Origin of the sequence: Streptomyces albireticuli (assembly GCF_021228125.1) — a bacterium.
Lineage (GTDB): Bacteria > Actinomycetota > Actinomycetes > Streptomycetales > Streptomycetaceae > Streptomyces > Streptomyces albireticuli.
This window is the reverse complement of sequence record NZ_JAJQQS010000002.1, coordinates 284,828-341,507: the sequence shown is the minus strand read 5'-3', so window position 1 is coordinate 341,507 and position 56,680 is coordinate 284,828. Positions and strand designations below refer to the sequence as shown.

General features: G+C 72.0%; 47 protein-coding genes and 2 tRNA genes (2 of these 49 cut by a window edge). 16 read left to right on the top strand and 33 right to left on the bottom strand.

All coding sequences use genetic code 11. The annotated features are described in order from the left end of the window. Positions 1-144 carry the 5' portion of a hypothetical protein gene (locus LUZ64_RS01665; protein WP_095583705.1) on the bottom strand. It extends 30 nt beyond the left edge of the window, so 144 of the gene's 174 nt are visible here — the first part of the coding sequence; it begins with the start codon at positions 142-144; its stop codon lies beyond the left edge, outside the window. Between the two features lie 134 nt (positions 145-278). Then, a complete protein-coding gene (locus tag LUZ64_RS01660) occupies positions 279-449 on the bottom strand; it encodes a hypothetical protein (RefSeq protein WP_170116886.1) in 171 nt (56 codons plus the stop codon). A gap of 124 nt (positions 450-573) precedes the next feature. On the opposite strand from LUZ64_RS01660, the gene LUZ64_RS01655 reads away from it, so the two are divergent. Beyond that, positions 574-1,707 carry a M48 family metallopeptidase gene (locus tag LUZ64_RS01655; RefSeq protein WP_232390134.1) on the top strand — a complete coding sequence of 378 codons (1,134 nt, stop codon included), beginning with the start codon at positions 574-576 and terminating at the stop codon, positions 1,705-1,707. A gap of 190 nt (positions 1,708-1,897) precedes the next feature. Here the strand turns inward: LUZ64_RS01655 and LUZ64_RS01650 are convergent, their stop codons facing one another. From LUZ64_RS01650 to proB, 5 genes are all read right to left on the bottom strand, one after another. Beyond that, positions 1,898-2,989, bottom strand: coding sequence for an SCO2583 family membrane protein (locus LUZ64_RS01650; RefSeq protein ID WP_095583703.1), 1,092 nt, complete (start codon positions 2,987-2,989; stop codon positions 1,898-1,900). 109 nt (positions 2,990-3,098) lie between these two features. Beyond that, the gene (locus LUZ64_RS01645; RefSeq protein ID WP_095583702.1) at positions 3,099-3,719 is read right to left on the bottom strand and encodes an SCO2584 family spore wall biosynthesis protein; all 621 of its coding nucleotides are present in this window, start codon (positions 3,717-3,719) and stop codon (positions 3,099-3,101) included. Between the two features lie 50 nt (positions 3,720-3,769). Beyond that, entirely contained in the window at positions 3,770-5,089 is a 1,320-nt protein-coding gene (locus tag LUZ64_RS01640; RefSeq protein WP_095583701.1) for a glutamate-5-semialdehyde dehydrogenase, read from the bottom strand. Between the two features lie 406 nt (positions 5,090-5,495). Beyond that, positions 5,496-6,017, bottom strand: coding sequence for a DUF8830 family protein (locus LUZ64_RS01635; protein WP_211305129.1), 522 nt, complete (start codon positions 6,015-6,017; stop codon positions 5,496-5,498). 155 nt (positions 6,018-6,172) lie between these two features. Next, positions 6,173-7,294 (bottom strand): glutamate 5-kinase, encoded by a 1,122-nt coding sequence (gene proB / locus LUZ64_RS01630; RefSeq protein ID WP_095583700.1) that lies wholly within the window; start codon positions 7,292-7,294, stop codon positions 6,173-6,175. Positions 7,295-7,594: 300 nt separating this feature from the next. On the opposite strand from proB, the gene LUZ64_RS01625 reads away from it, so the two are divergent. Further along, positions 7,595-9,631 (top strand): CDP-glycerol glycerophosphotransferase family protein, encoded by a 2,037-nt coding sequence (locus LUZ64_RS01625; protein ID WP_095583699.1) that lies wholly within the window; start codon positions 7,595-7,597, stop codon positions 9,629-9,631. A gap of 379 nt (positions 9,632-10,010) precedes the next feature. On the opposite strand, the gene obgE is transcribed toward LUZ64_RS01625, so the two are convergent. From obgE to LUZ64_RS01545, 16 genes are all read right to left on the bottom strand, one after another. After that, positions 10,011-11,447, bottom strand: coding sequence for a GTPase ObgE (obgE, locus tag LUZ64_RS01620; RefSeq protein WP_095583698.1), 1,437 nt, complete (start codon positions 11,445-11,447; stop codon positions 10,011-10,013). Between the two features lie 123 nt (positions 11,448-11,570). Beyond that, positions 11,571-11,828, bottom strand: a complete 258-nt coding sequence (rpmA, locus tag LUZ64_RS01615) for a 50S ribosomal protein L27 (RefSeq protein WP_087928146.1) — start codon at positions 11,826-11,828, stop codon at positions 11,571-11,573. 11 nt (positions 11,829-11,839) lie between these two features. Beyond that, the gene (rplU, locus tag LUZ64_RS01610) at positions 11,840-12,160 is read right to left on the bottom strand and encodes a 50S ribosomal protein L21 (protein WP_087928145.1); all 321 of its coding nucleotides are present in this window, start codon (positions 12,158-12,160) and stop codon (positions 11,840-11,842) included. 227 nt (positions 12,161-12,387) lie between these two features. Then, complete coding sequence (locus LUZ64_RS01605) at positions 12,388-16,437, bottom strand: Rne/Rng family ribonuclease (protein ID WP_232390135.1); 4,050 nt, start codon at positions 16,435-16,437, stop codon at positions 12,388-12,390. Between the two features lie 221 nt (positions 16,438-16,658). Further along, a complete protein-coding gene (locus LUZ64_RS01600; RefSeq protein ID WP_095581015.1) occupies positions 16,659-17,444 on the bottom strand; it encodes a TIGR03936 family radical SAM-associated protein in 786 nt (261 codons plus the stop codon). 164 nt (positions 17,445-17,608) lie between these two features. Beyond that, positions 17,609-19,534, bottom strand: a complete 1,926-nt coding sequence (locus LUZ64_RS01595; protein ID WP_095581004.1) for a TIGR03960 family B12-binding radical SAM protein — start codon at positions 19,532-19,534, stop codon at positions 17,609-17,611. Between the two features lie 200 nt (positions 19,535-19,734). Continuing rightward, the gene (locus tag LUZ64_RS01590) at positions 19,735-21,348 is read right to left on the bottom strand and encodes a CYTH and CHAD domain-containing protein (protein ID WP_095581005.1); all 1,614 of its coding nucleotides are present in this window, start codon (positions 21,346-21,348) and stop codon (positions 19,735-19,737) included. 57 nt (positions 21,349-21,405) lie between these two features. After that, positions 21,406-22,605, bottom strand: coding sequence for a rod shape-determining protein RodA (rodA, locus tag LUZ64_RS01585; protein WP_095581006.1), 1,200 nt, complete (start codon positions 22,603-22,605; stop codon positions 21,406-21,408). Continuing rightward, a complete protein-coding gene (gene mrdA, locus LUZ64_RS01580) occupies positions 22,602-24,755 on the bottom strand; it encodes a penicillin-binding protein 2 (RefSeq protein WP_095581007.1) in 2,154 nt (717 codons plus the stop codon). The genes rodA and mrdA overlap by 4 nt, the downstream gene beginning before the upstream one ends. 34 nt (positions 24,756-24,789) lie before the next feature. Beyond that, positions 24,790-25,458 carry a rod shape-determining protein MreD gene (gene mreD, locus LUZ64_RS01575; RefSeq protein ID WP_095581008.1) on the bottom strand — a complete coding sequence of 223 codons (669 nt, stop codon included), beginning with the start codon at positions 25,456-25,458 and terminating at the stop codon, positions 24,790-24,792. A 3-nt stretch (positions 25,459-25,461) separates the two neighbouring features. Continuing rightward, positions 25,462-26,394 (bottom strand): rod shape-determining protein MreC, encoded by a 933-nt coding sequence (mreC, locus tag LUZ64_RS01570; protein WP_095581016.1) that lies wholly within the window; start codon positions 26,392-26,394, stop codon positions 25,462-25,464. Between the two features lie 242 nt (positions 26,395-26,636). Then, on the bottom strand, positions 26,637-27,656 hold the full coding sequence (locus LUZ64_RS01565; protein ID WP_004950903.1) for a rod shape-determining protein: 1,020 nt from the start codon (positions 27,654-27,656) through the stop codon (positions 26,637-26,639). Between the two features lie 287 nt (positions 27,657-27,943). Then, positions 27,944-28,357 carry a nucleoside-diphosphate kinase gene (gene ndk, locus LUZ64_RS01560; RefSeq protein WP_095581009.1) on the bottom strand — a complete coding sequence of 138 codons (414 nt, stop codon included), beginning with the start codon at positions 28,355-28,357 and terminating at the stop codon, positions 27,944-27,946. A 182-nt stretch (positions 28,358-28,539) separates the two neighbouring features. Continuing rightward, the gene (locus LUZ64_RS01555) at positions 28,540-28,887 is read right to left on the bottom strand and encodes a DUF4233 domain-containing protein (RefSeq protein ID WP_095581010.1); all 348 of its coding nucleotides are present in this window, start codon (positions 28,885-28,887) and stop codon (positions 28,540-28,542) included. Between the two features lies 1 nt (position 28,888). Further along, positions 28,889-30,436, bottom strand: coding sequence for a bifunctional tetrahydrofolate synthase/dihydrofolate synthase (folC, locus tag LUZ64_RS01550; protein ID WP_232390136.1), 1,548 nt, complete (start codon positions 30,434-30,436; stop codon positions 28,889-28,891). Between the two features lie 38 nt (positions 30,437-30,474). Beyond that, on the bottom strand, positions 30,475-31,932 hold the full coding sequence (locus tag LUZ64_RS01545) for a peptidoglycan D,D-transpeptidase FtsI family protein (protein ID WP_095581012.1): 1,458 nt from the start codon (positions 31,930-31,932) through the stop codon (positions 30,475-30,477). Between the two features lie 108 nt (positions 31,933-32,040). Between LUZ64_RS01545 and LUZ64_RS01540 the strand changes: the two genes are divergently transcribed. The 5 genes from LUZ64_RS01540 (at position 32,041) to LUZ64_RS01520 (ending at position 38,374) form a co-directional block, all read left to right on the top strand. Beyond that, positions 32,041-33,243: a PAS domain-containing sensor histidine kinase gene (locus LUZ64_RS01540; protein ID WP_095581013.1), complete on the top strand. Its 1,203-nt coding sequence runs from the start codon at positions 32,041-32,043 to the stop codon at positions 33,241-33,243. Then, entirely contained in the window at positions 33,240-33,944 is a 705-nt protein-coding gene (locus LUZ64_RS01535) for a response regulator transcription factor (RefSeq protein WP_095581014.1), read from the top strand. The genes LUZ64_RS01540 and LUZ64_RS01535 overlap by 4 nt, the downstream gene beginning before the upstream one ends. Positions 33,945-34,395: 451 nt before the next feature. Beyond that, positions 34,396-35,544: a non-hydrolyzing UDP-N-acetylglucosamine 2-epimerase gene (gene wecB, locus LUZ64_RS01530; RefSeq protein WP_232390572.1), complete on the top strand. Its 1,149-nt coding sequence runs from the start codon at positions 34,396-34,398 to the stop codon at positions 35,542-35,544. Between the two features lie 118 nt (positions 35,545-35,662). Continuing rightward, a complete protein-coding gene (locus LUZ64_RS01525) occupies positions 35,663-37,027 on the top strand; it encodes an XrtP-associated glycosyltransferase (RefSeq protein ID WP_095578934.1) in 1,365 nt (454 codons plus the stop codon). A gap of 174 nt (positions 37,028-37,201) precedes the next feature. Further along, positions 37,202-38,374 (top strand): hypothetical protein, encoded by a 1,173-nt coding sequence (locus LUZ64_RS01520; RefSeq protein WP_095578933.1) that lies wholly within the window; start codon positions 37,202-37,204, stop codon positions 38,372-38,374. 212 nt (positions 38,375-38,586) lie between these two features. On the opposite strand, the gene LUZ64_RS01515 is transcribed toward LUZ64_RS01520, so the two are convergent. Further along, positions 38,587-41,220: a valine--tRNA ligase gene (locus LUZ64_RS01515; protein WP_095578932.1), complete on the bottom strand. Its 2,634-nt coding sequence runs from the start codon at positions 41,218-41,220 to the stop codon at positions 38,587-38,589. Positions 41,221-41,446: 226 nt separating this feature from the next. Here LUZ64_RS01515 and LUZ64_RS01510 point away from each other — a divergent pair, with 226 nt between their 5' ends. The 6 genes from LUZ64_RS01510 (at position 41,447) to LUZ64_RS01485 (ending at position 46,350) form a co-directional block, all read left to right on the top strand. Then, positions 41,447-42,397, top strand: a complete 951-nt coding sequence (locus LUZ64_RS01510; protein WP_232390573.1) for a hypothetical protein — start codon at positions 41,447-41,449, stop codon at positions 42,395-42,397. Positions 42,398-42,467: 70 nt separating this feature from the next. Further along, complete coding sequence (locus LUZ64_RS01505; protein WP_095582529.1) at positions 42,468-43,208, top strand: hypothetical protein; 741 nt, start codon at positions 42,468-42,470, stop codon at positions 43,206-43,208. Positions 43,209-43,233: 25 nt separating this feature from the next. Next, a complete protein-coding gene (locus tag LUZ64_RS01500) occupies positions 43,234-44,256 on the top strand; it encodes a hypothetical protein (RefSeq protein WP_095582530.1) in 1,023 nt (340 codons plus the stop codon). A 10-nt stretch (positions 44,257-44,266) separates the two neighbouring features. After that, the gene (locus tag LUZ64_RS01495) at positions 44,267-45,124 is read left to right on the top strand and encodes a hypothetical protein (RefSeq protein ID WP_095582531.1); all 858 of its coding nucleotides are present in this window, start codon (positions 44,267-44,269) and stop codon (positions 45,122-45,124) included. Beyond that, on the top strand, positions 45,105-45,725 hold the full coding sequence (locus tag LUZ64_RS01490; protein WP_143593272.1) for a hypothetical protein: 621 nt from the start codon (positions 45,105-45,107) through the stop codon (positions 45,723-45,725). The genes LUZ64_RS01495 and LUZ64_RS01490 overlap by 20 nt, the downstream gene beginning before the upstream one ends. A gap of 88 nt (positions 45,726-45,813) precedes the next feature. Continuing rightward, positions 45,814-46,350, top strand: coding sequence for a flavoprotein (locus LUZ64_RS01485; RefSeq protein ID WP_095582533.1), 537 nt, complete (start codon positions 45,814-45,816; stop codon positions 46,348-46,350). A 77-nt stretch (positions 46,351-46,427) separates the two neighbouring features. Here LUZ64_RS01485 and clpX read toward each other — a convergent pair whose 3' ends face one another. From clpX to LUZ64_RS01460, 5 genes are all read right to left on the bottom strand, one after another. Then, positions 46,428-47,705, bottom strand: a complete 1,278-nt coding sequence (gene clpX / locus LUZ64_RS01480) for an ATP-dependent Clp protease ATP-binding subunit ClpX (RefSeq protein ID WP_087928123.1) — start codon at positions 47,703-47,705, stop codon at positions 46,428-46,430. A 177-nt stretch (positions 47,706-47,882) separates the two neighbouring features. Continuing rightward, a complete protein-coding gene (locus LUZ64_RS01475) occupies positions 47,883-48,557 on the bottom strand; it encodes an ATP-dependent Clp protease proteolytic subunit (RefSeq protein ID WP_095582553.1) in 675 nt (224 codons plus the stop codon). Positions 48,558-48,622: 65 nt separating this feature from the next. Next, positions 48,623-49,228, bottom strand: coding sequence for an ATP-dependent Clp protease proteolytic subunit (locus tag LUZ64_RS01470; protein WP_211305082.1), 606 nt, complete (start codon positions 49,226-49,228; stop codon positions 48,623-48,625). 313 nt (positions 49,229-49,541) lie between these two features. Next, positions 49,542-50,933, bottom strand: coding sequence for a trigger factor (tig, locus tag LUZ64_RS01465; RefSeq protein ID WP_170116817.1), 1,392 nt, complete (start codon positions 50,931-50,933; stop codon positions 49,542-49,544). Positions 50,934-51,064: 131 nt separating this feature from the next. Beyond that, a tRNA-Pro gene (locus LUZ64_RS01460) sits at positions 51,065-51,141 on the bottom strand. Positions 51,142-51,316: 175 nt separating this feature from the next. On the opposite strand from LUZ64_RS01460, the gene LUZ64_RS01455 reads away from it, so the two are divergent. Beyond that, positions 51,317-51,390: transfer RNA gene (locus LUZ64_RS01455), tRNA-Gly, on the top strand. A 125-nt stretch (positions 51,391-51,515) separates the two neighbouring features. Here LUZ64_RS01455 and LUZ64_RS01450 read toward each other — a convergent pair. Then, a complete protein-coding gene (locus LUZ64_RS01450) occupies positions 51,516-51,710 on the bottom strand; it encodes a hypothetical protein (protein WP_095582535.1) in 195 nt (64 codons plus the stop codon). Positions 51,711-51,974: 264 nt separating this feature from the next. On the opposite strand from LUZ64_RS01450, the gene LUZ64_RS01445 reads away from it, so the two are divergent. Further along, on the top strand, positions 51,975-53,060 hold the full coding sequence (locus LUZ64_RS01445) for an acyltransferase family protein (RefSeq protein WP_095582536.1): 1,086 nt from the start codon (positions 51,975-51,977) through the stop codon (positions 53,058-53,060). 19 nt (positions 53,061-53,079) lie between these two features. Here LUZ64_RS01445 and LUZ64_RS01440 read toward each other — a convergent pair whose 3' ends face one another. Next, on the bottom strand, positions 53,080-53,553 hold the full coding sequence (locus LUZ64_RS01440) for an HD domain-containing protein (protein ID WP_095582537.1): 474 nt from the start codon (positions 53,551-53,553) through the stop codon (positions 53,080-53,082). 31 nt (positions 53,554-53,584) lie between these two features. Then, positions 53,585-54,724 (bottom strand): PP2C family protein-serine/threonine phosphatase, encoded by a 1,140-nt coding sequence (locus LUZ64_RS01435; protein WP_095582538.1) that lies wholly within the window; start codon positions 54,722-54,724, stop codon positions 53,585-53,587. Between the two features lie 148 nt (positions 54,725-54,872). Between LUZ64_RS01435 and LUZ64_RS01430 the strand changes: the two genes are divergently transcribed. Next, positions 54,873-56,102, top strand: a complete 1,230-nt coding sequence (locus LUZ64_RS01430; RefSeq protein WP_095582539.1) for a GNAT family N-acetyltransferase — start codon at positions 54,873-54,875, stop codon at positions 56,100-56,102. A 58-nt stretch (positions 56,103-56,160) separates the two neighbouring features. Here LUZ64_RS01430 and LUZ64_RS01425 read toward each other — a convergent pair whose 3' ends face one another. Continuing rightward, positions 56,161-56,680: the 3' portion of an Fpg/Nei family DNA glycosylase gene (locus tag LUZ64_RS01425; protein WP_095582540.1), read on the bottom strand. The gene runs 290 nt beyond the window's last position; 520 of the gene's 810 nt are visible here — the last part of the coding sequence; its start codon lies off the right edge, out of view; the stop codon is at positions 56,161-56,163.

Below are 56,680 nucleotides of genomic sequence, written 5' to 3'. Positions count from 1 at the left end.
CCAGACGAGGAGCAGCAGGATGACGAGGGCGGCGCCGCCGGTCATGTACGGGCTGATGCTCGGGTGGGTGTCCACGTGCTCGCCCTCGGAGGCGAGGCTGACCAGGGCGGTGTGGGCTGAGGCGAAGCCAGAGGAGGCAGTCATCGTCGGCAGGACCTATCCGGGACGGTATCGGGCGGAGATTTCTGCCACATCGTATGCGGGGGCCGCCCGCAACATCACCCCGACTCCACCTGTCGGGGCCTTCCGGTCCTCCGCGGGGCGCGCCGGGCGCCCGCTCAGTCCTTCTTGCCGTATCCGCGCAGCAGGAACCACGCGAGGAAGGCGACGCCGACGACGCCGACCACCAGGACCGTGCGGAGCACCACGCCGGGCCCCTGGTCCCCCTTGGAGACGGCGAGGAACTCGGTGAACGCGGGGTGCGCGGTGAAAGCGTTGATGTCGGGCATGTCTCCACGGTAGCCATAGCCGCGGCAGCGCTTACTGTGGGGTCGGCGACCCGGGGGACGGGCCAGGACACGGCCGCCACGCGGCCATGACGCAAGCCGACCGACACGGATCGAGGGGGTCTTCATGAGCGACGGCAACGGCGGCAGCACGGCGGGGAACGGTTCGGGCGAGGAACGGGAGCGGGCGCCCGGCCGGCAGCGGAAGCGCTTCCCGGACATCTCCTCGCGCGCCTACGAGCACCCGGCGGACCGCTCCGCCCTGGTGGCCCTGCGCAAGCTGAGCGGCTTCGACACCGTCTTCAAGGCGCTGAGCGGGCTGCTGCCCGAGCGCAGCCTGCGGCTGCTGTACCTGTCGGACTCGGTGCGGGTGGGCGAGGAGCAGTTCCCCCATCTGCACACGATGCTGCTGGACGCCTGCTACATCCTGGACCTGCCGAAGGTCCCGCCGATGTACGTCACCCAGGACCCGCAGCCGAACGCCATGTGCATCGGCCTGGACGAGCCGATCATCGTGGTGACCACGGGCCTCGTCGAACTGCTGGACGAGGAGGAGATGCGGGCCGTCGTGGGCCACGAGGTGGGCCACGCCCTGTCGGGACACTCGGTCTACCGCACGATCCTGCTGTTCCTGACGAACTTCGCCCTGAAGGTGGCGTGGATCCCGCTGGGCAACCTCGCCGTGATGGCGATCGTCACGGGACTCCGCGAGTGGTTCCGCAAGTCGGAGCTGTCGGCGGACCGGGCGGGGCTGCTGGTGGGCCAGGACCTCACGGCCTCGATGCGCGGCCTGATGAAGATCGCGGGCGGCAACCACCTCCACGAGATGAACGTGGACGCGTTCCTCGCCCAGGCGGAGGAGTACGAGGCGGGCGGCGACCTGCGCGACTCCGTGCTGAAGATCATGAACGTGCTGCCGCGCTCGCACCCCTTCACGACCGTGCGGGCGGCGGAGCTGCGGAAGTGGGCCGGGAGCCGCGAACACCAGCGGATCATGGACGGTCACTACCCGCGGCGCTCGGCGGACAAGGACACGTCCGTGAGCGACTCGTTCCGGGAGTCCGCGAACCACTACGCGGAGTCGGTGCGCGCGAGCAAGGACCCGCTGCTGGGGCTGGTGCGGGATCTGGCGTCGGGGGCGGGCGGGCTGGGCGGGCGCCTGCGGGATTCCTTCAAGGGCGGGGGAACGACTCCGCCGAAGGGGTCCGAGGGGCCCGGGAAGGGGCCTGAGGGGCCCGGGGAGGGTTCTGGGCGGGCGTAGGGGGTGGCGGGGGCGGTGCGGGGGCCGGGTGCGCGCTGAGGGCCCTGCGGGCGGCCTTTCCCCAGCCCCGCCCCTTCCCGCAACCGGGGGGCTTCGCGCTTCGCACGGTGTCCTCAAGCGCCGGACGGGCTGGATTTCCGCCCCCAGGGGCACCTCCAAGGGGTAGCCCGGGGAGAGCGAGGACCGGGAATCACCGCCGTGGCGTCGGCTGCGCCTCGCCCGCCAGCGTGCCGCACAGCGCCGCCGTCACCTGGTCCGTCGCGTACGGGTCCGTGCCCGCCGGGCCGTCGCCCGTGGGGCGCTGGCCCGCCAGGAGGGGGCGCAGATAGACCTCGTCGTCCGCGGCGCAGGACTCCGGGCCCGCCTGGAGCTGGCTCTGGACCACGGTCAGGTGGTGGTCCTGGAGGCCCTCGCGGTCGAAGCGGAACTTCATCGCCCGGCGCACCGTGAACAGCGACGCCTCGTCCGTGGCCGCCTTGTGCTCGCTGCCCGCCTTCGCGGGGCGCAGGGCGTAGACGAAGGTGTGGTCGGAGGTGACCTCCAGGGTGGAGGAGCCCGTCTCGGTGACGGTGAAGACGCCCCGCGTCCGTACGGGGGTGTCGACCAGGGCGACCTGTGCCGGGTCGAAGCGGATCAGCCAGGCGGTGGCCGCGTGCCGCCCGTCGTCGGCGGGGTGGTCGAAGCTGCGGTCGAACTGGTCGAGCTGCTGGGGATCGAGCAGCAGCCGCACGCCGCGCTGGGTGCCGCCGGTGAGCACGGCCGGGTCCAGGGCGGACTTCACGGTGTACTCCTTGGCGGCGGCGAGCGCGGCCATGACCTGGCTCTCGGAGAAGTGCTGGGTGCTGCGCGCGGCCGGCAGGGTGATGCCCTCGTGCCCCAGCCGGAACTGGGCGGCCGGGCTGTGGTCGAAGAGCTCCGCGGCCGGGCCGCCGGGCACGGGGTCGCGGGGTGCCAGCGGGATCAGGGTGGAGCGCATCGGCTCGGCGACGGGGGCGGCCGGGTCCTTGTAGGGGTGGCGCAGGCCCATATAGACGGCCGTGCCGAAGGCGAGGGCGATCAGGATCACCAGGACGACGACCTGGCGCGAGGTGCTGACGCGCGTCCACACATGGCGGTTACGGACAGCGAGGGCGTGGTCGCCCATGCGCTCGCGCGCGGAGTACTCCTGGAGGCGGGCAGCCCGGACAAACGATTCGTCGAAGACGACGGATCGGTACTCGTCCTCCCCGCCTCCAGGGGCGCCTTCGGGCGTCCCTTCAGGAGGGTCTCCAGGCCCGTCCATACCTCAAGAGTAGGTCTGCCGGGCCTTCGGTAAACGCGCTGGTACACGACAAGTTGTGAGGAAAAATCCGACTGGTCGATGCACGCATGTCACCGCCGGTCGCCGGGGGCTAGCCGCGGGGCGCCGCGGAGGCCACCGGGGGCTCGGAATCGGCCGAGACGGAGGGCAGGGGTCCGGGCCGCTCGGCCGCCGGGGCGTCCACCCCGGTCGTCGCGGGCGGCGGATCGGAGCCGGGCCGCCCGCCGGAGGAGGCGCTGCGGTACACGGCGGCGAAGGCGAGGGCCACCACGCCGATGCCCATCAGCACGGCGAGCACCCACGCCACCGGGCGGTGCCAGCGGGGATGGCCGCGGTACGGGCGGCGGGCGGAGCCGTAGCGGCCGTACGGACCGTAGGCGTCGTCGGGATCGAGGTCATGGGCCAGGGCGTACCAGCCGTCCGCGCGGGTGGCGGGGCGGCCGGCCGCCGGGCCGGCGGCGTCCTCGGGGAAGTCGTCGAGGTCGAAGTCGTCGTCGGCGGTGCCGCCGCCCGCCCGGGCCCGGGAGGACTCCGCCTCCGCGCGGGCCTGGGCGGCGGCGAGCATCCGCTCGACCGCTGAGGGTTCGTGGACCGCGGCGGACCGCACGAACTCCTCGTCGAAGACCACGGAGGCGAACGCGTCGTCCCCGCTGCGGTTGCTGTCGGGCTCCTCGCCGTCCGGGAACGGCTGGCCCCCCACGTCGTCCGGCACCCGTCCAGCGTAGCCCCGAAGTGGTCAATCCGTGCGTCCGGTACGGGAATTCAGCCCGCGGCGGGCCCGCCTCCGCGCACGTGGCCGTCGCCCGTGACGATGTACTTGGTCGAGGTGAGCTCCGGCAGGCCCATCGGGCCGCGCGCGTGCAGCTTCTGGGTGGAGATGCCGATCTCCGCGCCGAAGCCGAACTGGCTGCCGTCCGTGAACCGCGTCGACGCGTTGACCGCGACCGTCGTGGAATCCACCAGCTGGGTGAAGCGGCGGGCGGCGGCCTGCGAGGTCGTGACGATGGCCTCCGTGTGGCCGGAGGTCCACAGCCGGATGTGCCGCACCGCGGCGTCCAGGGAGTCCACGACGGCGGCGGCGATGTCGTACGAGAGGTACTCGGTCTCCCAGTCCTCGGCGGTCGCGGGCACCACGGTGGCCGGGCCGCCCTCGGCCAGCGCGAGGACCCGCTCGTCGCCGTGCACGGTGACGCCGGCCTCGGCCAGTGCCGCCAGCGCGCGGGGCAGGAAGTCCAGGGCGATGTCCTGGTGCACGAGGAGGGTCTCGGCGGCGTTGCAGACGCTGGGCCGCTGGGCCTTGGAGTTGATCAGGATGTCGACGGCCATGTCGAGGTCGGCCTCGGCGTCGACGTAGACGTGGCAGTTGCCCGTGCCCGTCTCGATCACGGGGACGGTGGACTCCTCGACGACCGTGCGGATCAGCGAGGCGCCGCCGCGCGGGATCAGCACGTCGACCATGCCGCGGGCGCGCATCAGCTCCCGCACGGAGTCCCGGCTCTCGCCCGGGACCAGCTGCACCGCGTCCGCGGGCAGCCCGGCGCCGCCGACGGCGTCGCGCAGGACCCGCACCAGGGCGGTGTTGGAGGCGTACGCGGAGGACGAGCCGCGCAGCAGCACGGCGTTGCCGGCCTTCAGGCACAGGGCGGCGGCGTCCACGGTCACATTGGGCCGGGCCTCGTAGATGATCCCGACCACGCCGAGCGGCACCCGGACCTGGCGCAGGTCGATGCCGTTGGGGAGGGTCGAGCCGCGGACGACCTCGCCGACCGGGTCGGGGAGGGCGACGACGTCGCGGACGTCCTTGGCGATGGCCCGCACCCGCTCGGGGGTGAGGGTCAGCCGGTCGATGACGGTCTCGCTGGTGCCGGCGGCCCGGGCGCGCTCGACGTCCTCGGCGTTGGCCTCGACGATCTCCTTGGTCCGGACCTCCAGGGCGTCGGCGATCGCCAGCAGCGCCTCGTCCTTCACCGAGCGCGGCAGTGGCGCCAGCTCGGCGGCCGCGGCGCGGGCCCGGTAGGCCGCGCGCAGCACCGGGGACTGCGGCATCGGATCGGCGAGGGGGGAGGGGAAAACGCTGCTCATGGCCCGCAGCGTAGTCGGGCGGGGCCCGGGGCGACCACGCGTTCCGGACTGTGGACGCGGGGACCGCCCCTCGGCGAGACGTCCGCGGGCGCGGGACCGGCCCCCGGCGCGGCGTCCGCCGCGTGCCCCGGAGAGGAGCCCGATCGGGGGCCTCGGCGACCTCTGCGGCGACAGTCGGCGTGGTGCCGCCGGGCGCCGGGCGGGCCGCCAGGAAGAAACCCCGGAAGGAAGCGGTCCCGGAGGAGCCCGGAAGTCCCGGAGGAGCCCGGAAGAGGTCCCACCGGCCCCGGCCCGCTCCGCCGCGCCCGGCCGGCTTCCCCCGGCCGTCCGGCAGCACCGGACCGCTCAGGGCACGGGCACGCCGCCACCGCGGCGGCTCATGGCGGACCGGCGGGAGCACCGCCGCTCAGAACGGGTGCACCCCCACCGGAGTGGCCGGCAGCGGCCCGTACCCCTCGGCGACGCGCTGGTGGTACGTCTCCCGGTCGATGACCTCCAGGCCGACGATCTCCCACGGTGGGAGCCTGGCCGTGGAGCGGTGCTCGCCCCACAGCCGCAGGGCCACCGCCGCCGCGTCGTGCAGATCGCGCGCCTCCTCCCAGTACCGGATCTCGGCGTGGTCGTCGGCGTAGCGGCTCGTCAGCAGAAAGGGGTGGTCGTTGGCCAGCTGTTCGAGGCCCCGGCGGACCTCCGCGAGCGGGGCCTCGGCGCCCGAGACGCTCAGGGTGATGTGCCACAGCCGGGACACCTCGCCGGGAGCCTCCACGGCCGTGGCCGCGGTGCCCTCCGGCTCCCCGCTCTCCGCGCTCTCCCCTCGGTCCAGGCCCGCTCCCACGCTGGTCAGTGTGCGCTCCTCCCCCACGGCCCTGCGGGCGTGCGCGGGAGTGCCCCCACCTCGGGGCAGCGCCCCTGGGCGCGCTCGTCTCACCGGCGGCCTCCTGTTGCTCGGTGCTCGGGGCCGCCTGCCCGTGACGGCCCCCCGCATCAAAGTTGACCAGCCTCCGGGCGGCCGCGTGGCGGTTTTCCGGAAGGTCCCCATGGAAAGGCTGGACTTACTTCACTCTCGCCCGCGGCTGACGCCCGTCAGCGGTGCAGCACGACCAGGTCGTCCCGGTGCACGACCTCGCGCTCGTAGCCGGGGCCCAGGTCCCGGGCGAGATCACGGGTGGAGCGGCCCAGCAGCTGCGGGATCTCCCCCGCGTCGAAGGCGACGAGCCCGCGCGCCACCGCCCGCCCGGCCTGGTCCCGCAGCTCGACGGGGTCACCCGCGGAGAACTCCCCCTCGACCGAGGCGATGCCCGCCGGCAGCAGCGAGGCGCTGCCCTCGATCACGGCCCGCACGGCACCCTCGTCCAGCGTCAGGGCGCCACGCGGGGTGGAAGCGTGCGCGAGCCACAGCAGCCGGTCGGCCGAGCGGCGGCCGGTGCGGTGGAAGAGCGTGCCGGTCGGCCGGCCCGCGAGGGCGTCGGCGGCCTGGCTGGCGGAGGTGAGGACGACGGGGATGCCGGCCGCGGCCGCGATCCGGGCCGCCTCGACCTTGGTGACCATGCCGCCGGTGCCCACGCCCGCCTTGCCGGCGCTGCCGATGGAGACGCCCGCCAGGTCCGCCGGGCCCGCGACCTCGGCGATCCGCGAGGTGCCCGGGGTGCTGGGGTCGCCGTCGTACAGACCGTCGACGTCCGACAGCAGGACCAGCAGGTCGGCCCGGACCAGATGGGCGACCAGCGCCGCCAGCCGGTCGTTGTCACCGAACCGGATCTCGTCCGTGGCGACCGTGTCGTTCTCGTTGACGATCGGCACCGCGCCCATCGCCAGCAGCTGCTCCAGGGTCCGGAACGCGTTGCGGTAGTGCGCGCGGCGGCTGGTGTCGTCCGTGGTCAGCAGCACCTGGCCGACACGGCGGCCGTAGCGCGCGAAGGACGCGGTGTAGCGGGCGACCAGCAGCCCCTGGCCCACGCTGGCGGCGGCCTGCTGGCGGGCCAGGTCGCGCGGCCGGCGCTCCAGGCCCAGCGGCGCCAGGCCCGCGGCGATGGCCCCGGAGGAGACCAGCACGATCTCCCTCGCGCCCGGCTCGCCCGGCGCGCCCCCGCCGGCCTTGGCCAGCGTGTCGACGAGCGCGTCAACGCGGTCGGCGTCCAGCCCCCCGCCCGCGGTGGTGAGTGAGGAGGATCCCACCTTGACCACGATCCTGCGGGCGCCCGTCACCTCCGCCCGCGCCGTCGCCGCCGCCCCTGAATCCGCCCCTGCCCCAGTCACGTACGCACACCTCAAGTGATCGCCGGTCGTCTGTCTGCTCCGGCCCGCAAATCTACCGCGCGGACGATTGTGGTCGTTCGGCCCTATTTTGCGATGATTACCGTCGCGGAAGATTGCTCCCGGACCAGCCGTCGTCATACGGTCGGTAGCTGACCACTGTCCGGCGCCGTCCGATCGCCGCCCGGCCGCGGTCCCCCACCCCAGCACGACCCGCCCTATCCCCCCGTTCTCCTGCCAGGAGCCCGCCCAGTGCCTTCTGCCGGAACAGCCTCCCGCCGAGCCGTACAGCTCGCGGCGCTGCTCGCGATGCTGGTGTTCTTCGCCACCCAGCTCGTGGGAGCCCTGCTGCCCAACGTGCCGCTCTTGATCACCGCCTCGGCGGCGGGCCTCGCGCTCGATCTCTACCTCCAGCACCGGGACCCCGGTCTGGTCGCCGTGCTCGGCAAGATCCGCTTCGATGTCATGGTGCGGCAGCTGCTGCGCGACATGCTGCTCCTGGTCGGGCTGCTGCGCCTGCACGGCGACGGCTCGCTGCGCGACTACGCACCGGTGTTCGTCGGACTGGTCCTCTTCTACGGCTCGCACCTGGCCTGCCAGGCCACCGCGATCATGGTCCGCCGCAGCCGCACGCTCCCCTTCCTCACCCGCAACATCGACACCACCGGCCTGCGCCTGTCCGCCGCGCCGCCGCGCCTGCTCGGCCGCCAGCACGGCCGCCGGCTGCTGCGCTTCGCCGTCCCGGCCACCGTGGGCCTCCTGATCACCGCGGGCACCGAGCGGGTCCTGTGGGCCGAGATCGGCATGGGCCTCGCGGTCCTGCTCGGCCTCGGCGGCACCGCCTACCTGGCGAGCTGGCTCCGCCCCAAGAAGCGCATCGCCAACGACCAGCAGGCCCTGGAGTGGCTGGACCGCTGGCTGGCCGACTACCGCCCGACCGTCGGCATGTACTTCTCCGGCGGCACGAGCTCGGCCTACCAGGCCAACATGTGGCTCTCCACCCTCGCCGCGCTCGACGGCAACCCCGTCATCGTGCTGCGTGAGCGGTTCATGGTGCAGAAGATCGACGCCACCGACGTGCCGATCGTCTGCATCCCCAAGGTCGTGCACCTGATGGCGCTGGAGAAGTCCTCGCTGAAGATGATGCTGCACCCGGCGAACTCCGGTAAGACCTCGCAGGTCCTGCGCATGCCGTCGATCAAGCACGCCTTCACCAACCACGGCGAGAGCGACAAGCTCTCCAGCTGCAACCCGTACTCCAAGGCGTACGACGAGATCTGGGTAGCCGGCCCCGCCGCCCGCGAGCGCTACCAGCTGGCCGACATCGGCGTCGACGACCGCGACGTCGTCGAGGTGGGCCGCCCGCAGCTCGCGCCCATCCAGCCGTACACGGGCGTCCCCACCGGTCAGTACACGACGGTCCTCTACGCGCCGACGTGGGAGGGCTGGGACGGCAACCCCGGCAACACCTCGGTCATGCTCGCCGGCGAGAACATCGTCCGCGCGCTGCTCGCCGACCCCGGGGTCCGGCTGCTCTACAAGCCGCACCCGATGACCGGCTCCGTCGACCCCCGCGCGGGCCGCGCCAACGAGCGCATCCAGGCCATGATCCGCGAGGCCAACACCCGCCGTGACGGCGCCCGCCCCGGCCCGGAGGCCGCCGCCGAGCTGGTGCGCCGCACCGCCGAGCTGGAGCAGCTCACCACCAGCTCCTTCCGGCGCAGCGCCGACGAGATCGAGCGGATGCTGCTCCAGGGCACCCCGGAGAAGGGCCGCTCGGCGCGCGTCGAGTCCGCCACGGCGGCCTGGGAGGCCGCCTACTGGGCCTCGCTGCCGGTCTGGGAGCACCAGATCATCACCTCGGCCCGCCCGGCCCTCTTCACCTGCTTCAACCAGTCCGACCTGCTGATCAGCGACGTCTCCAGCGTCGTCTCGGACTACCTGATCAGCGAGAAGCCGTACGCGGTGGCCAACACCAGCGGCATGGCCGAGGAGGAGTTCCGGGCGGTCTTCCCGACCGTCAGCGCCGCCACGATCCTCACCCCCGAGGCGGAGGGCGTACCGGCGCTCCTCGCTGCCGTCCGCGAGCCCGGCCGGGACGCCCTCGCGGCGGCCCGCGCGGAGCTCAAGGTCCAGCTGCTCGGCCCGTCCGACCCGCCGTCGCTGGTCCGCTTCAACCAGGCCGCGCTGGCGCTGGCCGCGGAGGCCGACGAGCGGCGCGAGCGGATGGAGGCGCGGGCCTCGGAGATCCCGACGCAGCGCGAGGCGGACGAGACGGCGGCAGTCTGAGCCGCCCGCACCGCACGTACGGGGAAGGCCCCGGGAGGAGATCCTCCCGGGGCCTTCCCCGTATCCGCCGCGGGTTCCGGGGGCCTTCCCGGTACGCGCCCGGGGCCGCGGGCCCTCCCCGTAGGCGCGCACGCGCCCGCGGACCCGGGCCGCCCCGTTACCCGCCCCCGGATCCCAGGGGCCTTCCCCGAACGCGCCTCGGGCCCACAGGGCCTTCCCCGAACGCGCCTCAGGTCCGGGGGCTCCCCGTACGCGCCCTCGGGCCCCGGGCCCCCGATACCAGCTCTCGGACCGCGCCCCGCGCGGGCACGACGAAGCCCCCGGGCGCGGAGCACCCGGGGGCCGGAGGGCCGGGGTGAGGGTCAGCCCCTCACGCGCCTCAGAACGGCTTGAAGTCGTCGAACTCGCGCTGGGCCTCGTCCCGCTCCGCCTCGCGCTCGCGACGGCGCGTCGCGGCCGGGCGCGGGGCCTCCAGACGGTGGTCCTCGCCACGGCGGCCGAGCATCTCGGCGCCCGCCATCATGGTGGGCTCCCAGTCGAAGACGACCGCGTTGTCCTCGGCGCCGATGGCCACGCCGTCGCCCGCGCGGGCACCGGCCTTCATCAGCTCGTCCTCGACACCGAGGCGGTTGAGACGGTCGGCCAGGTAACCCACGGCCTCGTCGTTGTTGAAGTCGGTCTGGCGCACCCAGCGCTCCGGCTTCTCGCCGCGCACCCGGTAGATGCCGTCGTCCTCCAGCGTGACCGTGAAGCCCGCGTCGTCCACGGCCTTCGGGCGGATGACGATGCGGGTCGCCTCCTCCTTCGGCTTGGCCGCGCGCGCCTGGGCGATGATGCCGGCCAGCGCGAAGGAGAGCTCCTTCAGGCCCGTACGGGCCACGGCGGACACCTCGAAGACCTGGTAGCCGCGCGCCTCCAGATCCGGGCGGATCATGTCGGCGAGGTCCTGGCCGTCCGGGATGTCGATCTTGTTGAGGACGACGATGCGCGGACGGTCGTCGAGGCCGCCGTACTGCGTCAGCTCGGCCTCGATGACGTCCAGGTCGGAGACCGGGTCGCGGTCGGACTCCAGGGTCGCCGTGTCCAGCACGTGCACCAGCACCGAGCAGCGCTCGACGTGCCGCAGGAACTCCAGGCCGAGGCCCTTGCCCTGGCTCGCGCCCGGGATCAGGCCCGGGACGTCCGCGATGGTGTAGACCGTCGAGCCGGCCGTGACGACGCCCAGGTTCGGGACCAGCGTTGTGAAGGGGTAGTCCGCGATCTTCGGCTTGGCGGCGGAGAGCACCGAGATCAGCGAGGACTTGCCCGCGCTCGGGTAGCCGACCAGCGCCACGTCGGCGACGGTCTTGAGCTCCATGACGATGTCGCGGGACTCGCCCGGCTCGCCGAGCAGCGCGAAGCCGGGGGCCTTGCGGCGGGCCGAGGAGAGCGCGGCGTTGCCGAGACCGCCGCGGCCGCCCTGGCCGGCGACGAAGGTCGTGCCCTCGCCCACCAGGTCGGCGAGGACGTTGCCCTGCTTGTCGAGGACCACGGTGCCGTCCGGCACGGGCAGGACGAGGTCCTGGCCGTCCTTGCCGGAGCGGTTGTCGCCCGCGCCCGGCGCGCCGTTGGTGGCCTTGCGGTGCGGGTTGTGGTGGTACTCGAGGAGCGTGGTGACCGACTGGTCGACGACCAGGGTCACATCGCCGCCACGGCCGCCGTTGCCGCCGTCGGGGCCGCCGAGGGGCTTGAACTTCTCACGGTGAACGGAGGCGCAGCCATGGCCTCCGTTACCCGCGGCGACGTGCAGCTCGACGCGGTCCACGAAGGTGGTCATTGCGGTTGCCTCCAGATACTTACGGGAATGTCTCTGTACTAACACGCCGAGGGCGGACCGGCTTCCCCGTCAGGAAAAGCGGCCCGCCCTCGGAAAGGTGCTTATGTCGTACCGAAAAGCTGATTACTCAGCGATCGGGACGATGTTCACGACCTTGCGGCCACGGTGCGTGCCGAACTCGACCGCACCGGCCTGCAGGGCGAACAGGGTGTCGTCGCCACCGCGACCGACGCCCGCGCCCGGGTGGAAGTGGGTGCCGCGCTGGCGGACCAGGATCTCACCGGCGTTGACGGCCTGGCCGCCGAAGCGCTTGACGCCGAGCCGCTGAGCGTTGGAATCGCGACCGTTCCGAGTGGACGATGCGCCCTTCTTGTGTGCCATGTCTCAGTCCCTTACTTCGCAGCCGTGGGGATGCCGGTGACCTTGATCGCCGTGTACTGCTGGCGGTGACCAATGCGCTTGCGGTAGCCGGTCTTGTTCTTGTACTTCAGGATGTCGATCTTGGCACCCTTGTGGTGGTCCACGATCTCGGCCTGGACCTTGATCCCGGCCAGCACCCACGGGTCGCTGGTGACGGACTCGCCGTCGACCACGAGCAGCGTGGAGAGCTCGACAGAGTCGCCCACCTTGCCGTCGGAAATCTTGTCAACCTCGACGATGTCGCCGACAGCAACCTTGTGCTGGCGACCACCGCTACGCACGATTGCGTACACGCGGATCTCACTCTCTCGCTGATAATCGGGACCTCTGATGCCAGCCGCTCACGCACGGGGCATGCCCGTGAACATCCGAGTGGACGAGCGGCCTCTCCCTGCCGGAGCGGGGAGGGATTTGCTCAGGGGTTTGGCGTACAGACGCCGATGGACAAGGTTACGGGGCCCGGCCCATGGGGTCAAACCGGAGGTCCGGGTCCCAAACGGGACCCGGACCCCGGTGTCGCTCAGTCCTCCGAGGAGGCCGCGGCGGCCGCTTCCGCGGTCTTCTTCGTCGCCCGCTTGGCCGGAGCCTTCTTGGCCGCCGTCTTGGTGGCGGCCTTCTTCGCGGTCGTCTTCTTGGCCGCCGCCGTCTTGGTGGCGGTCTTCTTGGCAGCCGTCTTCTTGGCGGCGGCCGTCTTGGTGGCCGCCTTCTTCGCCGGGGCCTTCTTGGCGGTCTTGGCGGCCGTCTTGCGCGCGGTCTTCTTGACCGGCGCGGCCTCCTCGACCGACTCGGCGGCCTCCGCCACCTCGGCGGCCTCGACCGCCTCGGCCTGCTCGACCAGCTCCACGACCGCCTCGGTGACCTCCTCGGCCGTCGTGGGCTCCGCCGGGGCCTCCTCGGCCTCCGGACGGGCCGCGGACTCGACGACCACCACGGCCGCCTCCGCGTCCGCCGGCGAACCCGCGGGCGCGGACACCCGGCGGGTGGCCCGGCGGCGCGTACGGGCCGGAGCAGCCGGAGCGGGCTCCTCCACGGGCGCCTCCGGGGTCACCGTCTCCACGGGAACCTCGGCGGGGGCCTCGGCGGGGACCTCGACGACGGCCTCGGCCGCCGGCGCGGCCTCCGGCTCGACGACCGGCTCGGCCTCGGCCACCGGCTCGGCCCGGACCGGCTCCACGACGGCCTCCGGCTCGCGCTCCGCCCGCGGGGCGCCGGCCGGGGCCGTCGCCTTACGGGTCGCACGGCGGCGTGTACGGCCACCGCGCTTCGCGGCGTTCTCCGCCTCGGCCGGGCTGCCGAACCACTCCTCGTCACCGCCGACCGACGGCCGCAGGTCGGCCTCGGCGACCGCGACGGGCTCCAGCTCGGGGGCCTCGGCCTCCTCCGCGGACTCCACGGCCTCGGCGGTCTCCGTCACGTGCTCGTGGTCGTGCTCGTGCGCCGGAGCGGCCTTGCCCTTCTTCTTGCCGCGCTTGCCGCCACCGCCGCCACCGACGGTCGTCGGCTGGTCCATGTGGACGATCACGCCGCGGCCGTTGCAGTGCACGCAGGACTCGGAGAAGGACTCCAGCAGGCCCTGGCCGACCCGCTTACGGGTCATCTGGACCAGACCCAGCGAGGTCACCTCGGCGACCTGGTGCTTCGTACGGTCCCGGCCCAGGCACTCCAGCAGACGCCGCAGCACGAGGTCGCGGTTGGCCTCCAGCACCATGTCGATGAAGTCGATCACCACGATGCCACCGAGGTCGCGCAGCCGCAGCTGACGCACGATCTCCTCGGCCGCCTCGAGGTTGTTCTTGGTGACCGTCTCCTCCAGGTTGCCGCCCTGGCCGGTGAACTTGCCGGTGTTGACGTCGACGACGACCATCGCCTCGGTCCGGTCGATCACCAGCGAGCCGCCGCTCGGCAGCCAGACCTTGCGGTCCAGCGCCTTCATCAGCTGCTCGTCGATCCGGTACGTGGCGAAGACGTCGACGTCCGACGTCCACTTCTGCAGCCGGTCGGTCAGGTCCGGGGCGACGTGCGAGACATAGCCGTGGATGGTCTCCCAGGCGGTGTCACCGCTGACGATGACCTTGGAGAAGTCCTCGTTGAAGATGTCGCGGACGACGCGGACGGTCATGTCCGGCTCGCCGTACAGCAGGGTCGGGGCGTTGCCGCTCTTCGCCTTCTTCTGGATCTCTTCCCACTGCGCCTGGAGGCGCTGCACGTCACGGGCCAGCTCGTCCTCGCTGGCGCCCTCCGCGGCGGTACGGACGATGACGCCCGCGTCCTCGGGGACGATCTTCTTGAGGATCTGCTTCAGACGGGCGCGCTCGGTGTCGGGCAGCTTCCGGCTGATGCCGGTCATCGAGCCCTCGGGCACATAGACCAGGTAGCGGCCCGGCAGCGAGACCTGGCTGGTCAGGCGGGCGCCCTTGTGACCGATCGGGTCCTTGGTGACCTGCACGAGCACGGACTGGCCGGACTTCAGCGCGGACTCGATGCGGCGCGGGCCGTTGCCCATGCCGAGCGCCTCGAAGTTGACCTCACCGGCGTACAGGACGGCGTTGCGGCCCTTGCCGATGTCGACGAACGCGGCCTCCATCGACGGCAGCACGTTCTGGACCTTGCCCAGGTAGACGTTGCCGACGTAGCTGGTGGCCTGCTCCTTGTTGACGTAGTGCTCGACGAGGACGTTGTCCTCCAGCACGCCGATCTGGGTGCGCTCACCGCTCTGGCGGACGACCATGACGCGCTCGACGGCCTCGCGGCGGGCCAGGAACTCGGCCTCCGTGATGATCGGCACGCGGCGGCGGCCCTGCTCGCGGCCCTCACGGCGGCGCTGCTTCTTCGCCTCCATGCGGGTCGAGCCCTTGATGGACTGCACCTCGTCGAAGCCCGTGCCCGGCTCGCGCTCCTCGCGCTTGCGGGGCTCGCGGACCTTGACGACGGTCCGCTCCGGGTCGTCGCCGCCCACCTCGGCCTCGGCACCGTCACCACTGCGGCGACGGCGACGGCGGCGACGGCGGCTGCTGGCGGAACCCGCGCCGGACTCCTCGTCCGGCGCCTCCTCCGGCTCCTCCTCGGCGGCCTCTTCCTGCTCGGCACCGTCCTGCTGCTCGTCCTCGGACAGCTCGCCCTCGGCGTCACCGGACTCACCACGGCGACGGCGGCGGCCACCGCGACGACGGCGGCGCGACGGGCGGTCGCCCTCGTCCTCCAGCGCGGCGCCCTCGGTCTCCTCGGCCTCCTCCTCGCCCTCCTCGTCCTGCTGGACGGCGGGGGCGGCAGGGGCCGCGGGGGCGGTCACCGCCTGCTCGGCGGCCTCGGCGGGCTCACCGCGGCGGCGACGGCGACGACGGCCGGCGGGCTGCGGCTGCTCGACGACGGCCTCGGCCGCCTCCTCCTCGGGCTCCTCCTCGACCGGGCCCGCGGCGGCGGCAGCGGCGGCGGTCTCCGGCGTCTGGAACATCGGCTCGGTGAAGACCGGCGCCTGGAAGACGGCGGTCGGCGGGCGCACGGCGCGGCGACGGCCACGCGCGGGGGCGGCGGTCTCCTCGGCCTCGGCGGCCTTGACGGGCTCGGCCTCGCTCACGGGGCCACGGGCACGGCTCGCCTCCTTGGCGGCCTCCAGCGCGGCGGCCGCGGCCTCGGCGTCACCGGCGGCGACACGGCGGCGCGTACGGCCCTTGGCCGGGGCCTCGGCGGCCTCGGCGGGCTGCTCGGCATCGCCGGCGGCGGCCCGGCGGCGGGTACGGCGACCACGGGGCTCAGCGGCGGGGGCCTGCTCCTCCGCCGGGGCGGCGACGGCCTCGGCGGCCTGCTCGGCGACGGGCTCGGCCTCGGCGGCCTGCGGGGCGCCCGCGGGGGCGGTGGCCTTACGGACCGCACGACGACGCGTACGGGCAGGCTTGGCCTCGACCGTCTCCACGGCCTCGGGGGCCTCGGCGACGACCTCGGCCGGGGCCGGCTCGGCCACCGGCGGGGCGACCGTCTCGGCCGTCTGCGGGGAACCGGCGGGCGCGGTGGCCTTGCGCACGGCACGACGGCGCGTACGGGCGGGGGCGGCGGCCGGGGCCTCGGCGGGAGCCTCGACGGCGGCGGGCTCCACGGCGGCGGCCGGGGCCTCCTCCACGACCGGCGGGGCGGTCTCGGCGGCCTGCGGGGCGCCCGCGGGGGCGGTGGCCTTACGGACCGCACGACGACGCGTACGGGCCGGCTTGGCCTCGACCGTCTCCACGGCCTCGGGGGCCTCGGCGACGGGCTCCGCGACGACCTCGGCCGGGGCCGGCTCGGCGGCGGCCTGCTCACCCGTACGGGGAGCGCCGGCCGGGGCGGTGGCCTTGCGGGTCGCGCGGCGGCGGGGGCGGGCCGGGGTGGCCGGCGCCTCGGCGGCCGGGGCCTGCTCGGCCGGTGCGGCGGCGGGCGCCTCCGCGGGGGCGGCCTGCGGGGCCGTCACGGCGGTCTCGGCACCCGACGGCGGGCCCGCGGGGCGGGACGCCGCACGGCGGCGGCGACGCGGCGGCAGTGTGTCGCCGGGGCCGCTGTCGGGGTTATTGGTGGGCTCGGTGGGCTCAGTGGGCTCGAGCATGCGGGCGGTTCTCCCGTCACGCTCCCGGGCGCCGGGCCTTGATCCGGCCGCGGCACCGCGCGATGCGCGGATACCGCCGTCCGGGGCATGGGCGCCGCACGGGAGCTGTCGTCTCGCTCGCCGGGGCCGAAATGGTGGGCACCGGCGAAAGTCTCCTGGTCAATGCGCCTGCCGAACCTGGGTGGCTCCCTGGCGGCGCGGCGGCGCGGCGACGGCCGTCCTTACGCGGGACCTTCCGGCACCTGCGCGGCACCGGCGCTCGGTCCGGCGGCCGTGGTGGTTGTTGCGGCCGGGGAAGCGTCGCGGTCGGGCGCGAGCGGGTCGGTCACCGTGCCGGACTCCTCATCGAGCAGCCCCTGCGCCAGCCTGGTCACCGCAGCGGGGACCGGCGGCGCCAGGTCGGCCGTGGCGCGGAGACCGGACAGGACGTCGTCGGGTCGAACGGCAGGTGTCAAGTGCCGAACAACCAGCCGCAGTATCGCACAGGCACCGACGCCGGGCCTATCGGCCGGACCGTCGAGCGCCTCGAGTCGGGCGACGGCCGCACGCGCGTCGAAGGTGCGCAACCCGTTTTTCGTCCGGCGCTGCACCTCCACCGTCTCCGCGGCGAGGAACGCCGCGACGGCGCGCTCGGCGTCCGCGACCTCGACGCCGTCGAGCCGCATCTCCCAGAGGGATGCCTGGAGCCGGTCGGCGAACGAGGAGGTGTGGGCCTCCACCGCGTCCGTGATGTCGAGCCCGTCGGGCAGCGACTCGTCGAGCAGCTCGCGCAGCTCCTGCGGGTCGCGGACCTCGGCGAGCTGGATCTCCAGGAACTCGGCCTCACTGCCCGTGCCGGTGGGTGCGGCATTGGCGTACGACACCTTGGGGTGCGGGGTGAAGCCGGCCGAGTACGCCATGGGCACCTCGGCACGGCGCAGGGCCCGCTCGAAGGCGCGCTGGAAATCACGGTGGCTGGTGAACCGGAGGCGGCCGCGCTTGGTGTAGCGCAGACGAATGCGCTGCACCACGGGTGCGGGAGGCGGACCTTCGGGCTGACGCTTACCCAGTGTTCTAGTCCTTCGTGAGTGCGGTCGTACTGCTACCTAGAGTACGTGCCCGGCGGAGGGGCGGGTCCCGGAGGGCGCGCGAAAGCCCCGCCGGGGTGCGGCGGGGCTTCGGCGCGGTGGAATCACTTGATGACGGACAGTGGCAGAAGCTTCTTGCCCGTGGGGCCGATCTGGATGCTCGTGTCCATCTGCGGGCAGACGCCGCAGTCGAAGCACGGGGTCCAGCGGCAGTCCTCGACCTCGGTCTCGTCGAGGGCGTCCTGCCAGTCCTCCCAGAGCCAGTCCTTGTCGAGACCGGAGTCCAGGTGGTCCCAGGGCAGGACCTCTTCGTAGGTGCGCTCGCGCGTGGTGTACCAGGCGACGTCGACGCCCTGCCCGGGCAGCGTGCGCTCGGCGCACTTCATCCACAGGTCGTAGCTGAAGTGCTCGCGCCAGCCGTCGAAGCGGCCGCCCGACTCGTAGACCTCGCGGATCACGGCGCCGACGCGGCGGTCACCGCGCGAGAGCAGGCCCTCGATGATGCCGGGCTTGCCGTCGTGGTAGCGGAAGCCGATCGAGCGGCCGTACTTCTTGTCGCCGCGGATCTTGTCGCGCAGCTTCTCCAGGCGGGCGTCGGTCTCCTCGGCGGAGAGCTGCGGCGCCCACTGGAAGGGGGTGTGCGGCTTGGGGACGAATCCACCGATGGAGACCGTGCAGCGGATGTCGTTCTGGCCGGAGACCTTGCGGCCCTCGGCGATGACGTTGACCGCCATGTCGCCGATCTGGAGGACGTCCTCGTCGGTCTCGGTCGGCAGGCCGCACATGAAGTACAGCTTCACCTGGCGCCAGCCGTTGCCGTACGCGGTGGAGACCGTGCGGATCAGGTCCTCCTCCGAGACCATCTTGTTGATGACCTTGCGCATGCGCTCGGAGCCGCCCTCGGGGGCGAAGGTGAGGCCCGACCGGCGGCCGTTGCGCGTCAGCTCGTTCGCGAGGTCGACGTTGAAGGCGTCCACGCGGGTCGACGGCAGGGAGAGGCCGATCTTGTCCTCGGTGTAGCGGTCGGCCAGGCCCTTGGCGATGTCACCGATCTCGGTGTGGTCGGCCGAGGACAGCGACAGCAGGCCGACCTCCTCGAAACCGGTCGCCTTCAGACCCTTCTCGACCATCTCGCCGATGCCGGTGATGCTTCGCTCCCGCACGGGGCGCGTGATCATGCCGGCCTGGCAGAAACGGCAGCCGCGGGTGCAGCCGCGGAAGATCTCGACGGACATCCGCTCGTGGACGGTCTCGGCGAGCGGGACGAGCGGCTGCTTGGGGTAGGGCCACTCGTCGAGGTCCATGACGGTGTGCTTGGACACCCGCCACGGCACGCCGGAGCGGTTGGGCACGACACGGGCGATCCGGCCGTCCTCCAGGTACTCCACGTCGTAGAAGCCCGGGACGTACACGCCACCCGTCTTGGACAGGCGGAGCAGCACCTCCTCGCGGCCACCGGGGCGGCCCTCGGCCTTCCAGGCCCGGATGATGTCGGTGATCTCCAGGACGGCCTGCTCGCCGTCGCCGATCACCGCGCAGTCGATGAAGTCCGCGATGGGCTCGGGGTTGAACGCCGCGTGGCCGCCCGCGAGGACGATCGGGTCGTCGATCGTGCGGTCCTTGGACTCCAGCGGGATGCCCGCGAGGTCCAGGGCCGTGAGCATGTTGGTGTAGCCGAGCTCGGTGGAGAAGCTCAGGCCGAAGACGTCGAAGGCGCGGACCGGGCGGTGCGCGTCCACTGTGAACTGCGGGACCTTGTGCTCGCGCATCAGCGCTTCGAGGTCCGGCCAGACGCTGTACGTGCGCTCGGCGAGGACGCCCTCGCGCTCGTTGAGCACCTCGTAAAGGATCATGACGCCCTGGTTGGGCAGCCCGACCTCGTAGGCATCGGGGTACATGAGCGCCCAACGCACGTCACAGGATTCCCAGGGCTTGACGGTGGAGTTGAGCTCTCCGCCGACGTACTGGATCGGCTTCTGCACATGCGGGAGCAGAGCTTCGAGCTGCGGGAAGACCGAATCGGCAGACATACCCGAAAACCTTCGTGAGCTGACAGGGGTGACCCTCAAGACTAACGCGGGTGGGGCCACCCCTTTGCACGACGATCTTCAAAACCCCGCAGCGGCGGGGAGTAAAGGGCCCAGCGAACGTCGGTTCTCTCTCACGGCGGCTCACCTCCGCGGCAGCGGAGAAGTCGTGCCACCAGCAGAACGATCGACCGCCCGCCCCGTCACGCCCCCAGCGCCCCCCGGTACCGCTTCCGGGACGCCTTGCGCCACAGCTTCGGCAGCTTCGCCTCGTACGCGGCCGACAGCCGCTCCTCGTGCCCGTGCATCAGGCCGAATGTGAAGGTGCTCTCCCCCGCCGCGTGGGCGCGCACGGCGATCTCGCGGAGGGCGCCGCGCGCCATGACGCTGTCCTGGTGGTCGCCCAGCAGGGTCTGGACGGACTTCATGCGAGAGGCGAAGCGCTTGGCGGGCTTGCCGAGGGCGGGGGTCGCCGCCTCCGCGGCGTAGCGGGCGCGCTTGGCGGCCTTGCGGGCGTCGTGGAGGACGGTGTCGCGGTCCGGGCCGGGCTCGGTGGCGAGGGCGTGCTCGACGCGGGCGGCCAGCCGGCCGTAGTCGCGCAGGACGGCCTCGGCCAGCACGGTTCCGGCCGGGCGGGCGGCGGCCGGGCGCAGGGGCGGGTCGGCGAGGAGGGCGTCGAGGGTGTCGAGGAGGGCGAGGTAGCGGTCGCCGTCGAGGACGGCGGTGAGGCGCTTGCGGGAGCCCTTGCGGCGGCCCGCGGCCCAGACGCGCAGCCGGGCGCGGACGGGGCCGAGGACGAGCGGCGCGTCCAGTTCGGCCAGCCGTTCGCGGAGCCGTGCGGCGAGGACCTCGCGGTCGCGGTCGACGCCCAGCTCGGCGGCGAGCCACTTCAGCTCGGCGGCGACGGGGTCGGTGGTCCGCCGGTCGAGGACCTTGCCGTAGGTGCGGAAGGCGCTGCGCAGGCGGCGGGTGGCGACGCGCATCTGGTGGACGGAGTCCTCGGCGTCGCGGCGGACGGCGGGGTCGAGGGTCACGACCGCCTCGACCTGCTCGCGGAGGTAGGCGAGGACGTGGTCGCCGGTGGTGCGCGGGGCGCCGCCCTCGGGGGTCCGCTTCTTCCCGGCCGGCTTCTTCCCGCCTTTCGGCGGCCGCTTCCCGGCCTTCGGCCGCTTCTCGGGCTTCGCCCGCTCCTTCCCCGGCTCCGGCCGGGTCGCGGCCAGCGCGCGGGCCAGCTTGGAGGGGGCGTCGGAGGGGCGCAGGCCGGCCTCGCGGAGGTGGGGTTCGACGGTATCGAGGAAATCGGGGTCGCCGTCGGGGGCGAGCTCGATCTCGTACTCGGTCCAGTGGGTGGTGCCGCCGCCGGGCGCGAGGAGGTCCGCGGTGACCGTGTCGGCGCTGGCCTCGGCGAGGAGGGTGCCGTCGGCGTCGAGGAGGTGGCGCACGTCGCGGTGGGAGCGGATGCGGACGAGCGGCTGGAGTCCGCTGCGCCGGATCCGGGAGCGTACGAGGTCGGTGAGGCCGCGCGGGACGTCCGGGGACAGCGGGGCGCGGATCTCGTCGCGCACCCCGGGGGCCACGGGGAGTTTGAGGTGCCAGCCGGCGTCCTGGCCGCCGGTGCGGCGGCGGAGGGTGATGCCCGCCGCGGCCAGCCGGTGGTCGGTGGTGTCGTAGTAGACGGCGTCGAGCTCGGCCGTCCCCCGGTCGGTGACGGTGGCGACGCCCGGGATCCGGCCGAGGTCGGGCGGCAGGGCCGGGCCGGCGCCGTTCCGGTCACCGGTTTCGTACTTCCGCTCGATCTCTCGCACGGTGTCCGCCATGTGCTCGAATCTAGTGCCCCGGAGGCTTCCGCGGCAGTCCCCCGGCGGACAGGCGCGTCAGGCGGAGACCGGCCGCTGGACCTTGATCGACTGGAGCAGTCCGATCGCGATCCAGGCGGCGAACATGGACGAGCCGCCGTAGGAGACGAAGGGCAGGGGCAGTCCGGTGACGGGCATGATGCCGAGGGTCATCCCGATGTTCTCGAAGGACTGGAAGGCGAACCAGGCGATGATCCCGGCGGCGACGACCGTGCCGTAGAGCTCGGTGGTCTCGCGGGCGATCCGGCAGGCGCGCCAGAGCACGACGCCGACGAGGAAGACGATCGCGCCGGCGCCGACGAAGCCGAGTTCCTCGCCGGCGACGGTGAAGATGAAGTCGGTCTGCTGCTCGGGGACGAACTGGCCGGTGGTCTGGCTGCCGTGGAAGAGGCCGGAGCCGGTGAGGCCGCCGGAGCCGATGGCGATCCTGGCCTGGTTGGTGTTGTAGCCGACGCCGGAGGGGTCGAGGGCGGGGTTGGCGAAGGCGGCGAAGCGGTTGATCTGGTATTCGTCCAGGACGCCTAGCTGCCAGATGAGGACGCAGCCGAGGACGCCGGCGCCGAGCAGGCCGGCGATCCAGCGGTGGGAGGCGCCGGAGGCGAGCAGCACGGCGAGGACGATGACCACCAGCACCATGACGGAGCCGAGGTCGGGCATCAGCAGGATGATGACGATCGGGAGGGCGGCGAGGCCGAGGGCCTCCACGACGGTGCGGTGGTCGGGGTGCTGCCGGTCGCCGGCGTCGACCTTGGCGGCCAGCAGCATCGCCATCCCCAGCGTGATGGTGATCTTGGTGAACTCGGAGGGCTGGATGGAGAAGCCGGCGCCGAGCTGGATCCAGGAGCGGGCGCCGTTGATGGTCGCGCCGAGCGGGGTGAGGACGGCGGCGGTGAGCAGTACGGAGATCGCGTAGAGGATGGGGACGCCGCCGCGCAGGGCGCGGTGGCCGACCCAGACGGCGGCGACGGCGAGGCCGAGTCCGATGCCGGTGTTGAGGATGTTGCGGAGCAGGAAGTAGTAGGGGTCGCCCTGGTTGAGCTCGGTGCGGTTTCGGGTGGCGGAGTAGACGAGCAGGGTGCCGATGCCGGAGAGGGCGAGGGCGGCGAGGAGCATGACCCAGTCGAGGCGGCGGACGACGGAGTCGCGGGCGGTGAGCCGGCCCCAGGTGGAGCGCTCGGGGGTGTAGCGGCGGACGTTGTAGCCGTCGGTGGCGCTCATTCGTCCTTCTCCTCCTTCCGGGCGGCGTCGCTCTCCTTGGGCTTCGGGGCGGGCGGATCGATCTTCTGGGCCTCGATCGTGCCGTCCTTCTCGATGGTGGGGAGCTTCTCCTGGGGGTGCGGGAGGAGCGCCTTCTTCGGGTCGATCTTGCCCTTGTCGTCGACGCCGTAGAGGCCGTTGTAGATCTTGCGTACGGCCGGGCCGGAGGCGCCGGAGCCGGTGCCGCCCTGGGAGATCGTCATGACGATCGTGTAGTCCTGGGTGTAGGTGGCGAACCAGGAGGTCGTCTGCTTGCCGTAGACCTCGGCGGTGCCGGTCTTGGCGTGCATCGGGATCTCCTTCTGCGGCCAGCCCTCGAACCGCCAGGCGGCGCTGCCCTGGGTGGCGACGCCGGCCAGGGCGGCGTCGAGCTGGTTGCGGGTGCGGGTGTCGAAGGGCAGCTTGCCGTGGGCGGTGGGCCGGATCTCGCGGACGGTCTTGCCGTCGGGGCTGGCGACGGCCTTGCCGACGGTGGGGTTGTAGAGGGTGCCGCCGTTGCTGATGGCGGCGTAGATGGTGGCCATCTGGACGGGGGTGACGAGGGTGTCGCCCTGGCCGATGGAGTAGTTGACGGAGTCACCGGCGCGCATGCGCATGCCGGATTCGCAGTTCTCCTTGGCGATCTTGGCGGCGTAGTCCTCGGCGTTGCCGCCCTGCTTGCACCAGGTGTCCTTGTTGGCCTCCCAGTAGCGCTTCTTCCACTCGCGGTCGGGGACGCGGCCCTTGACCTCGTTGGGGAGGTCGATGCCGGTCTCCTTGCCGAGGCCGAACTGGTGGGCGGTGCGGTAGAACCAGTCCTTGGGGTGCTTAGGGTTGTTCCCGCCGTCCTTCTGCCACTGGCGGTAGGCCAGGTCGTAGAAGACGGTGTCGCAGGAGACCTCCAGGGCGCGGCCGAGGTTGATGGGGCCGTATCCCTTGGACTCGAAGTTCTTGAAGACCTGGTTGCCGATGCTGTAGGAGCTGGAGCAGTTGTAGTTGTCGGTGAAGGAGTAGCCGGCGTTGACCGCGGCCGTGGCGGAGATGACCTTGAAGACCGAGCCGGGGGCGGCCTGGCCCTGGATGGCGCGGTTGAGCAGCGGGTAGTCGGAATCCTTGCCGGTGAGCTGCTGGTAGTCCTTGGCGCTGATGCCGCCGACCCAGGCGTTGGGGTCGTAGGTGGGGTTGGAGGCCATCGCGACGACGCGGCCGGTCCTGGACTCCATCACCACGACGGCGCCGGCGTCGGCCTTGTAGTTGACGCCGGTGTTCTTGTCGAGCTCCTTGCGGGCGTCCTTCATGGCCTGGTCGAGCTCGCGTTCCGCTATGGCCTGCACGCGGGCGTCGATGCTGGTGATGACGTTGGCGCCGGGGACGGCCTTGTCGCTCTTGGCCTTGCCGATGACGCGGCCGAGGTTGTCGACCTCGTAGCGGGTGACGCCGGCCTTGCCGCGCAGCTCGGCGTCGTACTGCCGCTCCAGGCCGGAGCGGCCGACCTGGTCGGAGCGGAGCAGCGGGGGGCGGCCGGCGGCCTTGGCCTTGATGATCTCGTCGTCGGAGACGGGTGAGAGGTAGCCGAGGACCTGGGCGGTGTTGGAGCCGCCGGGGCCGGCGTAGCGGCGTACGGCGGTGGGTTCGGCGGTGATGCCGGGGAAGTCCTCGGCGCGCTCGCGGATCTGGAGGGCCTGCTGGGTGGTGGCCTCGTCGGTGATGGGGATGGGCTGGTAGGGCGAGCCCGCCCAGCAGGGCTTGGGGGTCTTGGCGTCGCACAGCCGGACCTTGGCGGCGACCTCGTCGGCGGGGAGGCCGAGGACTCCGGCGAGGCGGGTGAGGACGGCCTTGCCGCGGTCCTTCATCTTCATCAGGTCGGTGCGGCTGGCGGAGACGACGAGGCGGGTCTCGTTGTCGGCGAGGGGGATGCCGCGGGCGTCCAGTATCGAGCCCCGGGTGGCGGGGGCGACGACCTGCTGGATGTGGTTGTCGGCGGCCTCGGCGGTGTACTGGTCGCCGTTGCGGATCTGGAGGTACCAGAGGCGGCCGCCGAGGGTGAGCAGGAGTGAGAAGACCAGGATCTGGATGACGACGAGCCGGATGGTGACCCGGGAGTCCCGCCCGGTCTCGGGGAGGTTGCTCATCGGGCGTCCTCCCGGGTGTCGGAAGCGGGCGGTCTCACAGGCGCTTGGCTCCCTTCATGCGGCCCTGGCGGTTGCGCGCCGACCTGCCGAGGAGGCCGGTGCGCTGGCCGCCGATGCGGCTGCCGCGGCCGCCGCCGCCGAGCCAGCCGTAGGCGCCCTCGCCGCCGCCCATGGTGCTGGGCCCCTCGCCGGCCAGCGGGTCGTTCTCGGTGCGGCGGGCGAGGGTCATGATCAGGGGGACGGTGAAGGGGGCGAGCAGCAGGTCGTAGAGGGCGGCGCTGAAGAGCAGTCCGGTGAGGCCGACGTGGCGGGCCGAGGTGTCGCCGACGAGGGAGCCGACGCCCGCGTAGAGCAGGGTGGATCCGATGGCGGCGACGACCACGACGATCATGGGCACGGTGGCGGAGCGGAGTCGTCCGTTCTCGGGGCGGACGAGGCCGACGGCGTAGCCGACGAGGCAGAGCACGAGGGCGTAGCGGCCGGTGGCGTGGTCGGCGGGGGGCGCGATGTCGGCGAGGAGGCCGGCGCCGAAGCCGAGGAGGGCGCCGCTGGTATGGCCGTAGACGAGCGCGAGGCCGATGACGACGAGGAGGAGCAGGTCGGGTACGGCGCCGGGGAGGTGGAGGCGGGCGAGCACGGTGACCTGGACGACGAGGGCGACCACCACGAGCGCGGTCGAGAGCAGGATCCGGTTGAGGCGCATCGGTCAGTCCTCGGGTTTGGCGCTCGGGGTGGGGGTGACGGTGACGGTCACGGTGGGGGTGGGTTTGGGGCCCTCGGGCTTGGGCGGCAGGACGGTGTCGCGGGGGTCGGTGCGCGGGGGCTGGACGACGACGCCGACGATGTCGAGCTTGCTGTAGCCGACGTAGGGGCGGACCTGGAGGGTGCGGGTGAGGCCGCCGCCGGAGGGCTCGACGCGGGTGACCTCGCCGACGGGGACGCCGGGGACGAAGGGCTTGTCGCGGCTGGAGCCGAAGGTGACGAGGCGGTCGCCCTCGCGGACGACGGCCTTGCCGTTGAGGAGTTCGACGCGCAGGGAGCGGTCGCCCTGGCCGTTGGCGAAGCCGAGCTCGCCGGTCTTCTCCATGCGGGTGCCGACGGTGAACTTGGGGTCGTTGGCGAGCAGCACGGTGGCGGAGGTGCGGGCCACGGTGGTGACGCGGCCGACGAGGCCGTCGCCGTTGAGGACGGTCATGTCGCGCCGGATGCCGTCGTTGCTGCCGGCGTCGATGGTGACGGTCCAGGAGAAGCCCTGGGCGGCTCCTATGGCGATGACCTGGGCGCCCTTGATGCCGTACTGGCCGGCTCCGGCGGTCTTGAGCATGGCGTCGAGCTCACGGGCGCGGCCGCGGTTGCGGTCGTCGCTGCCGAGGCGCTGCTTGAGGGTCGCGTTCTCGCGCTCCAGCTCGCTGATGCGGTCGTGCCGCTCGCCGGAGTCCCGGACGGCCGCGACGGCGTTGCCGACGGGGTCGACGGCCGCGGCGACGCCCTTCTCGACCGGGCCGAAGACCGAGGCGGCGGCGTGCCGGACGCCGTCGAGCGGGGACTGCTCGCCGCCGCGGATGTCGACCGTGATCAGCGCGAACGCGACGGCGACCAGCAGCACCAGCAGCAGCCGGCTCTCTCGTGTGTCCCTCACGTGCGGCGGCGTGCCCTTCTCGTCGGACCGGTCCGCTGCGGGCGCGGGCCCGGTCATCGGGAGCGTTCTGCCTGTATATCAGGTTGTTTCGCGGCGTCGGGTACGCCGTGCGCCGCCCTCGCGCGCCGGTCCGCGCCGGCCGGGTGCGCGGGCGGTACGGGGTGGCCGCGAGGCCGCCGGGCCCGCCGGTTCCGGCCGGGTCCCCGGCGGCCCTGGAGGGGCCGTGGGGACCGGCGGGACGGTCAGCGGCGGGGCTGGGCGTCCAGGACCTGCTGGAGGGCCTCGAACTCCTCGACGCACTTGCCGGAGCCGAGGGCCACGGAGTCCAGCGGGTCCTCGGCGATGTGGATCGGCATGCCGGTCTCCCGGCGCAGCCGCTCGTCGAGGCCGCGGAGCAGGGCGCCGCCCCCGGTGAGAACGATGCCGCGGTCCATGACGTCACCCGAGAGCTCGGGCGGGCACTTGTCGAGGGTGGTCTTGACGGCGTCGACGATGGAGTTGACCGGCTCCTCGATGGCCTTGCGGACCTCGGCGGCGGAGATGACCACGGTCTTGGGCAGGCCGCTGACCAGGTCTCGGCCGCGGATCTCGGTGTGCTCGTCCTGTTCGAGGTCGTAGGCCGAGCCGATGGTGATCTTGATCTGCTCGGCGGTGCGCTCACCGAGGAGGAGGCTGTACTCCTTCTTGATGTGCTGGATGATCGCGTTGTCCAGCTCGTCGCCCGCGACGCGGATGGACTGCGCGGTGACGATCCCGCCGAGGGAGATCACGGCGACCTCGGTGGTGCCGCCGCCGATGTCGACGACCATGTTGCCGGTGGCCTCGTGGACGGGGAGGCCGGATCCGATGGCGGCGGCCATCGGCTCCTCGATGATGTGCACCTGACGGGCGCCGGCCTGGGTGGACGCCTCGATGACGGCGCGGCGCTCGACGCCGGTGATGCCGGAGGGCACACAGACGACGACCCGGGGGCGGGCCATCCAGCGCCGCTTATGGATCTTGAGAATGAAGTAGCGGAGCATCCGCTCGGTGATCTCGAAGTCGGCGATCACGCCGTCCTTCAGGGGGCGGACCGCGACGATGTTGCCCGGGGTTCGGCCGATCATCTTCTTCGCCTCGGCCCCGACCGCGAGGATCCCGCCGGTGTTGGTATTGATGGCGACGACGGATGGCTCGTTGAGGACGATTCCGCGACCTCTGACGTACACCAGCGTGTTGGCGGTCCCGAGGTCGACAGCCATGTCACGGCCGATGAACGACATGTTGTTCCCCATGAGGATACGTCTGGCCTTCCCAGCTGGAGCGATTGCTTACTTGAGGTCGGCAGGTGTGCGGTGCGCCGCGGGGCGCGGAAGCTTCATCGTAGTCTCGACGACTCGAACGCGGTGCGAGGGTTCCTCCGCCATTGTCGGCGGAACGGGAGCTCCCCTCAGTAATGGTGACGTCGTGTCGGAGTGAGAGGTTCCCGCGTACGCCCCGCATATGCCAGGGGGCGACCGAAAAGAAATCGGTCGCCCCTGATCAGAATGGGTGCGTGGCTGATGTGCTATCAGGCCAGGCCGGGAAAGAAAATCTTGATTTCCCGCTGTGCGGACTCCTCGGAGTCCGAGGCGTGGATGAGGTTCTCGCGCGTGATGGTGCCGAAGTCACCACGGATGGAACCGGGGGCGGCCGAGATGGGGTCGGTCGGGCCGGCGAGCGCCCGGACGCCCTCGATCACTCGCTCCCCCTCGACCACGAGCGCCACGACGGGCCCGGAGGACATGAACGTCATCAGGGGCTCGTAGAACGGCTTGCCCACGTGCTCGGCGTAGTGCTGCTCCAGGACCTCGCGCTCCAGCGTGCGCAGCTCCAGCGCCTCGATCGTCCAGCCCGCCTTGTTCTCGATGCGGCGGAGGATCTCGCCCACCAGGCGCCTCTTGACGGCGTCGGGCTTGAGCAGGACGAGGGTGCGCTGGGACATGGTGCGGCTCCTTGCGGGCAGGGTGCAGTGCGGCAGAGGCTACAGGGCCGCCGGGGAGACGTGGCACCCGGACCGAGCTCCGGTCAGCCCTCGTCGGACGGCGTCGGGTGGGTCACCCCCGCCGGTGCGGGGAAGGGGTCCGGGTGCCTCACCCAAGTCAAGCACCCGGCACCGGCGTCCCGCTACGCGGTCTCGGCCGCCGCCTGCGCCGCGAAGCGGGCCTTCGCTTCGTCGATCTTGCGGCCGAAGTGGACCGACGCCCACCACAGGCCGCCGAAGACCACGCCCAGGATGAACATCATCGGGACGATGAAGCCGCTCAGGACCAGGCCGATCTGGAGCAGCCAGCCCAGCTGCACGCCGCCGGGGCGGGCGAGCATCCCGCACAGCAGGACGCTCAGCACCATCGCCGTGCCGCTGACGGCCCAGACCGTGCCGGACGACAGGTCGGACGTCTGCATGGCGACCAGGCCGGCGAATCCGATGATGAAGAATTCACCGATCAGAGTGCTGGCGCACAGCATTCGCATGTCAGTCCCTTCCCAGGAGCAGCCGGGCCTCGCCGACCGTGATCACCGAGCCGGTCACCAGCACACCCGCGCCGGCGAACTCGCCCTCTTCCTCCGCGAGGGTGATGGCCGCTTCGAGTGCGTCGTCAAGACGGGGCTCGACCTGGACCCGGTCGGCGCCGAAGACCTCGACCGCGATGCCCGCCAGGGCGTCGGCGTCCATCGCGCGGGCGGTGGAGTTCTTCGTGACCACGACCTCGGCGAAGATCGGCTCGAAGGCCTCCAGCAGACCGCGGACGTCCTTGTCGCCGCTGGCGCCGACGACGCCGATGAGCCGGCTGAAGCCGAACGCCTCGGTGACGGCCTCGGCCGCCGCCGCGGCACCGGCGGGGTTGTGCGCGGCGTCCAGCACCACGGTGGGGCTGCGGCGCACGACCTCCAGGCGGCCCGGCGAGGTGACGGTGGCGAAGGCGCGGCGGACGGTGTCGAGGTCGAGCGTGCGGGCGTGCTGCGAGCCGATGCCGAAGAACGCCTCGACGGCGGCCAGGGCGACGGCGGCGTTGTGCGCCTGGTGGGCGCCGTAGAGCGGCAGGAAGACGCCGGGGTACTCGCCGCCGAGGCCGCGCAGCGTCAGCAGCTGGCCGCCGACGGCGACCTCGCGGGAGACGACGCCGAACTCCATGCCCTCGCGGGCCACGGTCGCGTCCTTCTCGACGGCGCGCTTGAGGAGCACCTGAGCGGCGTCCACGGGCTGCTGGGCGAGGACGACGGTGGCGTCGGGCTTGACGATGCCGGCCTTCTCCTCGGCGATCTCGCCGGGGGTGGTGCCGAGCCGGTCGGTGTGGTCGAGCGAGATGGGGGTGACCACGGCGACGTTGCCGTCGAGGACGTTGGTGGCGTCCCAGGTGCCGCCCATGCCGACCTCGACGACGGCCACGTCGACGGGGGCGTCCGCGAAGGCCGCGTAGGCCATGGCGGTGAGCACCTCGAAGAAGGAGAGGCGGTGCTCCTCGCGGTCGTCGACCATCTCGACGTACGGCTGGATGTCGCGGTAGGTCTCGATGAACCGCTCGGCCGCGATGGGCGCGCCGTCGAGGCTGATGCGCTCGGTGACGGACTGGACGTGCGGGCTGGTGTAGCGGCCGGTGCGCAGGTCGAAGGCGCTCAGCAGGGCCTCGATCATGCGGGCGGTGCTGGTCTTGCCGTTGGTGCCGGTGATGTGGATCGCGGGGTAGGCGCGCTGCGGCTGCCCCAGGATGTCCATCAGCGCCTCGACGCGCCGCAGCGACGGGTCGAGCTTGGTCTCGCCCCAGCGGCCGGCGAGCTCGGTCTCGACCTCGCGCAGCGCCCGGTCGACCTCGGGGTCGGCGGGGCGGGCGGGGACGTCGCTCCGCGGGGGCGCGGACTGGGCGCGCAGGGTGCGGCTGCCGGCCTCGATCACGGCGAGGTCGGGGGTGGGGGTCCCCTCGGTTCGGGGGAGGTCGGTCTCGGCGTCGACAATCTCGGCGAACCGGTCGTCCTCGCCGGTGCCGGTGTCGCCGTTGTCGTCGTTCAGGGGGCGCTCGCTCACGCCGACCAGTCTACGGAGCGGCACCGACACCGCGGGCATCAGGCGGCCGGGGCCAGCCCGGCGCGCATGATCGCTTCGGCCACGGGTGCGGCGAGGCCGTTGCCGCTGACCTCCGAGCGGGCGGCGTCGCTGTCGGCGATCACGACGGCTACGGCGATCTGCTTGCCCTGGGCGTTCTGGGCGTACGACACGAACCAGGCATAAGGCGTACCGCTGTTGTCGACCCCGTGCTGAGCGGTGCCGGTCTTGCCGCCGACGGTGAGCCCGTCGATCCGGGCGTTGGTGCCGGTGCCCTTCTCCACGACCGTCCGCATGGCGGACCGGAGCTGCTGGGCCGTGTCGGCCGACATCGCCCGGCCGTACTCCTTCGGATCGCTCTTCTCCAGGACGCCGGAGGTGCCGTCGGTGACGCGGTCGACGAGGCGGGGCGTCATCAGCAGTCCGTCATTGGCGATGGCCGAGGAGACCATGGCCATCTGGAGCGGGGTGGCCCGGACGTCGAACTGGCCGATGCCGGAGAGCGCGGTCTGCGCCTTGTCCATGCCGGTCGGGTAGAGGCTCTCGGCGGCGCGTACGGGCGTGTCGAGCTTGCCGTCGCCGAAGCCGAGCTTCTTCGCCTGTTCGGCGACCTTCTGCTGGCCGAGCCGCTCGGCGAGGTGGCCGAAGACGTTGTTGCAGGAGTACTGGAGCGCGGTGCGGATCGAGGCGTTCGCGCAGGGCGCGGCGGTGTTCTCGTTGCGCAGGTAGGTGGTGGTGCCGGGCAGGAGGTAGGGGTCGGGGCTGTCGGTCGGCTGGTCGACGGAGGTGTAGAGGCCGTTCTCCAGGGCGGCCGCGGCGACGACGAGCTTGAAGGTGGAGCCCGGCGGGTAGGTCTGGCGCAGCGCGCGGTTGAGCATCGGCTGGTTCTTGTCGTTCTGGAGCGCCTCCCACGCCTTGCGGTCGGCCGACCCGTTCCCGGCGAAGCGCCCGGGGTCGTACGAGGGTGTGCTGGCCATCCCGAGGATCGCGCCGGTGGCGGGGTCGAGGGCGACGGCGGCGCCGGTCTTGCCGCCGAGCGCCTCGTAGGCCGCCTTCTGCACCGCCGGGTCGAGGGTGGTCAGGACGTCGCCGGGGGTGGGTTCCTTGCCGGTGAGGGCGTCCGCGGGGCTGCGCAGCCGGCTGTCGCGGCCGGTGAGGACGGATTCGTAGAGGCTCTCGAGCTGGGTGGCGCCGTACGCCTGGGAGAGGTAGCCGGTGACCGGCGCGTACATCTCGCCGTCGGTGTAGGTGCGCTTGTACTTGAGCTCGCCGTCGGTCTCGGTGGAGCCGGTGACGGGCTTGCCGCTGACGAGGATGTTCCCGAGCGGCCGGGAGTGGGCGGCGATGGTCTGGCGGCGGTTGTGCGGGTTGTCGTCGAGCGCCCCGGCCTCGGCGGCCTGGACCCAGGTGGCCCGGACGAGCACGGCGAGGACGAGCAGCAGGGCGAAGACGGCCACGTGCCGGAGCGGTCGGTTCATCGGGGGCGCGGTCCCTGTCCTTGGCTTATGGTTCGGTCGTACAGATGTCCCGAAAACTCCCGTAAGGGGCGTCGAGGTTCCCCGCCTCGATGAGAGCTGGGTGAGAAAATGCCGTCCGAGGACCGGGACCGGCTCCAGGCGCTGCTGGAGGCGCTGCCCGCGGGCGCCGTGCTGCAGGGACCGGCCGACGAGGTGCTGGCGGTCAACACCAAGTTCGTCCGCATGTTCGATCTGGCGGGCCGGGTGGACCTCTCCCCCGGGTCCCCCATGCGCGCGGTCGTCCCCCTCGTACAGGCGTTCTTCGCCCCCGGCCACACCGGCCCCGGCGCTCCGGACCGGCTCCAGACCCGCGGCCACGTCCACCGGACGGCCGAGATCCCCCTCGTCGACGGGCGGATCATCCGCCGCGAGGTGGAGCCGCTGCGCCACGGCAGCGTCTCCCTGTGCTCCCTGTGGGTCTTCCAGGACATCACCGAGCGCAAGCGGCGCGAGCACGACCTGGAGCGCGACAACCGCGCCCTGACCGAGCTCGCCCGGCAGCGCAACGCCTTCACCGCGGCGGCCTCGCACGAGCTGCGCACCCCGCTCACGTCGATCCTCAGCTTCTGCGAGCTGCTCGCCGACCCCGCCTTCGGCACGCTCACCGCCGACCAGCGCTCCTTCCTCGACGCCGTGCACCGCAACGCGGACCGCATGCAGCGGGTGATCGCCGACCTGCTGCTGACCACCCGGATGCGGGCGGCGGCCCTGGAGCTGGAGTTCGGCCCGGTGGACGTGCCCGGGATGCTCCAGGAAGCCGTCCTGGACCGGCTGGCCACGGCAAAGGGGCCGGGCGTGTTCACGGTCCTGGAGTGCGCGCCGGGCCCGGCGCTCCGGGGCGACCGGCACCGGCTCCAGCACGTCCTGGCCAACCTTCTGGAGAACGCCGCGAAATTCACCCCTCCGGAGGGCCGGATCACGGTGACGGCGGCGCCCAGGGACGCGTTCTGGGAGATCGAGGTCGCCGACACGGGGATCGGGATCCCCGAGAAGTACCGGGAGGAGATCTTCACCGGCTTCGTCCGGGCACCCAACGCGGAGGGCGGCGGCTACCCCGGCACCGGCCTCGGGCTGGCCATCAGCCGCACCGTAGTCCAGCTGCACGGCGGCACCCTGGCCGCCGGGGGCGCGGAGGGCGAGGGGGCGGTGTTCCTGATCCGGCTGCCGGTGGAGGGGCCGCCGGAGGGGGCGGACGCGGAGGGTGCCGCCGCGTCCGAGGGCGCTGACGAGGGCGCCGCCGCGGCGGGCGGGGCGGAAGGAGCGCCCGTATGAGCCGCGTCCTGGTCGTCGAGGACGACGCCGACCTGGCCCTCGCCCTCCGCACGCTCCTCACCCGCGCGGGCTACGAGGTCCTGCACGCCGACAACGGCCGCGACGGGCTGCGGCTGCTCTTCGCCGAGCGGCCCGCGCTCATGCTCCTGGACATCGGACTGCCCGAGCTCAACGGCTGGGAGGTGCTGGAACGCACCCGCGACCTCAGCGACCTGCCCGTCCTGCTGCTCACCGCCCGGGGCGCCGAGACCGACCGGGTGCGCGGCCTGCGCGCGGGCGCCGACGACTACCTCCCCAAGCCCTTCGGCAACGACGAGCTGCTCGCCCGCGTCGAGGCGCTGCTGCGCCGCACCGACCCCACCCGCTGGGCCGGCGACTCCTTCGACGACGGACTGCGGCTGGTGCCCGAGCGCCGCTCGGCGGTCTGGCAGGGCCAGGAGGCACGGCTCAGCGACATCGAGTACCGGCTGCTCCAGGTGCTCGTACGCAACCGGGGCCGCGTGATCACCACCGACCAGCTGCTCGACCGCGTCTGGGACGACCCCGAGGGGACGGGCCGGGAGCGGGTGAAGTTCGCGGTGCTACGGCTGCGCCGGAAGCTGCGCCAGGCGGCGGGCGACGAGGCGGCGGACCCGCTGGAGGCGGTACGGGGGCTGGGGTACCGGTACCGGACGAACGGGGAGGGGGCCGGTCCGGGCTGACCTCGGCCCGGACCGACGCGGATCTGCGAACGTGAGGGCCCGCGGCCGGCCCGCTCTCGCCGCGACCGGCCCTGCGGGCGGCCTTTCCCCAGCCCCGCCCCTTCCCGGAACCGGGGCTCCGCCCCGGACCCCGGTCCTCAAACGCCGGACGGGCTGATTTTCAGCCCGTCCGGCGCTTGAGGACCCCGCGCGTCAGCGCGGAACGGGGGGCCGGGGACCTCCCCGGTTCCGGGAAGGGGCGGGGTGGGGAACAAGGCCCGCGCGGCGGCCCCCACCCCCGCACCACACCCCCACCCAGGACCAAGGTCCCACCCCCCACCAGGCCGAAAGCCCTCGACAACCCCGCCCCACAAGATCGCAACCGTCCGGCAACCCAACCCCATCCCACCCCGCAACCGACGCCCCACAGGCTCTGGAGCTGTCACCCCCGGCCAGCCCCAGGAGTCACCCCGTGTCGTACAGCTCGTCGAACAGCGCCCTGCCCGCCCGTAGCGTCGCCGTCGTCCTCGGTACCCGCCCCGAGCTCGTCAAGCTCACCGACCTCGTCCGCCTCCTGGGCCCCGCCGCCCACCTGGTGCACACCGGTCAGCACTACGACGAGGAACTCTCCGGCCGCTTCCTGGCCGAGCTGGGCCTGCCGGAGCCGACCTTCCTGACGGGCATCGGCGGACAGCCGCGCGCCGTGCAGATCTCCGCCGCCCTCGCGCAGCTCGACGAGCTGTTCACCGCCGAGCCGCCGCTGGCCGTCGTCGTCCAGGGCGACACCAACGCCGCCCTCGCCGGCGCGCTCGCCGCCAACGCCCGGGGCATCCCGCTGCTGCACGTCGAGGCCGGGCTGCGCAGCCACGACCGCAACATGCCGGAGGAGCACAACCGCGTCCTCATCGACCGGATCGCCGACGTGCTGTGCGCCGCCACCGAGGACAACCGCGCCAACCTCCTCGCGGAGGGCCTGGCGGACTCCCGCGTCGTCGTCACCGGCAACACCGTGGTGGAGGCCGTGCACGGCCAGCTGCCGGACGCCGCCGCCCGCGCGGAGCTCCTGGCGCGGCACGGGCTGACCCCGGACTCGTACGTCCTGGCCACGATCCACCGCCCCGAGAACACCGACTCCCCCGACGCCCTGCGGGCGATCTTCACCGAGCTCGCCGCGCTCGTGGCCGACGGCCGGCCGGTCGTCCTGCCGCTGCACCCGCGCACCCGGGCCCGGATCGAGGCCGCCGGCCTGGAGCACCTGCTGTCCGGCCTGACCGTGACCCGCCCGCTCGGCTACGGCGAGTTCCTGGCCCTGGCCCGGCACGCGGCGCTGCTGGTCTCCGACTCCGGCGGCATCCAGGAGGAGTGCACGGTGCTGGGCCGCCCGCTGGTGGTCGTGCGCCGCTCCACGGAGCGGCCGGAGGCCATGGCGGACTTCGCCGACCTGGTGGAGCCGGGTGCGGAGATCGGGCACGCCGCCCGCCGCCGCCTCGCGGAGGGCCCGGAGGGCCTGGCCCGCCTGGCGTCCCTCCCGAGCCCCTTCGGCGACGGGCTGGCGTCGGACCGGATCGTGAACCTGCTGGCCGCGATCGCGGCGCCGACGGAGCTCGCGGCGGCCGCGTAGGGGCCCCTTCCCCGTCCCGCCCGACCCGCGCCCGTACCGCACGGGCGGGACCGGCCCCCTCCGCCGCAGACGGCCACCGGCCGCCGGCCGCCACCACGACCCCACCCGGGAGCACCGCATGTTCTCCAGCCCCTTCCTGCTCGCCTTCCCCTTCCTCCTCCTGATCTGCTTCCTGCTCTACTGGGCGGGGGCCCGGAACGCCTATCTGCGCCGCCCCGCCGTCGAGGAGGGCGACCCGGCCTCCCACGAGTGGCACTTCTTCGTGCCCTGCCGGGACGAGGAGGCGGTCGTCGGCACCACCGTCGAGCGGCTGCGCGCCGACCACCCCGGCGCCCACGTCTGGGTGATCGACGACGACAGCGAGGACCGCACCGGCGCGATCGTGGCCGAGCGCGCCGAGACCGACCGGCGCGTGCACCTCGTCAGCCGCCGCCGGCCCGAGGCCCGGCAGGGCAAGGGCGCGGCCCTCAACGCCGCGTACGACGAGCTGAACCAGTTCCTGGCGGAGGACACCGACCGCGAGAAGGTCGTCGTGTGCGTCATCGACGCCGACGGCCAGCTCGACCCGCGGGCCCTGGCCCGCGTCAGCGGTCCCGCCGGCTTCGGCGACCCGGAGACCGGCGGCGTCCAGGTCAGCGTGCACATGCGCAACGCCGAGGACCCGCGCCCGCTGGCCGACCGCGGCCGGATCCGCAACGCCTTCGCCCGCCTCCTGGTCCGGATGCAGGACATGGAGTTCTCCGTCTCCAACGCCGGCATGCAGCTGCTGCGCGGCCGCACCGGCTCCGTCGGCCTCGGCGGCAACGGCCAGTTCACCCGGCTCGCCGCCCTGGACCGCATCGCGGCCGCCGAGCGCCGCCCCTGGCAGCGCGGCGCGCTCCTGGAGGACTACGAGCTCGGCCTGCACATGATCCTCAACGGTGACCGGATATCCCACATCGCCGACACCTGGGTCTCGCAGGAGGGCCTGCCGCACGGCCGTCGCTTCCTCACCCAGCGCACCCGCTGGGCCCAGGGCAACCTCCAGTGCGTCCGCTACGCGCCGCGCATCGTCTCGTCCCGACACTACGGCGGCAAGGGCGTCCTGGAGACGCTGTACACCTTCCTCCAGCCCGTCGCCCACCTGGTGACGCTCGCGCTGTGCGCCGTGATGTTCGCCGTGCTCGGCATGACCGTGGCCGAGGACGGCTTCGGCGAGGCGTTCGGCGGCATGCTCGCCCTGTGGCCGCTGGTGGTCGTCCTGGCCGTCGTCTCCGTCCTGCCGTTCGTCCTGTGGGGCCCGGTCTACCGCCGGGACCGCGCGCCGGGCAGCTCGCTGCTCGTCTCCCTGCTGTGGGGCCTGGCCCTGTGGGTGTACGCGTACCACCTCTTCCCGGCGTCCGCGCGCGGCTTCGTCCGGATGCTGCGGGGCCGCAACGGCTGGGCCAAGACCCGACGCAACGCCGAGGTCGTCACCTCCGGCCCGGTGGCCGTCGAAAGCTGACCCTCCGGCCTTCTGTGACCACCTCTCGCGCAAACCATGAAGTAGGTCACAGAATCACCCCACAGGGCAACCTCCACTCCCGTTACGCCATCTGACCCCCGGTGACACATGTCCCGGAGCGGTTCCGGGTGGCGGAACGGGAGTGTTGTGCGGGTACCGGAAATCAGCACACGGATGCACCTGCTGCTGCTCACGGCGTGGACCGTGCTGTGGTTCGCGGTCGTGGAGCCCAGCGGCGGCTTCTCCTGGCACTATCTGCGGACCGGCGGCGAGCTGATCTACCAGGGCGCGAACGGTGACGGCACGGGCGGGCTCAATCTCTACGCCCACCACCCCGAGCTCCAGATGGGGCCCATCAGCTTCCTGGTGGCGGGCCTGTTCAACCCCTTCTCGGAGCACACGGGCCAGTTCCTCGCGGCGGCTTTCATGTCCGCCCTCGGCCTGGTCATCGTGGTCCTCGCGGGCCGCAGCGCCGCCATCCACTTCCTGGGCACCGGCACCAACCACCAGCGGCTGCGGCAGCGCGTCCTCATCGCCGGGCTGGCCTTCATCCCCATGTGGATCGAGGTCTCGGTGCGCTTCGGGCACCTCGACGACGTGCTCGCGCTGTTCTTCACCGCGATGGCCGTCTGGTTCCTGACCCGCTGCAACCCGGCCGCCGTGGGCATCTGCCTGGCCCTGGCGATGGACTCGAAGCCGACCGCGCTCGCGTTCGTACCGCTCATCCTCGCCCTCCCCCGGGACCGCTGGATGCGGGCGGTCCTCTGGTGCGGGGCCCTGCTGGCCGTCGCCTGGCTGCCGTTCTTCATCGCGGCCCCGGACTCCTTCGCCGCGGCGAAGTTCACCATCCCCAACAACCCGGCCTCCGCGCTGCGCTGGCTCGGCGGCAACACCCCCGTCACCCCCGACTGGGCCCGCCCCGCGCAGGCCGCGCTCGGTCTCGCGCTCGGCGCGATCGCCGTGTGGCGCGGCCGCTGGGCCGGTGTGGTGCTGCTCGGCGCGAACGCCCGCATCCTCCTCGACCCCAGCGTCTACACCTACTACACCGCCTCCGTGCTGCTCGGCACCCTTCTGTGGGACGTGTGCGGGCAGCGGCGCCTGGTGCCGTGGTGGAGCTGGATCGCGCTGATCGTGCTCTACGGCAGCGTCTTCGCCGTCCCCGACGAGTCGGCCAAGGGCCTGATCCGGCTGTGCTTCGTGGCGGTGTCGACGGCGTACGTGCTGTTCTGGCCGCAGCACCGGCGCGGGCGGCGCGGGCCGCTGCCCGAGGAGAACGACGGGCTGGTGGAGGGCCCGTGGGGCCCGATGTGGGACCCGAACCGGACACGACCGTGGGCGGCGCGTTAGCGCCCCGTAAGGGGCGCGGGGCGGTGCCGGTCCGCGGCTCCGCCGCGCGGGCGCGACCAGCGCCGGGGCCCGGAAGGGGCGCGGGGCGGAGTCATTCCGCGGCTCCGCCGCGTGGGCGCGACAAGCCCCCACCGGCCCGCCCGCACCTGACATGCGAACGGCCCCCTGCGCATGATGCGCAGGGGGCCGTTCGATGCCCGTCAGGCGCCGGCTCAGCCCTTCGGCAGCCCCGCCAGCTGCGAGCTGATCCGCTCGATGTCGGCCTCGGCCGTCTCCAGCCGCTTGCGGATCTTCTCCACGGCGGCCTCGGCGGCCTTCGCGAGGAACGCCTCGTTGCCGAGCTTGGCCGTGGACTGCGCCTTGTCCTTCTCGGCCGCGGCCAGCGCCTTGGTCAGACGCTTACGCTCGGCCTCGACGTCGATCGTGCCGGACAGGTCGAGGGCGACGGTGGCACCGGCGACGGGGAGCGTCGCGGTGGCCTGGAAGTCGTCACCGGCCGGCTGGAGGCGCAGCATCTGGCGGATGGCGTCCTCGTGGGCGGCGAGCGTCGTACCGCTCAGGTCGAGGCGCGCCGGGACCCGCTGGCCGGGCTGGAGGCCCTGGTCGGAGCGGAAGCGGCGGACCTCGGTGATCACCTGCTGGAGGTTCTCGATCTCGCGCTCGGCACCGGCGTCGCGGAAGCCACTGTCCTTCGGCCAGTCGGCGACGACGACGGACTCCTTGCCCGTGAGCGTCGTCCACAGCGTCTCGGTGACGAAGGGGACGACCGGGTGCAGCAGGCGCAGCAGGACGTCGAGGACCTCGCCGAGGACGCGGCCGGAGACCTTGGCCGGCTCGCCGCCGCCCATGAAGGTGGTCTTGGACAGCTCGACGTACCAGTCGAAGACCTCGTCCCACGCGAAGTGGTAGAGGGCGTCGGTGAGCTTGGAGAACTGGAAGTCGTCGTAGAAGGCGTCGGCCTCGGCGAGCGTGGCGTTCAGGCGCGAGAGGATCCAGCGGTCGGTGGCCGACAGCTGCTCGGCGGGCGGCAGTTCGCCCTCGACCGTGGCGCCGTTCATCAGCGCGAAGCGGGTCGCGTTCCAGATCTTGTTGGCGAAGTTGCGGGACGCCTGGACCCAGTCCTCGCCGATCGGCACGTCGGTGCCGGGGTTGGCGCCCTTGGCGAGGGTGAAGCGGACGGCGTCGGAGCCGTACTTGTCCATCCAGTCCAGCGGGTCGACGACGTTGCCGAAGGACTTCGACATCTTCTTGCCGCGCTCGTCGCGGACGAGACCGGTCAGCGAGATCGTCTTGAAGGGGACCTCGCCGTCCATCGCGTACAGGCCGAACATCATCATCCGGGCGACCCAGAAGAAGATGATGTCGTGGCCGGTGAGCAGGACGTCGGTCGAGTAGAACTTCTCGAGGTCCGGGGTCTTCTCCGGCCAGCCGAGGGTCGAGAAGGGCCACAGGCCGGAGGAGAACCAGGTGTCCAGGACGTCGGTGTCCTGGTGCCAGCCCTCGCCGGTGGGCGGCTGCTCGTCGGGGCCGACGCAGACGACCTCGCCGTCGGGGCCGTACCAGACGGGGATGCGGTGACCCCACCACAGCTGGCGCGAGATGCACCAGTCGTGCATGTTGTCGACCCAGTCGAAGTAGCGCTTCGACATGTCCTCGGGGTGGATCGCGACCCGGCCGTCGCGGACCGCGTCACCGGCGGCCTTGGCGAGCGGCTTGACGTTGACCCACCACTGGAGCGACAGGCGGGGCTCGACGGTGGTCTTGCAGCGCGAGCAGTGCCCGACGGAGTGCGTGTACGGGCGCTTCTCGGCGACGATCCGGCCCTGCGAGCGCAGCGCGCCGACGACCGCGGAGCGGGCCTCGAAGCGGTCCAGGCCGAGGAAGGGGCCGTGGACGGTGATGACGCCGTGCTCGTCCATGACCGTCTGCGACGGCAGGCCGTGGCGCTGGCCGATCGCGAAGTCGTTCGGGTCGTGGGCCGGGGTCACCTTGACCGCGCCCGTACCGAACTCGGGGTCGACGTGCGTGTCGGCGACGACCGGGATGGTCCGGTCGGTCAGCGGCAGCTTGATCTGCTTGCCGACCAGGTGCTTGTAGCGCTCGTCGTCCGGGTGGACGGCGACGGCGGTGTCGCCCAGCATCGTCTCGGCGCGGGTGGTGGCGACGACCAGCGTCTCCTCGCCCTCGCCGTATGTGATGGAGACGAGCTCGCCCGCGTCCTCCTGGTACTCCACCTCGATGTCCGAGATGGCCGTCAGACAGCGGGGGCACCAGTTGATGATGCGCTCGGCGCGGTAGATCAGCTCGTCGTCGTAGAGCTTCTTGAAGATGGTCTGGACGGCCTTGGAGAGGCCCTCGTCCATGGTGAAGCGCTCACGGGACCAGTCGACGCCGTCGCCGAGCCGCCGCATCTGGCCGAGGATCTTGCCGCCGTACTCTTCCTTCCACTGCCACACGCGGGAGACGAACTCCTCGCGCCCCAGGTCGTGGCGGGACTTGCCCTCCTCGGCGAGCTGCTGCTCGACCTTGTTCTGGGTGGCGATGCCGGCGTGGTCCATGCCGGGCAGCCAGAGCGCCTCGAAGCCCTGCATGCGCTTACGCCGGGTGAGGGCGTCCATCAGGGTGTGCTGGAAGGCGTGGCCCAGGTGCAGCGAGCCCGTGACGTTCGGCGGTGGGATGACGATGGTGTACGGCGGCTTCTCGCTCTTGGCGTCGGCGGTGAAGTAACCGCGCTCTACCCAGCGCTCGTACAGCGGCCCCTCTACATCGGCCGGCGCGTACTGGGTCGGCAGTTCGGGGTTGCTGTCGTTCGGCCCGCTGTCGGGGCGCTGAGTGTTCTCGGTCACGGGAGAAGTCTACGGGGGCGTGCGCGGGGGTTACGAATCCATTCGGGGCGGCGTGCGGGGGGTGCGTGCGGGGCGGGCGGGCTGTGGGGTGCGGGTCTTGCCGGGCAACTGTTCCGAAACCGTTGCCACCTCGTGGTAAAGCCCGCGTAAGAGATCAGGAAGGATGATCGGACTGTCACGAGACTCCTGCCACTCCCCCCACGGATTCGAAGAGAGACACGACGCGATGAGCTTCAACCAGCCGGGCCCCTACGGCCAGCAGCCGCCCCAGCAGCCCGGCCCGTACGGCCAGGGCGGCGCCCCCGGCCAGCCCGGCTACGGTTACCCCCAGCAGGCCCCGCCGCCCCCGCCGCCGTACGCGGGCGGGCCCCAGGCCCCCTACGGCGCGCCGCAGCCCCCGTACGGCGCCCCCCAGCAGCCGGGCCCGTACGCCCAGCAGCCGCCTTACGGCCAGCAGCCGGGCATGCCGGGCCAGTACCCGCCGCCGGTGCCGCCGCAGGGCGGGGGCAAGGGGAAGGCGATCGGGATCACGGTCGGCGCGCTGGTGGTCGTGGGCGCGCTCGTGGGCGGTGCCATGTACTTCATGGGCGGGAGTGACGGGGAGGTGGCGCCTTACACGATGGTGATGCCGGAGACGCTGCTGGACGGGAAGTACACAAAGGCTTCCGCCTCCACCCCGGACAAGGCTCCCAAGAGCGTGGCCGACGACAAGGACGCCAAGCAGTACGGCATCGAGAACGGCACGGTCGTCTCCGAGGCTTACACCAACGCCGAGAAGCAGAGCCTGAGTGTCAGCGGTGTCTACGGCTCGATCGCGGACCCGAAGAAGACCGCCGACGCGATGATCGCGAAGACGGAGGAGAACCAGAAGAAGATGCAGGGGCTGACCAAGAGCCAGACGGAGACGGTCACGCCCTTCACGGAGTTCTCGCCCAGCGGCTTCGACGGCGCTGTCCTGAAGTGCAAGACCGAGAAGACCACCGCCACCTACGGCACCATCTCGTCCTCCTCCGAGAACTCGATCTGCTTCTGGAGCGACACGAGCGCGGTCGGTGTGGTCCAGCACCGGGTCTCGAAGAGCTCGATGGGCACGGGCGGCACCGGCAACGTCATGTCCGCCAAGGACCTCGCCGAGGCCACCGCCAAGATCCGCAACGAAGTCCGCAAGAACAAGTAGTCCCCAAAAAAGCACCCACTCCCTCCCCACACGCGACAGCACAGCGCACCGAGCCCCGAGGAACCCCCACATGAACGACAACCAGCCGGGGCAGGTCCAGCCGCCCTCCGCCGCGAACAGCAAGGGCAAGGGCAAGGGCAAAACCATCGGCATCGGGGCCGGCGCGCTCGTCGTGGTGGGCGCCCTCGTGGCAGGGGGCGTCTACCTCCTCGGCGGCGGGGAGGAGAGCGAGGACGCGGCCTCGTACACGGTCGTGATGCCGGACACCCTCGTGGACGGCAAGTTCAAGAAGGACTCCTCGGAAGGCGACGACAAGCCGGAGCCGCCCAGCGACTCCGACACCGAGGAGATGAAGAACTTCGGCATCGAGAACGCGGAAGGCTCCGACGGCTCGTACGCGAACGCCGAGAAGCAGAGCCTCCGCGTCATCGGTGTGCACGGGGACATCCCGGACCCCGTGAAGAGCGTGGAGACCATGCTCGCCAAGATGGAGAAGGAACAGAAGGACGAGCAGCGGATCCCCGGGGCGAAGACGGAGAAGACGCCGTACAAGGACTACCGCCCGGCCGGGTTCAAGGGCGCGGTGCTGAAGTGCACCGACTCCAAGACCACGTACACCTTCGACGGAGGCGCCCCCATGGGCGGCGCGCTGGAGACCAGCACCTGCGTGTGGGGCGACAAGGGTCTCCTCGGCATGGTCACGGTCGACAACATGCAGGGCGTGGCGGAAGGCAGGACCAAGGGGCTGTCCGCGAAGGAGCTGTCCGAGGTCACGGCCAAGGTCCGCACCGAGATACGCGAGAAGAAGTAGCACGAACCCGAGGGGGAGCCCCCGTATGAGCCACCACCAGCCAGGTCCGCACGGCGGGCCGCAGCCGCCCCAGCAGCCGCCGCAGCCGCCGTCGTCGAACCCGTACGGGCAGCCGGCTCAGCCCGGTCCGGGCCAGGGGTACCCCCCGCCGCCCGCGTACGGGGCCCCGCAGCAGCCGGGCCCGTACGGTGCGCCGCCGCAGCCCCCGAACCCGTACGGGCAGCCGTACGGGGGCCCGGGCATGCCCGGGCAGTACCCGCCGCCGATACCCCCGCAGGGCGGCGGCAAGGGCAAGATGATCGGCATCGCGGCCGGCGCGGTCGTGCTCGTCGCGGCGATCGTGACGGGCGTCGTCCTCGTGGCCGGGGGCGGCAAGAGCGACGACAAGGACGACAAGGCCGACGGCAAGAACTCGGCGAGCCCCGCTCCCAGCGCCTCCTCCGCGTCGCCCGCTCCGGCGAAGCGGTACAAGCTCGTCGCGCCCGAGGTGGTCCTGGGTGATTACAAGAAGGACGCCGGGGACTCCAAGGGCGGTTTCGACTCAAAGGACCTGAACACCCTCAGGCTGCTGGGCGTCGTCAACCCGCAGAACGTCACGGGGGCCTACAAGTCCGGCGAGGAGAAGCGCGCCCAGAAGCTGCTCCGGTTCACCGGCGCCTGGGCCGACGACGTCCGGGACCCCGAGGCGGTCGTGGACGGCCTGTTCAAGGACATCGCGGACAGCGCCGCCAAGGACACCGATAAGGACTCGAAGACCGAGTTCGAGGGCAGCCCGCAGCGGATGTCCCCGGCGGGGCTGGGCGACGCGGTGCTGAAGTGCCAGGTGAGCAAGTGGAGCAAGCCCGGCTCTCCCGGTTCCAAGGATCTGCGGATGCCGCTGTGCATCTGGGCCGACAAGTCCACGGTCGGCACGGTCTTCGCCCTGGACGCCTCCCTGATCGTGCAGGGCCTGGACCTCGGCATCGAGGAGGCCGCCAACCGGACGGCCAAGCTGCGGCAGGACGTTCGTGTGGAGACCACGGAGGAAGCCGGGAGCCGGGCGAGCTGAGAACGACGTCATGAGCCATCACCAGCCGAACCCGTACGGTACGCCGCCGCCCCCACAGCCGAACCCGTACGGAGGGGCACCGCCGCAGCAGCCTTACGGTCAGCCCTACGCCCAGCAGCCTCCGGGTCAGCCTTACGGTCAACCGCCGTACGCGCAGCAGCCTTACGGTCAACAGCCGTACGGCCCGCCGCCGGTGCCCCCGCGGGTCGGCGGCGGTAAGGGCAAGGCGATCGGGATCGCGGTGGGCGCGCTCGTGCTCGTCGGGGCGATCGTCGGAGGCGTCGTCCTGCTGATGGACGGCCGGGGCGACGCCCCGGACGACGGCAGGCGCTACCAGCTCACCGCGCCGCAGACGGTGGCGGGCGTCTATCAGAAGGACGCCCGGGAGTCGGACAAGGCGGGCTTCGACGCGGCCGAGCTGAACGACCTCCGGAAGCTGGGGGTGTCGGACGCGCAGGACGTCGGCGCCGTCTACGAGACGGGCACCGGGAACGCGCGCAGGATGCTGCGGCTCAACGGCGCCTGGGGCCGGGTGAAGGACCCCGAGAAGGTCGTGGACGGCATCTTCGCGCTGATAGCGCGGGACAAGGACAAGTCGTCCAAGAAGACGAAGTTCGAGGGCAGTCCGCGGAAAGTGACCCCCGAGGGGCTCGACGCCGCCATCATGAAATGCCAGTACGGCAGGTACGAGCTACCGAGCGGGGGTTTCACGATGCCGGTCTGCGTCTGGGCCGACCGCGGCACGGTCGGCCTCACGGTCCTCTCCGATCAGGGGATGGCCCTCGCGGGCAAGGACATCCCCATGGACGAGGCGGCGTCCCTCGCCGCGCGGCTCCGGGCCGAGGCCCGTGTGGAGATCGCGAAGTGACGCGCTGAACAGGGCCGCGCTCGTCACCTCGGTGGCCGGGGCCGCGGTGGCCGTGGCCGGCGCCCTGCTCCTGCTGGGCGGCGGGCACGACGAGGGCGGCCCGGCCACCCGGCTCGTCACCCCGCCGGCCGTCGCCGACGGGGCGTACCGGCTGGTGGCGGACACGGAGGCCCTGGAGAAGGAGGGCATCACCGTCCAGCCGGGCATGCCGGAGGGCACGGTCTCGGTGCTGGCCCGCTACGCGCGCGCGGACGACCCGAAGGCCACCCTGTCGCTGTCCGGCGCCTACGGCCGCGTGGGCGGCCCCGAGGCCGTCCTGGACGGCATGCTGAAGGGCTTGGAGGAGGGCCCGGGCTCCCCCGCCGTGGTCTCCGCCCGCCGCGTCCTCACCCCGGACGGCCCGCGGGGCCCCTCCCTCACCTGCGAGGTCGTCCGCCTCGACGGCGGCGCGTACGCCCCGGCCTGCGCCTGGGCGGAGAAGTCGGACGCCGCGCTGCTGATCTCCTTCGACCCGCGGAAGACCTCGGCGTCGGCGGTGGACGAGACGGCCTTCGCGAAGGTCACGGCCACGGTCTACCGGGACGTCCGGAGAACGGGCTGAAAGCGGGCTGAGAGCGGGCCGGTGCCCCCGCCCGAGGGCTGCCCCGGGGCGGTTGCGCCCCCGGGCCGGGCCGGTGTGGACTGCGCGCATGACTGCCACCCGTGTGCTGTACCTGATCGCGTGCGCCGCCTCGCCCACGCGGCATGTCCGTACCGGCGTCGAGAAGGCCCAGGCCGCCGGGTGGGAGGTGTGCCTGGTCGTGACGCCCTCCGCCCTGCGGTGGATCGAGCGGGACGTGCCCGGGCTGGAACGGCTCACCGGGCACGCGGTGCGCAGCGCGCACAAGCTCCCGGGCGAACCCGACGTGCTGCCACCGGCGGACGCCATGGTCGTCGCGCCCGCGACGTTCAACACGGTCAACAAGTGGGCGGCGGGCATCAGCGACGCCCTGGCGCTCAGTCTCGTCAACGAGGCCGTCGGCCTGCGGCTGCCGCTCGTCGCGGTGCCGCACCTGAGCTCCGCCCAGGCCGCCCACCCCGCCTTCGGGCGCAGCGTGGCGCTCCTGCGGGAGTACGGGGTGAAGGTGCTGCTCGGGGAGGACGGGGGCGGCCTCGCCGGCCCCGGAGCCGACCCGGCCGCCTTCCCCTGGGACGCGGCCCTGGCGGCCCTCCCCACGGCCTTCTGACGCCCGCTCGCGGGCATGAAGAGGGGCGCCCGGCCGGATCCCCGGCCGGGCGCCCCTCAGAAGCTGTGCGGCGCGCGCTACGCGCTCTTCTCGTGCCGCTCGTCCTTCGGGACGATACGCGGCACCAGCGTCGGGTTGACGTTGGAGTGGACGACGTCCGCGGTGATGACCACGCGGGCCACGTCCTTGCGGGACGGGACCTCGTACATCACCGACATCAGGACCTCTTCCATGATGGCGCGCAGGCCGCGCGCGCCCGTGCCGCGCAGGATCGCCTGGTCGGCGATGGCCTCCAGCGCCGGGCGGTCGAACTCCAGCTCGACACCGTCGAGTTCGAAAAGCCTTTGGTACTGCTTCACCAGGGCGTTGCGCGGCTCGACCAGGATCTGGAGGAGGGCCTCGCGGTCCAGGTTGTGGACGGAGGTGATGACCGGGAGGCGGCCGATGAACTCGGGGATCATGCCGAACTTCACCAGGTCCTCGGGCATGACCTCCTGGAACTGGTCGCTCGCCTCGATCTCCCGCTTGGAGCGGATCGTGGCGCCGAAGCCGATGCCCTTGGCGCCCGCGCGGGATTCGATGATCTTCTCCAGGCCGGAGAAGGCCCCGCCCACGATGAACAGGACGTTCGTCGTGTCGATCTGGATGAATTCCTGGTGCGGGTGCTTGCGGCCGCCCTGGGGCGGCACCGAGGCCGTGGTGCCTTCGAGGATCTTCAGGAGGGCCTGCTGGACACCCTCACCGGAGACGTCCCGTGTGATCGACGGATTTTCGCTCTTACGGGCGACCTTGTCGATCTCGTCGATGTAGATGATGCCGGTCTCGGCCTTCTTGACGTCGTAGTCAGCGGCCTGGATCAGCTTCAGCAGGATGTTCTCGACGTCCTCGCCGACATAGCCGGCTTCCGTCAGGGCGGTGGCGTCGGCGATGGCGAACGGGACGTTCAGCATGCGGGCCAGCGTCTGGGCGAGCAGCGTCTTGCCGGAGCCCGTGGGGCCCAGCAGCAGGATGTTGGACTTCGCCAGCTCGATGCCGTCGTCGCGGTGGCCACCGTTCTCACCGGCCTGGACGCGCTTGTAGTGGTTGTAGACGGCCACGGAGAGGGCCTTCTTGGCCGCTTCCTGGCCGACGACGTAGCCCTCGAGGAACTCGTAGATCTCGCGGGGCTTGGGAAGCTCCTCCCAGCGCACCTCCGAGGTCTCCGCGAGCTCTTCCTCGATGATCTCGTTGCAGAGGTCGATGCACTCGTCGCAGATGTACACACCAGGACCCGCGATGAGCTTCTTCACCTGCTTCTGGCTCTTGCCGCAGAACGAGCACTTGAGCAGGTCGCCGCCGTCACCGATGCGTGCCACGAGGTGCTTCCCCTTCGCCTGGGATCCGCCTTGCTCTGCGAACCCGGGTGCTTGCCTATCGACGGTACCTTGCCGGGCCCCCCGAGCGGGCCCCCCTTGGACCTACTCGGTCCAAGGGGGCGGCCGGCGGCACGGTGGTCCGGACGGACTTCCGGACGGAAGTCCCACCGGAAACGGTCAGGCCGTAACGGACGTCTTGCGCGTCGAGACGATCTGGTCGACCAGACCGTACGCGAGCAGCTCGTCAGCGGTGAGGATCTTGTCGCGCTCGATGTCCTCGCGGATCTTCTCGATCGGCGTGGTCGAGTGCTTGGCCAGCATGTCCTCGAGCTGGGCGCGCATCCGCAGGATCTCGTTGGCCGCGATCTCCAGGTCGGAGACCTGGCCGCGGCCCGTCTCGCTGTACGGCTGGTGGATCAGGACGCGGGCGTTCGGCAGCGCCATCCGCTTGCCGGGGGTACCGGCGGCGAGCAGCACGGCCGCGGCGGAGGCCGCCTGGCCCATGCAGACCGTCTGGATGTCGGGCTTCACGAACTGCATCGTGTCGTAGATCGCCGTGAGAGCGGTGAAGGAGCCGCCCGGGCTGTTGATGTAGATCGAGATGTCGCGGTCCGGGTCCATCGACTCCAGGCACAGCAGCTGCGCCATGACGTCGTTGGCCGAGGCGTCGTCGATCTGCACGCCCAGGAAGATCACCCGCTCCTCGAAGAGCTTGGCGTACGGGTCGTACTCGCGCACACCCTGCGAGGTGCGCTCGACGAAGCGCGGAACGATGTAGCGGGACTCGGCGCGCGGGCCGGTCGACTGCGACTGGGGGCCCGTGTAGAGGCCGCTGCCGGCGTGGTTGTTCATCTGCTTCTTCACCATCCTGATGGCGTTCGGTGGGGCGGGGTTTCGCTGCGTGGGCTCGCCGGGGCTCAGGCCCCGGTGCCGCCCCCGCCCGGAACGCCTGCGGCGGTCTTCATGACCTCGTCGATGAGGCCGTACTCCTTGGCCTCGTCGGCGGAGAACCAACGGTCGCGGTCGGAGTCGTGCGTGACCTGCTCGACGGTCTGACCGGTGTGGAGGGCGGTCAGCTCCGCCATCCGCTTCTTGGTGTACAGCAGCCGCTCGGCGTGGATCTTGATGTCCGAGGCGGAGCCCGCCAGGCCCGCGGAGGGCTGGTGGATCAGGATCTCGGCGTTCGGCAGCGCGAAGCGCTTGCCCGGCGTACCGGCGCTCAGCAGGAACTGCCCCATCGAGGCGGCGAGGCCCATGGCGATGGTCACCACGTCGTTCTTGATGTACTGCATGGTGTCGTAGATCGCCATGCCGGCCGTGATCGAGCCGCCCGGGCTGTTGATGTAGAGGTAGATGTCCTTGTCCGGGTCCGCGGCAAGGAGGAGCAGCTGCGCCGTGATCTTGTTGGCGATGTCGTCGTCGACCGGCTGGCCGAGGAAGATGATCCGTTCCCCGAGCAGCCGGTTGTAGACCTGGTCGCCGAGGCCACCGAAGCTCGGCTCGCCGGCGGCGGCGGAAGGCATCAGATTCGTCACGTATCCACCTGCTCGTTGTTCGACGGCCGCGAGCCGTCTCAGCGTCTTCTTCACGGGGCGGGGTGCGGGCGCGTCGTCCGGGCATCCGCGTCGCGCCACGGGACTCCCCTGCCCCCGTATCTACGGACCCTAACGCGCTGGTAGGCGGGCGCCATCCCGCATCAGGAACTGTTCGCTCTGAGCGCAGGTTCGCCAGGGCCGTGAGACCACGGCGGGCCCGGCCGCGACACCCCGGTGGGGTGTGCGGCCGGGCCCGTTTCCGTCACCGGTCGCGCGGACCGGTCACGAGTGTGGGCGAGGCTCAGGCCTCGGTCTTGTCCTCGGTGCCCTCGGCGGCCTCGACGACCTCGGTGGCGGCCTCGACCGTCTCGGCGGTCTCGTCCTCGTCGTCCAGGTCGACGACCTCACCGTTGGTGTCCAGGACCTTGGCGACCTCGACGACGGACGCCAGGGCCTTGCCGCGGGCGACCTCGCCGACGAGCATCGGCACCTGGCCACCCTCGACGACGGCCTGGGCGAACTGGTCGGGGCTCATGCCGGAGGACTGGGCACGGCGCATGAGGTGCTCGGTGAGCTCCTCCTGGCCGACCGACAGCTTCTCCTTGTTGACGATCTCGTCGAGGATGAACTGGGTCTTGATGCCCTTCTCGGCCTGCTCCTTGAGCTCGGCGTCGAACTCCTCGGCGGACTTGCCCTGGATCTCCAGGTACTTCGCCAGGTCCAGGCCCATCTGGCCCAGCTGGTGGTGCTCGAGGTTGTGCTTGCGGGTGTTGACCTCGTCCTCGAGCAGCTTCTCGGGCATCGGGACCTCGACCAGCTTGATCAGCTCGTCGAGGACCTTCTCCTGGGCCTGGGTGGCCTGGTCGTACTTCTTCATGCGGGCGAGGCGCTTGGCGCTGTCCGCGCGCAGCTCCTCCAGGGTGTCGAACTCGCTCGCCAGCTGGGCGAACTCGTCGTCCAGGGCGGGCAGTTCGCGGGCCTTGACGGCGGTGACGTCGACCTTGACCTCGGCCTCCTTGCCCTCGGCGGAACCGCCCTTGAGCTCGGAGGTGAAGGTGGCGGTGGCGCCGGCCTCGAGACCGGTCACGGCCTCGTCGATGCCCTCGAGCAGCTGGCCCGAGCCGATGGTGTAGTCGATGCCCTTGGCGACGCCGTCCTCCAGGACCTCGCCGTCGACCTTGGCCTCCAGGTCGACGGTGACGATGTCACCCTCGGCGGCGGCGCGCTCGACCGGGGAGGTCGTGGCGAAGCGGTCGCGGAGCTGCTCCAGGGACTTCTCGATGTCCTCGTCGCTCACCTCGGCGGCGTCGACGGTGACCTCGATGCCGGAGTAGTCCGGGATCTCCAGGGTCGGGCGGATGTCGACCTCGGCGGTGAAGGAGAGCAGCTCGCCGTCCTTCAGCTCCGTGATGTCGACCTCGGGCTGGCCCAGCGGGTTGAGGTCGGCCTCGTTGACCGCCTCGGTGTAGAACTTCGGGAGCGCGTCGTTGACGGCCTCTTCGAGGACCGCACCGCGGCCGAACCGCTGGTCGATGACGCGGGCCGGGATCTTGCCCTGACGGAAGCCCTTCACCGTGACCTGCTGGTTGATCTTCTTGTACGCCGCGTCGAGGCTGGCCTTGAGCTCCTCGAAGGGCACCTCGACAGTGAGCCGAACCCGAGTCGGGTTCAGGGTCTCCACGGCGCTCTTCACGGTTCGGTCTCCTTGGGGCTGACTTCTGGGATTCCGCTGAGGTTCAGCGAGTCGCGCCCGGCACACAGACACACGGGCACGCAGCTTGCATAGTAACCGCAAGCAGGATGGGCCCCACAATGTGATCTTGATGGTCGGGGTGGCCGGATTCGAACCGACGACCTTCCGCTCCCAAAGCGGACGCGCTACCAAGCTGCGCCACACCCCGTCGGTGCGAGACGTAGGGTACATGCCCCCGGGACCTCCGGACGCCGACTTTCCCGGGCGGTCACACGGAGGACGACCGGCCGGTCACGCACGGAGGGGCGGGGTGTGCGACGCGGGGCCGGGACCCGCTACGATGCATCGCAGAGCCGTACGGCCCCCGGGCCGTCGCGGTGTACGCGGGTGTAGCTCAATGGTAGAGCCCCAGTCTTCCAAACTGGCTACGCGGGTTCGATTCCCGTCACCCGCTCCAGATGACGCCTCCGGCCCCGGGCCGGAGGCGTTTTTCGTGCTCCCGTGGCGTGCTCCCGCTCCACGCTCACGGCGTTCCGGGCTCCCGACCGTCCCCGACCAAGGGCGTCGCCGCACGTCGGGGCGTCAGAACTTGATGCCGTTTATCGTCTCGGCGATCGAGTTCAGGAAGCGCTGGATCGACGGCGCCATGCCCGTCGACGCGAGGAAGAAGCCGAAGAGGATCGCCACGATCGCCGGCCCGCCCTTGATATTGCCGGCACGGATCATCACCACCAGCACGATCGCCAGGAGCAGCACCACTGACAGCGAAATGGCCACAACTGATCACACCCTCGGTCGGAACACCTGATCGGCCCCGGAAGACATGCTGCCCCGCAGCCCCCACACATCAATCATCGTGCCACCAACTTGCCCTCTACAGGGGCAGTGTGACGTTTCGTCGACAGCACGTCGAGAATCGTCCGGAAAGCAGCGGGAGATGATATCGGGCGACTTGACTTGGATAAGACCGGTTCGGGGTGAATAAGCAAATAAACGGAACAGGGTTTTACCGCTTCCGAATCCGCCGCTAAGGTGCCTCGAATGCCTCCCGCTGTCACCCCTCCCACACGACCGGCGGTACCCGCACCGCGGCTTCCGGGGCTCCCTGGAGCGTCCTCCGCGAGAACACCGCGCGACCCGTTCTTCGACAACGCCAAATACCTGGCGATCGTCCTCGTGGCCCTGGGACACGCCTGGGAGCCGCTCACCCACACCAGCCGCGCGGCGCTGGCGCTCTACCTCACCGTCTACGCCTTCCACATGCCGGCCTTCATCCTGATATCCGGCTACTTCTCCCGTGGCTTCGACCTGAGCCCCGCCAAGGTCAAGCGGCTGGTCACCGGGGTCGTCGTGCCGTACCTGATCTTCGAGGTCGCGTACACGTGGTTCCAGCACCTGGCGGAGGACGCCCCGCCGGAGCCGATCACGCTGCTCAACCCCTGGTACCTGAACTGGTTCCTGGCCGCGCTGTTCGTCTGGCGGCTGACGACGCCGATCTGGCAGAACCTGCGCCGGGCCGTTCCGGTGTCGTTCACGATCGCGATCCTCGCGGCACTGTCACCCGAGGTCGGCAATGATCTCGACCTTCAGCGGGTCCTTCAGTTCCTGCCGTTCTTCGTGATCGGCCTGCACCTGGAACCGCGCCACTTCCAGCTCGTACAGCGCCGGTGGCTTCGTATCGCAGCGGTTCCGGTGTTCGCGACCGCGATCGCGGTGGCCTACTGGGCGGCGCCGCGGATGAACAGCTCGTGGTTCTACCACAACGACAGCGTCCAGGAGCTGGCCGCGCCCCTGTGGGCCGCGCCGGTGATGCAGCTGGCGATGTTCGGCTGCGCGGCGGTGCTGATCGTGTGCTTCCTCGCCTGGGTCCCGCGCCGCACGGTGTGGTTCACGGCGCTGGGCGCGGGCACCCTCTACGGCTTTCTGCTGCACGGCTTCCTGATCAAGCTCTCGCGCTGGTGGGAGTGGTACGACGCCTACGCCTGGATCCGCGGTCCGGTCGGCGGCGTGGTGGTGACGGTGCTGGCGGCCGGGATGATGACCGCGCTGTGCACCCCGCCGGTGAGACGGGTCTTCCGCTTCGCCGTGGAACCGAGGATGGACTGGGCCTTCCGCGAGAGGCCCTGAACCGGACGCCCCGAGGGCCTCAGACGGCGAACCCGTCCAGGCCGAGGAGTTCACCCATACGGGCGTACTTGCGGCGCAGCCTGTCGCGTGTGTCCGGGTCGAGGACGGCGGCCCGGGCCGGGTCCGCGTTGTGCGCGAGGTCCGCGGCCTTGACCGTGAGCGCGCCCGGCGTGGCGAGGATCCGCGCCGCGTACGCCTCGGGGGTCTCCCCGGGCCTCTTGGTCACCGCGAGCACGATGTCCTTGGTCTGCCGCGGCAGGTCCGCCGCCGCCAGCCACTCCTCGGTGACGGCGCCGTCCTCGACCGCGTCGTGCAGCCAGGCGGCGGCGATCTGCGCCTCGGTGCCGCCCCGCGCCCGTACGCCCTCGGCGACCGCGGCCAGGTGCTCGGTGTACGGGCGGCCGGCCTTGTCCGTCTGCGCGGCGTGCGCCCGCCGGGCGAGGGCCTCCACGGCGGCGAGGTCCAGCGGCGCGGGTGCGGGTCGGTGCGGCATGCGGCTCCTCGGGAGGGACGTGGGCGGCCGCTCAGTGGCGGCAGATGAGCAGCAGGGCACGGTCGTCGTTGACGTCCTTGGCGACCGCCTCGATGAGGTGCCAGGCCGCGCCCTGGAAGCCGCCGGAGACATAGCGGTCCGCCTCGCCGGTGAGCCGGTCCATGCCCTCGGTCAGATCCCGCTCGGCCGTCTCGACCAGGCCGTCGGTGAAGAGCATCAGGACGTCGCCGGCGCCCAGCGTGCCCTTTATCGGGTCGAACTGGGCGCCGTCGTAGACGCCCAGGAGGGGGCCTTCGGCTGCCTTCTCCTCCCAGCGGCCCGTGCCGGCGCTGAGCTGGAGGCCGGGCAGGTGGCCGGCGGAGAACATCTCGTAGTCGCCGCTGTCGAGGTCGAGGACGAGGTGGACGGAGGTGGCGAAGCCCTCGTCCCAGTCCTGGCGGAGCAGATAGCCGTTGGCGGCGGGCAGGAAGGCGTGCGGCGGCAGCGAGCCCAGCAGGCCGCCGAAGGCCCCGGAGAGCAGCAGGGCCCGCGAGGCGGCGTCCATGCCCTTGCCGGAGACGTCGGTGAGGACGACCTCCAGGGTGCGCCCGCCGTTGGTCCGGGCGGCGACGACGAAGTCGCCCGAGAAGGACTGGCCGCCGGCCGGGCGCAGGGCCATCTCCCGGTGCCAGCCGCGCGGCAGTTTGGGCAGCTTGCTCTGGACGCGGATGCGTTCGCGCAGGTCGAAGAGCATGGTGCCGCCGCGCCGCCAGGGCACGCCGACGCGGCTGCGGAACTGGGCGATGAGCAGCCCGAGGAAGCCGACGGCCGCGACGACGAGGATGGTGCCCGGGGTGACCCGGTCGGCGCCGCCGTGGCCGCCCGTGTCCAGGGCGGCGGCCTCCGCGATCAGGGCCGCGGCGGAGGCGGCGTAGAGGGCGAGCAGGCTGGCGGGGCGCAGCAGCAGCCCGCCGGCGACGATGGGCAGGACGAGCGCCGAGGGCGCGCACCACTCGGGCACGGCCACGGTGCCGAGCGCGAGGGCGGGCACGCAGAGCAGCAGGGCGCCCAGGGCGATCCAGTCGGAGCCGTCGCCGCGGAAGTAGTCGACACCGGCTTTGCGCACGCTCGTGCGAGCCCGGTGCAGTGCTTTGCGCATCCGGGCCGTCGGGGTATCCGCACCGCCAGTCATTGCATCGTGACCTTATCCACCCATTCGGCGGTGCGTCGACTCACGCCGCGCCGACACGTCGACCGGGGGCAGGGCGCAAAGAAGCACGGAGAGCCACCATATGCGAAATTCGTTCGCCCGGAAGGGAATCCGCTGCTGTCATGAGGGCATGACGACGGAGTTACGGGTATTGCGCCAGGCCGACTGGGACGCCTGGTACGAGATGGTGGAGCTGGCCTTCGGCGGGGTCGCCGAGGCTCCCGAGGCGGCCGCGCTGTGGCGCGGGCTGGCCCGGTTCGACCGCTCGATCGGCGCCTGGGACGGTCCCGAAGTCGTGGGCACGACCGGGGCGTTCGACTTCCGGATCACGGTCCCGGGCGGTGCGGCGGTGCCCGCCGCCGGGGTGACGATGGTGGGTGTGCGTCCCACGCACCGCAGGCGCGGCGTGCTGCGCGCGATGATGCGGCGTCAATTGGACGACGTGCGGGCCTGGGGTGAACCGATAGCGGTGCTGACGGCTTCCGAGCCGGAGATCTACGGCCGGTTCGGCTACGGCATCGCGACCCACTCCCTGCGCGTGGCCGTCGATACGACGCGGGTGCGCCTCGCCGTCCCGGACGGCACGGACGGGGTGCGGTTGCGCTTGTCGAAGCCCGATGAAGCACGGGACGCCTGCGAGGCGGTCTACGCGCGCCGGGTAGCCGCCCGCCCCGGAATGCTGGAGCGGCGGCCGGGCTGGGAGGCCCTTCCCCTGCTGGACCCGGCCGGTGAGCGCGCGGGGGCGTCGCCGTTGCAGTGCGTCCTCGCCGAGGCCGGCGGCCGGGTCGTGGGGTACGCGCGGTACGCGGTGAATCCCGAGTGGACACAGGCGGGGCCGAACGGCACGGTGCTGCTGCGCGACGTCGAGGCCCTGACCCCGGAGGCGTACGCGGCGCTGTGGCGCTATCTGTGCGGGATCGACCTGACGTCCCGGGTCGTCGCGGAGAACCGGCCGGTCGACGATCCGCTGCTGCACCTGGCCGGTGACGTGCGTCGGTGCGAGCCGGCGGTGCGGGACCAGTTGCACGTACGGCTGGTCGACGTGGGCGCGGCGCTGGCGGCGCGTGCGTACCGGACGCCGCTGGACATGGTGTTCGAGGTGGCCGACGACTTCTGTCCGTGGAACGCGGGGCGCTGGCGGCTGTCGGGGGACCCGAAGGGGGCTTCCTGCGAGCGCACCGAGGACGCCGCGGACCTGGTGCTGTCCGTGCGGGAGCTGGGTGCCGCCTATCTGGGCGGGGTGTCGCCGGCCTCGCTGGCGGCGGCCGGCCGGGTGGTGGAGGTGCGCGAGGGCGCCCTGGAGGAGGCGGCGACGGCTTTCGGCGGCTCTGTCGCGCCGTGGCTGCCGCACGGCTTCTGAGCCCGCTGTTCCCCGCGCCGCTGCGGTGCCGCCCCCGGGCCGGTGGGCCGGGGGCCCGTCAGCGCTGCTGGCAGGCGGGGCACCAGAAGAGGTTGCGGGCGGCGAGACCGGCGGTGCGGATCTCGCCGCCACAGATATGGCAGGGCTGCTGGGCCCGGCGGTAGACGTACACCTCGCCGCCGTGGTCGTCCACACGCGGTGGGCGGCCCATGGCCTCCGGGGTGTGCTCGGGGCGCACGGTGTCGATTCTGTTGTTCCGGACGCCCTCGCGCATCAGCTCCGCCAGATCCGACCACATCGCGTCCCACTCGGACCGGGTGAGGTCGCGACCGAGGCGGTACGGGTCGATTCCGTGGCGGAAAAGGACCTCGGCGCGGTAGACATTGCCGACGCCGGCGATGACCTTCTGGTCCATGAGGAGCGCGGCGACGGTGGTGCGGCTGCGGGAGATCCGCTGCCACGCCTTGTCCGGGTCGTCGTCCGGGCGCAGCGGGTCGGGGCCGAGGCGGTCGTGTATCGCACGCTTCTCGCCGTCGGTGATCAGTGCGCAGGTGGTGGGACCGCGGAGGTCGGCGTGG

Excerpts from the sequence above, each read along its gene's own strand:
- LUZ64_RS01605 (WP_232390135.1), bottom strand. The coding sequence starts at position 16,437 with ATGCTCGAGCCCACTGAGCCCACCGAGCCCACCAATAACCCCGACAGC.
- LUZ64_RS01485 (WP_095582533.1), top strand. The coding sequence starts at position 45,814 with ATGACTGCCACCCGTGTGCTGTACCTGATCGCGTGCGCCGCCTCGCCC.
- LUZ64_RS01525 (WP_095578934.1), top strand. The coding sequence starts at position 35,663 with ATGTTCTCCAGCCCCTTCCTGCTCGCCTTCCCCTTCCTCCTCCTGATC.
- LUZ64_RS01435 (WP_095582538.1), bottom strand. The coding sequence starts at position 54,724 with ATGACTGGCGGTGCGGATACCCCGACGGCCCGGATGCGCAAAGCACTG.
- LUZ64_RS01440 (WP_095582537.1), bottom strand. The coding sequence starts at position 53,553 with ATGCCGCACCGACCCGCACCCGCGCCGCTGGACCTCGCCGCCGTGGAG.
- LUZ64_RS01590 (WP_095581005.1), bottom strand. The coding sequence starts at position 21,348 with ATGGCGGACACCGTGCGAGAGATCGAGCGGAAGTACGAAACCGGTGAC.
- LUZ64_RS01470 (WP_211305082.1), bottom strand. The coding sequence starts at position 49,228 with ATGCCTTCCGCCGCCGCCGGCGAGCCGAGCTTCGGTGGCCTCGGCGAC.
- mreD (WP_095581008.1), bottom strand. The coding sequence starts at position 25,458 with ATGCGCCTCAACCGGATCCTGCTCTCGACCGCGCTCGTGGTGGTCGCC.
- LUZ64_RS01545 (WP_095581012.1), bottom strand. The coding sequence starts at position 31,932 with ATGAACCGACCGCTCCGGCACGTGGCCGTCTTCGCCCTGCTGCTCGTC.
- LUZ64_RS01655 (WP_232390134.1), top strand. The coding sequence starts at position 574 with ATGAGCGACGGCAACGGCGGCAGCACGGCGGGGAACGGTTCGGGCGAG.
- LUZ64_RS01640 (WP_095583701.1), bottom strand. The coding sequence starts at position 5,089 with ATGAGCAGCGTTTTCCCCTCCCCCCTCGCCGATCCGATGCCGCAGTCC.
- LUZ64_RS01535 (WP_095581014.1), top strand. The coding sequence starts at position 33,240 with ATGAGCCGCGTCCTGGTCGTCGAGGACGACGCCGACCTGGCCCTCGCC.
- LUZ64_RS01475 (WP_095582553.1), bottom strand. The coding sequence starts at position 48,557 with ATGAACAACCACGCCGGCAGCGGCCTCTACACGGGCCCCCAGTCGCAG.
- obgE (WP_095583698.1), bottom strand. The coding sequence starts at position 11,447 with ATGACCACCTTCGTGGACCGCGTCGAGCTGCACGTCGCCGCGGGTAAC.
- rodA (WP_095581006.1), bottom strand. The coding sequence starts at position 22,605 with ATGAGCGCCACCGACGGCTACAACGTCCGCCGCTACACCCCCGAGCGC.
- mrdA (WP_095581007.1), bottom strand. The coding sequence starts at position 24,755 with ATGAGCAACCTCCCCGAGACCGGGCGGGACTCCCGGGTCACCATCCGG.
- LUZ64_RS01540 (WP_095581013.1), top strand. The coding sequence starts at position 32,041 with ATGCCGTCCGAGGACCGGGACCGGCTCCAGGCGCTGCTGGAGGCGCTG.
- LUZ64_RS01660 (WP_170116886.1), bottom strand. The coding sequence starts at position 449 with ATGCCCGACATCAACGCTTTCACCGCGCACCCCGCGTTCACCGAGTTC.
- LUZ64_RS01650 (WP_095583703.1), bottom strand. The coding sequence starts at position 2,989 with ATGGACGGGCCTGGAGACCCTCCTGAAGGGACGCCCGAAGGCGCCCCT.
- LUZ64_RS01445 (WP_095582536.1), top strand. The coding sequence starts at position 51,975 with ATGCCTCCCGCTGTCACCCCTCCCACACGACCGGCGGTACCCGCACCG.
- LUZ64_RS01505 (WP_095582529.1), top strand. The coding sequence starts at position 42,468 with ATGAACGACAACCAGCCGGGGCAGGTCCAGCCGCCCTCCGCCGCGAAC.
- rpmA (WP_087928146.1), bottom strand. The coding sequence starts at position 11,828 with ATGGCACACAAGAAGGGCGCATCGTCCACTCGGAACGGTCGCGATTCC.
- LUZ64_RS01520 (WP_095578933.1), top strand. The coding sequence starts at position 37,202 with ATGCACCTGCTGCTGCTCACGGCGTGGACCGTGCTGTGGTTCGCGGTC.
- LUZ64_RS01500 (WP_095582530.1), top strand. The coding sequence starts at position 43,234 with ATGAGCCACCACCAGCCAGGTCCGCACGGCGGGCCGCAGCCGCCCCAG.
- LUZ64_RS01595 (WP_095581004.1), bottom strand. The coding sequence starts at position 19,534 with ATGTCTGCCGATTCGGTCTTCCCGCAGCTCGAAGCTCTGCTCCCGCAT.
- LUZ64_RS01555 (WP_095581010.1), bottom strand. The coding sequence starts at position 28,887 with ATGCGAATGCTGTGCGCCAGCACTCTGATCGGTGAATTCTTCATCATC.
- LUZ64_RS01510 (WP_232390573.1), top strand. The coding sequence starts at position 41,447 with ATGAGCTTCAACCAGCCGGGCCCCTACGGCCAGCAGCCGCCCCAGCAG.
- ndk (WP_095581009.1), bottom strand. The coding sequence starts at position 28,357 with ATGTCCCAGCGCACCCTCGTCCTGCTCAAGCCCGACGCCGTCAAGAGG.
- LUZ64_RS01565 (WP_004950903.1), bottom strand. The coding sequence starts at position 27,656 with ATGTCGTTCATCGGCCGTGACATGGCTGTCGACCTCGGGACCGCCAAC.
- LUZ64_RS01430 (WP_095582539.1), top strand. The coding sequence starts at position 54,873 with ATGACGACGGAGTTACGGGTATTGCGCCAGGCCGACTGGGACGCCTGG.
- LUZ64_RS01495 (WP_095582531.1), top strand. The coding sequence starts at position 44,267 with ATGAGCCATCACCAGCCGAACCCGTACGGTACGCCGCCGCCCCCACAG.